Below are 56,431 nucleotides of genomic sequence, written 5' to 3'. Positions count from 1 at the left end.
AGGACTACGCGCGCAGCAACGTCGCCTTGCGCTTCGAGGTGCTCGAACGGCATCTGGAAGGCCGCACTTATCTGCTCGACGCTTTCAGCGTGGCCGACGCCTATCTCTTCGTGATACTGAACTGGGCGCCGCACGTGCAGATCGATCTCGCCGCGTGGCCGGCCATAGCGGCCTATGGGCAGCGGCTGCACGAACGTCCCGCCGTTGCGAAAGCGTTGCGCGACGAGCTCGATCTCTTCATGCGCGAACGCGCGAAACGCACCTGAAAGCCGGGCATCGAAAGCGACGCACGAGGCTCGTGCGCTTGCGAAGCGCGCGCGTGGTAGTTACAGTTTGAGGCGCCCGCCGCGCGCCCGGCCGTCGGCTTCTGCCGACACGGTATGCGCGGCGGCCCGATGCCGTTGCCTGCGCAACGGTGTGCCCACCTCGAACTGCGCGAGAGCGCGAGCCTATGGATTTCGACGTCATCGTTCTGGGAGCCGGCATTGTCGGCGTGAGTGCGGCGCTGCATCTGCAGGATCGCGGACGCCGCGTCGCGCTCGTGGACCGGCGCGGCCCCGGCGAGGAAACGAGCTACGGCAACGCGGGGCTCATCGAGCGCTCGTCGGTCGTGCCCTACGGTTTTCCGCGCGACGTCGGCACGCTGCTGCGCTACGCGCGCAACCGCTCGACCGACCTCTACTGGGACTATCGCGCGCTGCCTTCGTACGCCACGTGGCTGGCGCGCTTCTGGTGGGAGTCGTCGCCGCTGCGGCACGCCGCGGCCGCGCGCGACATGCTGCCGCTCATCGAACGCAGTGTCGCCGAACACGACGCGCTCGTTGCGCGAGCCGGCGCAGCCGCGCTCGTGCGCGCGAGCGGCTGGCTGCAGGCGTATCACAGCGGACCGCGTTTCGAGCGCGAAGCGGCGCGGGCGCAGCGCTCGGCGCGCGAGCACGGCCTGAGCGTGACGGTGCTCGACGCAGCCGCGCTGCGCGAGCGCGAGCCGAGTCTCGGGCCAGGCTTTGCCGGGGCGCTGCACTGGCTCGATCCAAAGACCGTCGCCAATCCGGGGGCGCTGGTCGCACGCTACGCGCAGCTCTTCGCGCGCGAAGGCGGCACGCTCGTCGCAGGCAACGCCACGACCCTGCACCGCGAGCGCGACGCCTGGACCGTGGACACCGCGCACGGCCCTCTCTCGGCGCGCGAGGCGGTGGTGGCGCTCGGGCCGTGGTCGGACACGGTGTTCGAGCCGCTCGGCTATCGCATCCCCCTGCGCGCGAAGCGCGGCTATCACATGCACTACCGGCCCGAACGGGGCACGCTCACGGCACCGGTCGTGGACAGCGAACTCGGCTATGCCATCGCCCCCATGGAGCAGGGCGTGCGGCTCACGACGGGCGTGGAGATCGCACGGCGCGGCACGCCGCCCACGGGCGTGCAACTCGCGCGCGTGGAAGCCGTGGCCAGGCCGATCTTCGGACTGGGCGAGCGCGTCGATCCCGCGCCCTGGCTCGGCATGCGGCCCTGTACGCCGGACATGCGCCCCGTGATCGGCCCGGCGCCGCGTCATCCGGGCCTGTGGTTCAGCTTCGGCCACAACCATCACGGCCTCACGCTCGGCCCCGTCACGGGCCGGCTGCTCGCCGAGATGATGACCGGCACGCCCACGTTCACCGATCCGCATCCATGGCGCGCGGAACGCTTCGGCTAAGCGGCCCGCCGTTTTTCGCCGGCGATTTTTGGTGAAGTAGCAAGGGCAATTTTGTCGTGCGATAACGGCGTAATCGCAATACCTGCTGGAGCCCACGCGATGGCCACGCTCGAAGCCTTCCGCGCCGTTCTCGACGACCGGCATACGCCCGAAATCATCCGCAATCACATCATCGATTCGCTGCAGTACGCGCTGCGCAATCACGGCCAGGTGTTCGCTTCGAAGGAAGTGGAGTGGCTCGCGACCTGGGATGACGCGCGCATTCCGCTTGCCGCCTCGAAGGAGTTGCGCAAGCGCTGCGAGCAGGTGTAGCCGCGCGCCGGAACGCGTGAGCGCCGGACCGCCGGCCGCCTAAACCTCAGCGAACACGGCCTTCAGGTCGCGGCCTGCCCGCATGCGCACCTGCCGAACCACCCGTTCTTCCAGCTCGGCCAGGTGCCGGCGCATGGCGTCGAGCGCCGCAGCGGGATCGCCTTCGCCCAGCGCCGCGATGATCTGCTCGTGCTCGTCGGGCGCGCAAAGCGAGCCTTTCGACGGATCGAACAACGCCTTGTAGAGCTCGGTCTTCGCCACGAGCGGCGCCAGCGCCGCCACGAGCGCCTCCCCGCCCGCGAGCCCCGTCAGCAGCAGATGAAACTGCCCGGCGAGCCGCACCGCGTCGTCCACCCGTCCTTCCTTGAACGCCTTGCGCTCGCTGCGCACGTGCGCGGCGAGACGGCGACGCCCCGCGGCATCCAGCGCACCGCCGAGGCTCACCATCACCCCCGCCTCCACCACCTGGCGCGCGCGATAGACCGCACGCACGTCCTCCTCCGAAGGCGACGGCACGAATGCGCCGCGATTGGGCGCAAGCACGAGCTTGCCCTCGTGGCCCAGGCGCACGAGCACCTTGCGCAATGCGCCGCGCGTGCACCCGAATGCGGCGGCGAGTTCGCGCTCCACCAGTTGCTGCCCCGGTGCGAGCTTGCCCTGCAACAGCGCGGACGAGATCGACGCGTACACGAGTGCCTCGATATCGGCGGGCTCGCCCGCTTGCGGCATGAGCGGGAAATCCTGGGAATCCCGGGAGTCGGCAGGACGGGAAGGATGGGCCATAAAAGCGTGCGCAATAGCAGGATCAGGCTGGCATTGTAGCGACGCACGCACCGCGACGAAACACGTGCCGCTGCGCTTCGACGTACATCGGCCGTATGCCGGGCATAGCAAAATGGTTGACCCTATGGTCAACCGGGATTTGATATCATGGTTAACCATTTTGCCACACAAAGGTTGACCGAGTGACGCCCCGCTCCACCCCGACAGCCGCCGCCAGCAAGGCGGCCACCTTCGCCTGGTACGCGACCATCGTCGCGATCGGCCTCAATCTGCGACCGCTGCTCACCTCGCTGAGCCCGCTCATGACCACCATCCGCGCGGCAACGGGACTCAGCTTTTCGGGCGCGGCGCTGCTCACCAGCCTGCCCGTCGTTGCGATGGGGCTGGGCGCGTTCGGCACCGGCTGGCTCGCCAGCCGCATCGGCGAAACGCGCGGCGTGGCGCTCGGGCTCGTGGCCATCGCCGCGGCCTGCGGTGCGCGCGCCGTCGCCTCGAGCGGGGCGACCCTCATGCTGACCGCCGCCGTGGCCGGCGCGGGCGTCGCCGCCATTCAGGCGCTGCTGCCCGCCGTCATGAAGCAGCGCTTCGCGCAGCACGTGCCGCTGGCGATGGGGCTCTTTTCGGCGTCGATCATGGGCGGCGGAGGCCTTGGCGCCAGCATCAGCCCCTGGGTCGCGCACCTTGGCGCGTCGTGGCATGCGGGGCTGGCCGTGTGGGCGCTTCCCGCGCTCGTGGCGCTCGCGGTGTGGGCGGCGCTCAATCGCCGCGCAGGCGCGCATGCGGGCTCCGGCGCAACGCGTGCGGGCGCGCCTGCCGCGCTTCACGTTCCCCTCTGGCGCAAGCGCCGCGCGTGGTCGCTCGGCCTGCACTTCGGGCTCGTCAACGGCGGCTATACGAGCCTTGTGGCCTGGCTGCCCGCGTACTACCAGCAGCACGGCGCGAGCGTGGCGGCCAGCGGCTCCCTGCTGGCCGCCATGACCGTCTTCCAGGCCGTGAGCGCCCTGCTGCTGCCGCTCGCGGCGGCGGCGTTCACCGACCGGCGGCCGTGGCTGGTGGCCGGCCTCTGCGCACAGTGGATCGGCGTGGTTGGCCTCGCGGTGCGGCCCGAGGCGGCCCCGCTCCTGTGGGTGGCCGCCGCGGGCGCGGGCCTCGGCGGCACGTTTTCGGTCACGCTCGTCACCGCGCTCGACCATTGCGCCGATCACCGCGTGGCGGCGCGGCTCGTGGCGTTCGTGCAGGGCGTGGGCTTCGTGATCGCCGCACTCGCCCCGCTCGTGGCCGGCCGCGTGCGCGACCTGACCGGCAGCTTCACCGCCGCCTGGGTCCTGCTCGCCATCTCCATTACCGCGATGATCGCGCTCACGCTCGCGTTCTCTCCGCGCAGCTATGGGCGCTGGCTCGGTCTGCACGCGAAAGCGCTGGAGGGCCAGAACGCCTGATCCGCCGTCGCATTCCAGGACCGTTCGCGGCCCGTTCCCGGCCCGTGCTCTGCGCGCTCGCCGCGGGGCCTCCACATCCTCCGTCTCTGTCTGGCAAGACACTGCGCGCGCCGGGGCAAGCCCGTCCAGGCGTTCGCGCAACAGCGACACGCCGGCGCGCCCCAATCGTTTGCAATCGCTGCTGTATGAATGTACAGTGCGTGCAGCCTGCCGGCCTTTCACCGGGCCGTGCCGGGAGCGCCGCAAGGCACGCGCCATCGGGCTCGCCGCCCGCAGCCTCAGGCCGGAAGGGATATCAGAACGGAGAAGTCGACGTGCGATTCATCTTGGCGGGGACGTTGCTGTGCGTCCTCGCGTCCACCGCGCTCGCCGGGGAACACTACATCGAGATCTGGAATCCGCCGGAAGCCCGCGCACCGGCGCTGCGCCCAGGTGCGAGCGGCAAGAGGACGCCCGGGCACCACGGCGCGAAACACAAGCTGGCTTCCACCGACCGGCCGCCCACGCGCCGCGTCGCCGAACCCGCCCTGCGCGCACCTGCGCCCGTCATCGCGCCGGCCACGCCCGGGAGCAAGGCATCGCCCCCCAACCGTATTCCCGAGATCCCGCCGCAGATCGGCCCGGACGGCAATATCCTGCAAGTGAACTACCGCGTGCCGGCCGCACACTGAGCCGCGGCGCCGGCGCGCCAGCACCGTCTTCCGGAAAAAAAGCGGCCCCGTCACCGTGAGGTGCGGGGCCGAATCCCATGTCAAGGAGATGTCATGGAGGAGACGGCTTCATCATAGCCAGCCCCCCTCCTCGCGCCCAACCAATGGTTTCGTATATCCATATGGTGCGCTGCCCCTCGTTGCCCGGTAACTCGGCATTGCAAGACGCATATCGGACCGCATATATCGTTAGAACAAAAAGTCGGTTCGTGCCGCCTGGCGCGCTGGCTAAGATGGCGAATCAGCCCTGATTTTTCCGGTGCAAGGCTCACCTGGCACCGAGCCCCGCTATCGAAGGAGCCCCCCTTGAGCATTTCCGATACGCAACGCCGCCCGCTCGTCGTCGGCATCGGCGGCACGACGCGCGCCGCTTCCTCGACCGAACGCGCGCTCGGCTTCGCCCTGCGCGGCGCGGAGCAAGCCGGCGCCCGCACCCGCCTGTTCGGCGGCACCTTCCTGCACAGCCTGCCGCACTATGCGCCCGAAGGCGGCACGCTCACCGACGAGCAGAACGAACTGATCGAAGCCGTGCGCGCGGCGGACGCCGTCATCATCGCGACGCCGGGCTATCACGGCGGCGTCTCGGGCCTCGTGAAGAACGCGCTCGACACGCTCGAAGAGCTGCGCGCCGATTCGCGCCCCTACCTCGACGGCCGCGCCGTGGGCTGCATCGTAACGGCCTACGGCTGGCAGGCCGCCGGCTCCGTGCTCACTTCGCTGCGCTCGATCGTGCACGCGCTGCGCGGCTGGCCGACGCCGTTCGGCGCGGGCATCAACACGCTCGAAACGCGCTTCGAAAGCGCGCAGCATTGCTCGGATTCCAAGGTGGTCGATCAGCTTGCGACGGTGGGCCAGCAAGCGGCGCAATTCGCGCTGGCCTTCAATTCGCAGCACTTCGCCACGAGCGCGCCGGTGGCCAGCGCCGCGAACGAGGTGCGCAGCGAAAAGCGGCTCAGCCTCGCGGTTTGAACGTGATCTGAGCGTGGTTCAGGCCGCTTTCAACGCGGCTTGACGCAGGCCCTTGCGGCCCGGCGGTCTTGCACACGGCGCGGCACCTGCCGCGCCGTTACAGTTATCGATCGCGGCGGCAATCCGCTCCTGCCGCCGCGAGACGCCCCCCTCGCCAACCAACGTCCGCCAGCGCACACACCTCACGCGCCGCGCGAACCCGCTCGTGCGCCATCCCACAGACGCTTTCCGGCCCGGAGTCCACATTGACTCCGGACACGCCCCTCACACCATCGCGCTCGCTCTGCTGACGGTTCCTGGCCACCGGTGATTTGCTTGCGACGAAAGATTGGTTCCGCTCGCGCGCGCCTGCCCCTAACCTTGGTCCTGCCCGCGCCGCCTTCTCATGGCGCGCCACCGCAAGACCCGCAGAGATTCCGACGCCATGAACGCATCCATCCGCTACAAGGGCTACGACGTCGCCACGGCGGCTCAACAGCAGCCCAACGGCCTCTACGCAGCGAATCTGACGATCGGCCAGAAGCCCGGCCACGTCCATTCGTTCGACGCGCTCGACTACTTCTTCGACGAAGAGCTCGCACTGGCCTATGCCTTCCGCTGGGCCCGCATGTGGATCGACGAGCAACGGCGCTGCGCGTGACCCAGCAAGTTTCCTTACGGTTGTGACAGAATAGGAGCCACATCACCGAAAACGATCACGCTCCATGTCCGACACCCTGACGCATCCGGACGAAGGCGCATCCTTCGCCGCCGACCAGGACGCCGCGCTGCGCCACTGGACCTACGACACGCCAGGGCCTGTCAGGATCGGATCGGACGAACATCGCCAGATGTTCTGCAAGATGCTGCTCGAAACGCACGATCCGTATCGCCCCGCAGTGCTCGACTGGCCGAAGCTCGAGCCCGACGCGCTGAAGCGCCTCACCTCGCTGCCCATCTGGAACATCGCCGTGCAGACCGAGGGCCGCGCCTCGATCCGCGTGCAGACCTACGCCGAAACCGTACGTGACCCGCTGCTGCGCGCCGCGCTCGAAATGGACGCGGGCGAAGAAGCGCGCCACAAGGTCGTGCTCTCGCATCTCGTGGCGGCCTACGGCATCGAACTCGCGCCCGAGCCCGCCTACCCGCCCCCGCCGAAACCCGAATGGGCCTGGATGTTCACCGGCTACAGCGAATGCATCGACAGCTTCTTCGCGTTCGGCCTGTTCCGCTCCGCGCAACGCTCGGGCTACTTCCCGGCCGCACTCGTCGAAACCTTCGAACCCGTGATCCAGGAAGAAGCGCGCCATATCCTCTTCTTCGTGAACTGGGTGGCGTGGTATCGCAAGACCATGCCGTGGTGGCGCCGGCCCTGGCACTCGGTGCGCGTGGCCGGGATCTGGTTCATGCTGGTGTGGGAGCGGCTCGCGATCGCGCGCGGCATCGACGCGAACGGCGTGGCGCACGACTCGAACTTCCTGCCGGCGAACCGCGAAACGATCGGCGCCGCGCTCGAACCGCGCGAGATGCTGGAACTGTGCCTGAAGGAAAACGACCAACGGATGAGCGGCTACGACGCGCGCCTCCTGCGCCCCACGTTCGTGCCCGCGCTGGCGCGCTTCGCGCTGCGCTTCATGAAACGCAGCAACAAACGCGCTTGAGGAAACCGGCATGAGGAGAACGGCAGCATGACCTGGACTGTCGACAAGCAGGTCGCACTCACCTCGACACAAGCCGTCGAGGCGATCCACGCCGGCCGGCTGAAAGCCGCGGACTACGTGGCGACCCTGATCGCGCGCGCCCATGCGCTTTCGAACCTGAACGCGCTCACGGTGCTCGACGTGGAAGGCGCGCTTGCCGCGGCGCGGCGCATCGATTCGCTCGGCCCGAACGAGCGCGCGCGCCTGCCGCTCGCGGGGCTGCCCGTCGTGGTGAAGGACAACATCAACACGCGCGGCCTGCAGACGGCGGCGGCCACGCCCGCGCTCGAAGGCTTCGTGCCGGCGCGGCACGCGCCATCGGTGCAGCGGCTCGTCGATGCGGGCGCCGTGGTGCTCGGCAAGGCCAACATGCACGAACTGGCCTTTGGCATCACCAGCACCAACCTGAACCCGAACGCCGGACCCGTACGCAATCCTTACGATCCGGAACGGATCCCCGGCGGCTCGTCGGGCGGCACCGCCGCCGCGATTGCCGCGCGCATCGTGCCTGCGGGGCTCGGCACCGATACCGGCGGCTCCACGCGCATTCCGGCCGCGCTGTGCGGCATCGTGGGCCTGCGCCCCTCGGTGGGCGACGGCGGCACGCACCGGCGCTATCACGACCCGCAGGCCGTGGTGCCGATCAGCCACACGCGCGACACCGTGGGGCCGATGGCGCGCACCGTAGCCGACGTCGCGCTGCTCGACGGCGTCATCACGGGGCACGGGCCGCTCGCGCAGGCGGCCGTTGCGAACCTGCGCATCGGGCTGCCGGCGCCGCTCTGGGAAGGGCTCGAAGCGGCCCTCGAAGACGTGATGCACGAAGCCAGGGCGAAGCTCGAAGCGGCAGGCGTGACGCTCGTGCCCGTGGAAATGACCGAACTGCTGACGATCAACGACCGCGTGAGCCTCGCAATCGCGCTGCACGAGCCGATCGACGATCTGCAGGCGTGGCTCGCGGCGAACCAGGCGCCTGTGCGGACCGTCGCCGAAGTGGCGGCGCGCATTGCGAGCCCCGACGTGCGCGCGGCCTACGACGCCATCCTCGCCGACCAGATGGGCGCCGACTATCCCACGGTGCTCGCCGTCTGGCGCCCGCGCCTGCAGCAGCTTTACGCGCAGACGTTCTCCGCGTGCGGGCTCGATGCGCTGATGTTCCCGACCACGCGCCTTGCCGCCGTTCCTATCGACGAACTCAACGGCTCCTCGCGCGTTTCGATCGACGGCGCGGCGCTCATCGACGAAATGGGCGCCTACCTGCGCAATACCGACCCCGGCAGCAACGCCGGCATTCCCGGTCTCGCGCTGCCCGCCGGGCTCGCATACGGGCGGCTGCCGGTGGGGCTGGAACTGGACGGCCCGCTCGGCAGCGACCGGCGGCTGCTCGCCATCGGGCTCGCATTCGAGCAGATACTCGGGACGCTGCCCGCACCGGTGATCTGATCTGTGCAGCGCGGTCGCTGCTGCGTGCCTTTCACGCGAGCGCCGCGCGCTTTCCGCTACACTCCCCGCTGCATGTCCGCAGCGCCGCGCCGGTAGGTCGGCGCGACCGCGGCGGCGCCCCCCTCCACTTCGCGGCACACCCATGCGCCCCATCGCCCTGCTCCGCACGCTCCTCCTCGCGCTTTGCGCCGCTGTGCTCCTCGACGCCGCAGGCTGCGTGCATCTCTCCACGCTCGATTCGAACGGCCTATGGAAAGTGGTAGGCGGCCAGTGCGTGCCCAACCAGCGCGATCAGGGCACGCCCGCGCCCTGCACGACGGTCGATTTCCAGAAACGCTACGCAGTGCTCAAGGATATTGCGGGCCGTGCGCAATATCTGCTGATCCCCACCGACCGCGTGTCCGGCATCGAGAGTCCGGAAATCCTCTATGGCGGCGCACCCGAATACTGGGTGGGCGCGTGGGACGCAGGACGCTACGTCGATGCGAAGCTCGGCACGCGTCTTGCCGCCAACCAGCTTGGGCTGGAGATCAACTCTTCCACGCAGCGCTCGCAGAATCAACTGCATATCCACGTGGACTGCATGCGCACCGATATCACCGAAGCCCTCGCGCCGCATCGTAGCGACACGCCAGGCCAGTGGCGCCCGGCAACGCTCGACGGCAAACGCTACCGCGTGATGCGCGTGACGAGCCTGAGCGACAAGGACAACCCGTTCCGCGTGGTCTACCACAGCCTCGCGCCGCAGCAGACCATGGATGCGCAGACGATCCTCGTCACGGGTGCCGGTCCCGATGCGCAGCGCGATGGCTGGCTCGTCGTCAACAGCGCGCGCGATACGGAAGGCGGCACGGGTACGGCCGAGGGGCTGCTCGATCACGCCTGCGGCGTCGCCCGGGCACAGTAGCATTTACGCCGGTACGGCCAGCGCGTAAAAAAGGGCGTTCCGCTTGCGCGAAACGCCCCACAGGGTACGCCTCTCACGAATTCGCCGGGCTATTCCTCAGCCCGCTTCCAGCACCAGCAGTTGTGCGCCGTCCGCCACCTGGTCGCCCACGCCGTAAAGCACTGCGGTCACCTTACCAGCAGTCGGTGCGCCGATCGTGTGCTCCATCTTCATCGCTTCCATGACGATGAGCGGCGCGCCCTTCTCCACCACCGCACCCGGCTCCACCAGCACGGCGATCACCTTGCCGGGCATCGGCGCGGTCAGGCGCCCTTCGCCGTGTTCCGTATCCGCCGCATGGGCCAGCAGGTTCTGCCATTCGAGCGCCACGGCGGTGCCGAGGCAAAACACATGGAATACATCGCCGTCGATGAATACGCGGCCCGTGACACGCGTGTCGCCAATCGTCGCGCCGTATTCGTTTGCTCCGGCACCGTGCCACCAGGAATAGCGCTCCACGCGGCCCGCGCAGGCGAGTGTCTGCGCGTCCCCGTCCTGCGAGAACGTTGCCGAAAACGCAGTATCGGTGTCCACATCGCGCCAGCCGAGCGACTGCGTGTAGCCGCCGTTCAGGCGCCAGTGCGCAAGCGCAGACCAGGGCGACGCCCCGCGCGCATCGCTTGCCTCGCGCGCATAGAGCGCCCCGCAGGCCAGCGCCAGCGCCTCGCGAACCGGCTTGGGCTGCGGCGCGAACAGCGCGTCGTGATGACGCTCGATCAAGCCCGTGTCGAGATCGGCGCTCGCAAACGGCTCGCAGGTCACGAGGCGGTGCAGGAATTCGACGTTCGTGTGCGGCCCCACCACCTCGCACGCTTCGAGCGCGCGCTGCATGCGGGCGAGCGCGTCTTCGCGGGTGGCGCCGTGCACGATCAGCTTGGCGATCATCGGGTCGTAGAACGGCGTGATGGTGTCGCCTTCGCGCACGCCGCTGTCGATGCGCACCGGCGCACGCTGCGCCGCTGAGCCGATGGTGAATTCCACGCCTTCCGGCATGCGCAAATGCTTGAGCGTGCCCGTGGAAGGCAGGAAGCCGCGCGACGGATTTTCGGCGTAGATCCGCGCTTCGAGCGCATGCCCCTGTACGGCGAGTTGCGACTGTTCGAGCGGCAGCGGCTCGCCGGCCGCCACACGCAACTGCCATTCGACGAGATCGAGGCCCGTGACCATCTCCGTGACCGGATGCTCGACCTGCAGGCGCGTATTCATCTCCATGAAGTAAAAGTCGGCGCCCGTCATGATGAATTCGACCGTGCCCGCGCCCACGTACTGCACCGCGCGCGCCGCCGCCACGGCGGATTCGCCCATCGCGCGGCGCACCTCGTCGGACAGACCCGGCGCCGGTGCTTCTTCCAGCACCTTCTGGTGACGGCGCTGTACGGAACAGTCGCGGTCGAACAGATAGACCGCGCCACCCAGCTTGTCGGCAAACACCTGCACTTCGACGTGGCGCGGACGCGTCAGATACTTTTCGATCAGCACGCGGTCGTTGCCGAAGCTGCTCGCCGCCTCGCGCTTGCACGAAGCCAGCGCGGCCGCGAAGTCCTCGCTGCGCTCGACCACGCGCATGCCCTTGCCGCCGCCGCCCGCGCTCGCCTTGAGCAGCACCGGGTAGCCCATCGCGTCGGCCTCGCGCTGCAGGAGCGCCGGGTCCTGGTCGTCGCCGTGGTAGCCCGGCACGAGCGGCACCGCTGCCGCGTGCATCAGCGCCTTGGCCGCAGCCTTCGAGCCCATGGCGGCAATCGCGCCCACCGGCGGCCCGATGAAGACAATGCCGGCCGCTTCGCAGGCCTGCGCAAAATCTTCGTTCTCCGAAAGAAATCCGTAGCCCGGATGAATCGCTTCGGCGCCTGTCGCGCGCGCCGCCGCGATAATGCGCTCGATACGCAGATAGCTCTGCGCGGCGGCCGCCTCGCCGATATGTACGGCTTCGTCGCACGCGGCCACGTGCTTCGCATTGGCGTCGGCGTCCGAATAGACGGCCACGCTCTTCACGCCGAGCCGGCGGCAGGTGGCCGCGACGCGGCACGCAATCTCGCCCCGGTTGGCGATCAGGATCTTGTTGAACATGAGGGTCTCGCTGTCGTTCGGGTTCGATCGCAGGTTAGCTGGCAGCCGCCTGGCTGCGCCAGCCCGGCGTGCGCTTTTCGAGGAACGACGAAACGCCGTCGCGCCCCTCGGCGCTTGCGCGAATGCGCGCAATGCGCAGGGCCGTGTCCTCGATCAGAGCGTGGTCGATTGTCTGGCCCGCTACGTCCTGCACGAGCTGCTTGCACTCGCGCACGGCATTCGGGCTGTTGGCCGCGAGCGTTTGTGCGATGCGCGCCACGCTGGCGTCCAGTTCCTCGGCGCTCACGGCTTCGCTCACGAGGCCGAGGCGCTGCGCGCTCGCGCAATCGAAGACCTCTGCCGTCACGAAGTAGCGGCGCGACGCCTGCTCGCCGAGCGCGCGGATCACGTACGGCGCGATCGTCGCGGGCATGAGACCGAGGCGCGCTTCGGAGAGGCAGAAGTTCGCCGTCTGCGCGGCCACCACGATATCGGCCGTGCACACGAGGCCCATGCCGCCCGCGTAGGCGTCGCCGTGCACGCGCGCGATCACCGGTTTCGGGCAGCGGTAGACGGCCGACAGCATGGCCGCGAGACGCATGGCGTCGGCGCGGTTCTCCTCGTCGGAATAGCCCGCCATCTTGCGCATCCAGTTCAGGTCCGCGCCCGCGCAGAATGCCTTGCCGCTGCCGGCCAGCACGATCGCGCGCACGTCGTCGCGTGCGCCGAGTGCGGTGAACGCGGCCGTCACGTCGGCGATCATCGTTTCGTTGAATGCGTTGCGCACGTCGGGCCGGTTGAGCGTGACGGTGGCCACGTGGCCCGTCACGTCCACGAGCAGGGTTTCGTATTGCGTCGTCATGTTCTCCTCCACACAGGCTGCGCGCTTACATGCGGAACACGCCGAAGCGCGTGTCCCCGATCGGCGCGTTCATCGCCGCGGAAAGGCCCAGGCCGAGCACGTCGCGCGTTTGCGCCGGATCGATCACGCCGTCGTCCCACAGGCGCGCGCTGGCATAGTACGGATGGCCCTGGCGTTCGTACTGGTCGCGAATCGGCTGCTTGAACGCGTCCTCTTCTTCCGCGCTCCACGTGCCGCCCCGGGCCTCGATACCGTCGCGGCGCACCGTCGCGAGCACCGAAGCGGCCTGCTCGCCGCCCATCACCGAAATGCGCGCGTTCGGCCACATCCACAGGAAGCGCGGCGAGTACGCACGGCCGCACATGCCGTAGTTGCCTGCCCCGAACGAGCCGCCGATGATCACCGTGAACTTCGGCACCTTCGCCGTAGCCACGGCCGTCACCATCTTCGCGCCGTTGCGCGCGATGCCTTCATTTTCGTACTTGCGGCCCACCATGAAGCCCGTGATGTTCTGCAGGAACACGAGCGGAATCTTGCGCTGGCAGCACAGTTCGATGAAGTGCGCGCCCTTGAGCGCCGACTCCGAGAACAGGATGCCGTTGTTCGCGACGATCCCCACCGGGTGGCCCCAGATGTGCGCGAAGCCCGTGACGAGCGTGGTGCCGTAGCGCGCCTTGAATTCGTCGAACGCCGAATCGTCGACGATGCGCGCGATCACTTCGCGCACGTCGAAGGGCTTGCGCGTATCCGCGGGAATCACGCCGTAAAGGCTCTTCGCGTCGTAGCGCGGCGGCAGCGGCTCGCGCAGCGCAACAGGCGGCGTTTTCGTGCGGTTCAGGTTGCCCACGATGCTGCGCGCAATCGCGAGCGCATGCGGATCGTTCTGCGCGAGATGATCGGCCACGCCCGAAAGGCGCGTGTGCACGTCGCCACCGCCCAGGTCTTCGGCGCTCACTTCCTCGCCCGTTGCGGCTTTCACGAGCGGCGGCCCGCCGAGGAAAATCGTGCCCTGGTTCTTCACGATGATCGACTCGTCGCTCATGGCGGGCACATACGCACCGCCCGCCGTGCACGAACCCATCACCACGGCGATCTGCGGAATGCCCTCGGCGGAGAGATTCGCCTGGTTGTAGAAAATGCGGCCGAAGTGATCGCGGTCCGGGAACACCTCGTCCTGGTTGGGCAGGTTCGCGCCGCCCGAATCGACGAGGTATACGCACGGCAGTTGGTTCTCCTGCGCAATTTCCTGCGCGCGCACGTGCTTCTTCACCGTCACGGGATAGTACGTACCGCCCTTCACCGTGGCGTCGTTGCAGACGATCACGCACTCCTGGCCCGCAATGCGGCCGATGCCCGTGATGACGCCGGCGCCCGGTGCGTCGTCGTTGTACATGCCGTAAGCCGCGAGCTGCGAGAACTCGAGGAACGGCGTACCCGGGTCGAGCAGTTGCGCGATGCGGTCGCGCGGCAGCAGCTTGCCGCGCGAAACATGCTTGTCGCGCGCGGCCTCGCCGCCGCCCAGCGAGAGCTTCTGGATCTTCTCGCGCAGGTCCGCCACCAGCGCTTCCAGCGCGGCAGCGTTGGCCTTGAAGTCGTCCGAGCGCGGATTGAGCTTCGATTCGATGATCGGCATCGCGTACTTCCTTTCGTGACCGTGACGGGCGGCGTGATTACATCGTTTCCGCGAACAGCTCGCGGCCGATCAGCATGCGGCGGATTTCGCTCGTGCCCGCGCCGATCTCGTAGAGCTTGGCGTCGCGCCACAGGCGCCCCACCGGGTACTCGTTGATATAGCCGTTGCCGCCGAGAATCTGGATCGCCTCGCCCGCCATCCACGTGGCTTTTTCCGCGGTGTAGAGAATCACGCCCGCGCAGTCCTTGCGCACCTGGCGCACGTGCCCGGCGCCGAGCGTGTCGAGCTGGCGGCCCACGGCGTAAAGATACGCGCGGCAGGCCTGGAAGGTGGTGTAGAGGTCCGCCATCTTGCCCTGGATGAGCTGGAATTCGCCGATCGCCTGGCCGAACTGCTTGCGGTCGTGCACGTAGGGCACGACCGCATCCATCACGGCGGCCATGATGCCGGTGGGGCCGCCTGCGAGCACCGCGCGCTCGTAATCGAGGCCGCTCATGAGCACCTTCACGCCGCCGTTGAGCTGGCCCAGGATGTTCTCTTCAGGCACTTCGACGTCCTGGAACACCAGTTCGCCCGTATGCGAGCCGCGCATGCCGAGCTTGTCGAGCTTCTGCGCCACGGAGAAGCCCTTCCAGCCCTTCTCGACGATGAACGCCGTGATGCCGCGCGAGCCCGCTTCGGGATCGGTCTTCGCATAGACCACGAGCGTGTCGCAGTCCGGGCCGTTGGTGATCCACATTTTCGTGCCGTTCAGCACGTAGCGGTCGCCCTTTTTTTCGGCGCGCAGCTTCATGCTGACCACGTCGGAACCCGCGTTCGGCTCGCTCATGGCGAGCGCGCCCACGTGTTCGCCGGAAACGAGCCCGGGCAGGTACTTGCGCTTTTGCGCCTCGGTGCCGTTGCGGTGGATCTGGTTCACGCACAGATTCGAGTGCGCGCCATAGGACAGGCCGACCGAAGCCGAGGCCCGCGAGATCTCTTCCATCGCGACCATGTGCGCCGTGTAGCCCATGTTCGCGCCGCCGTACTCCTCCGAAACCGTCATGCCGAGCACGCCCAGATCGCCGAACTTGCGCCACAGGTCCATCGGGAACTGGTCGGTGCGGTCGATTTCGCCCGCGCGCGGCGCGATCTCCTTCGCGGCGAAAGCGGCAAGGCTGTCGCGCAGCATTTCGACTTCTTCGCCAAGCGGGAACTGCAGTCCGGGTACGTTGCTCATGAAAGTCTCCTCCATCTCATACGGGCGCAGGCGAAGCGCTTCGCCTCATCGACGCTCATTTCACGCCACATTTACGTATACGTCAATAGGTATTATTGAGTAAGACTCAAATTTGAAGAAATGCATGAATTCCTTGGCCACTTAGGTTCTTTTCGCCGATAATCGGGCTTAAGCCTCACCTTTAACTGAACCTGACTCAGAATGCCGGCAGCCGTCGCTACCCGAACCGCCCTGCCCGCCTCCCGGCGGCAGCCCGCGGGGCGCAAGTCGCAGCAGCGCGTGAAGGAAATCCTTCAGGCGGGCCGCGACGTGTTCTCCGAAAAGGGCTACGAGCGCGCGACCACGGCGGAAATCGCCCAGCGCCTGGGCGTTTCCGAGGCAACGGTGTTCAGCTATTTCCGGGGCAAGCGGGAACTGTGCGCGCGCGTGATCGGCGACTGGTATGACGAATCGATCGAGGCCATGGAAGCCGGCATGCCGCTCGACGGCTCGGTGCGCCAGCAGTTTGCATTCATCGTGCGCACGCACCTGCGGCTCATGCTCGAAAGCGGCACCGGCATCTGCGAGCTGGTGCTTTCCGAAGGCCGCACGCGCCACCACGACCTGAGCGAAGCCCTCATCGACATGCAGCGCCGCTACACGGCGCCGCTCATGCGCGTGCTCGCGCGCGGCCAGGAGTGCGGCCAGATCCGCACCGACATGCCGCTGCGGCTCTTGCGCTCGCTCGTATTCGGGCCGATGGAACACGTGCTGTGGGACGCCACGCTCGGCCGCCGCCGAGCCGATATCGACGCCACGGCGCAGCGGCTTGTCGAGGTGCTGTGGCCCGCGCTCCAGCCGCCCAATCTCGAACTGGCGGCGCTCGCGCAGTTCAGCCAGGACGTGGGCGACGCGGTGCGCAAGCTCGAACGCGAGCGCGCGGCGCAGCGGCCGGGCAGCCCTGCCACCCCTCGCTGATTCTGCGGTACGCTGACGGCTTCGCTCCCGCCGTCACGTTCCGCCATGACCGACACGCTCACCGCCGCCCACGCCTCCCGCTTCGCCTCGCTCGCCCTCGCGCACCTCACGCGCGAATATCCGAACAAGCTCACGCACTCGCTCGCCGGCCCGCAGGATGTTCAAGGGCCACGCGCCTTGCACCCGGTGTTCTACGGCAGCTACGACTGGCATTCGTGCGTGCATGGCTACTGGCTCGTTTCGCGCCTCATCGGGCATTTTCCCGATCTGCCGGAGGCGCCCGCCATTGCTGCCGTGATCGACGAGCACTTCACGCCCGAAAAAATGGCCGGCGAACTCGCGTACCTCGACCTGCCGCACAACCGGGGATTCGAGCGGCCCTATGGCTGGGGCTGGCTGCTCGCGCTCGCGAGCCAGCTTCATTCCATGACGACGCCCGAAGCCGCGCGCTGGGCCAGCACGCTCGCACCCGTCACCGAGGCATTTGTCGAGCGCTTCGAAGAATTCCTGCCGAAGGCGACCTACCCGCTGCGCGTGGGCACGCATTTCAATACCGCGTTCGCGCTCACGCTCGCACTGGATTTCGCGCGGCAAACGGAGCGCACCGCGCTCGCGACGCTGATCGAAGAGACCGCACGGCGCTGGTATCTGGCCGACGCGGGATGCCAGGCGTGGGAGCCCTCGGGTGACGAGTTCCTCTCGCCCGCGCTGATGGAAGCCGTGCTGATGAGCCGCGTGCTGCCCGAAGGCGAATTCGTCGAATGGTTCGGGCGCTTTCTGCCCGATCTCGCTGCGCGCTCGCCGGCCACGCTCTTCACGCCCGCCACCGTCGCGGACCGCACCGACGGCAAGATCGCGCACCTGGATGGCCTGAACCTGAGCCGCGCCTGGTGCCAGCGCACGCTGGCGCGCGCACTGCCCGAAGGCGATGCGCGCGCGGCCGTGCTGCGCGAAGCGGCCGCCACGCACCTGCACACGGCGCTGGACCACGTGGCGGGCGACTACATGGGCGAGCACTGGCTCGCCACGTTCGCAACGCTCGCACTCGAAGCATAAACGCGCGCTGCCCGCGTACTGCCCACGCCGACGCCGAGCGCGGGCAGCGCGTCAAACGCCAGGCGTCAAGCGTCACGCCACCACGGCCTCGGCCACGCGCTCGCAGAGCGAAGCCGGGTCGAGCAGCATCAGCGTGCCCTGCCCTGGCAGCTCGACCGCCTCGCGCATGTCGTTGCGCGCGCTCGCACCGCCTTCGCGCGTGAACAGCGTGGGCACGACCATCTGCTTGCCGCCGTTGAGCGTCACGATGTCCTCCACCGAATCCACAAGGAGTCCGTACTTTTCGGCGCGATGCTCGACGATCAGTATTTTGGCGTGTGCGAGATCCTCGTAGGTCGGCATCGCGTACATCGCGCGCACGTCGATCACCGTTACGAGTTCGCCGCGCAGGTTCAGCACGCCGCGCACGAAATCGGGCAGGCCCGGCGTCTTCACCACGTCGTCGCGATAGTCGATCACCTCGCGCAGCTCGCCTATGCGCACGCCGATCAAATGGCCGATGCGGAACGTCACAAGCGTCTGCCGCGTGCCGCCGCGATTGCTCTGTGCACTAGCGCTTGCCGCTGCATTGCGGTACAGATCGCGATGGCCCGCCGCGAGTGTGGCGATGCGCGGGTTGGCAAAGAGCGCGTCGGCGTCGATCAGCAGCACGCCCGCGCCGCCGTCGTGCGAGAGATAGCCCGCGAACAGCGAGCGATGCGCGCTGCCGTAAGAGGGCATGTGCAGCAGTTCGTCCTCGCGGCACGCCACGATGCTCGCCACTTCGTCCACGAGCAGGCCGAAATGCTGGTCGCCGCGCGTGAGGACCACGATGCGCCGCTCCTCGGACGACACTCCGCTTTCGGCCGCGCGCGCAAAGCCGAGGAAGGTGCCAAACTCGATTACCGGCACGGTCGCGCCGCGCAGGTTGAGTAGTCCGATGCAAACGTCGTCTGCGAGCGGCGAGTGCTGCAACGCCGGCACGCGGATGATCTCCTGGATCGCGCCCATGGGCAGCGCGAGCGCCGTGCCGCCCACCTTGAACGAAACGTTCTGGCGCCGTTGCCCCTGCTGCGCGCGCTGCCGGGTGGCGCGCACTTCCGCTTTCGCCAGATGCGGCACGTCGCGCAGGCCGAGCAACGCGGAGGCCGAGAGCACCTGAAGAATGCGCTCCCCGCCGTCGAGCTTGAGCACCGCGCCGATCGCCGAGGGATCGCTGCCCGGCACCGTCTCGATTGCGATGACCTGGTCCGCCGGCACTCGCAGGATTTCGCCCGTACCGTCGAACTGCAGGCCCATACGCGAGCCGTCGGTCTCGACAATCGCGATCTTGCGCGCGGCGCCTTCGCCCTCGGCGGGCAAGCGCAGCAACTGGCGCAGGTCCACCACCGGGATCAGCGTGCCGCGCAGATTGAAAAGGCCCAGCAGATACGGGGGCGCGAGCGGCACGGGCGTCAGCGTATCGGGATGGTTGACGACTTCCTGCAAGGCCGCAACGGGCAGCGCGAGCTCCGTGCCGGCCAGGTGAAACGATCCGTACAGCTCGACGGGGCCGCCCGCCGCCTGCGAACGTTGATTCATCTCGAAGCTCCGTAGGTGACGCGATCCTGGACCGGCCGGGTGAAGCGGCGGATCGCATAGCGATGCTGCTCGCAGTCGATCGTGAGCTGCCGGCCGCACTCGCCGCCCACGTCCACGTGCACGACGCGAAACCCCGCAACGGCCAGCAGTTGCTGCGCCATGCGGGCGTTCTGGTCGCCAATGGGTTCGTGAATGGGCGTGCGGTGGTGCATCATGTTGGCGCCGCCCGCCAGCACTGCCTCGATCGCACCCTGCGGCGCGTGCTCTGCTTTCATCAGCGCGAGAAGCGCAGGCAGCGCGTCGATCACATATTTCGCACTCCCAGGCGGCCGGCTGGGACCGCGTGGCGAAAGCGGCGCGGCGGCGGGCGGACCGGGCAGCAGGCAGTGCGCGAGGCCGTAGACCGAACGTTCGCGCCACATGAGCCCGATGCCTACGCACGACCCGAGCGTCGCGCGCAGGATCTTCGAGTCCTCGGCATTGCTCACCGCCAGTTCGCACATCCGCACCTGCACGTCACGCGGGCTGCTCATGATCGCGCTCCTCTTTGCGGTAGATGAGCGGCTGCTCGAATGCGAAGCCGCCGGCCACCCGGCTGAGCGACTCCGACTCGCCGGCGATCAGCACGCCTTGCGGGCGCATTGCCCGGCGCACGTTCGCGAGCACGGCGCGCTGGCCCTCCACGTCGAAGTAGATCAGCACGTTGCGCAGCAAGACGAGGTCGAACGTGCCGAGATCGCGCGGCGCGTCGTACAGATTGTGGCGGCGGAACGCCACCTGCGCGCGCAGCACATCGCCCACGGCAATGGCGTCGCCCTCGCTGCGAAAATACTTCTGCAGCAGCGCAGGATGGTGCTGGCGCAGCCCCTCCATGCTGCGGCCGTTGTAGCGGCCGCCGCTTGCGCTCGCGAGGATGCCGTCCGATATGTCGGTGCCCACGATGGCGTAGCGGAACGCGGGATGCCGCGCGCGAAACTCCTCGCACAGCATCGCCATGGACCACGCCTCCTCGCCGCTCGAAGCCGCCGCCGACCACACGCGCAGCGGCACGCCCGGATGAGCGGCGGTCCATCCGGGCAGGTACTCGTTCGCCAGATACGCCCAGATGCGCGGCGTGCGGAAGAACGAGGTTTCGTTCGTCGTCACGAGGTCGATGAAGTCGCGCACTTCGTCCGCATTCGTGTCGAGCACATGCAGATAGTCGCGATAGTCGGGCAGCGCGAGCGCCATGATGCGGCGGCGCAGGCGCCCCTTCAGCATGGTCCACTTGCGCTCGTTCATTGCAATGCCGGTGTGCCGGCGCACCTGTTCGAAAAGCGCGCGACGGACCGCCGGCTCGACGTCCTGGTCGATGTCCACGGCAGTCTCCCGGGTGTCAGACGACGAAGCGCGCTACCGTCTTGTCGAGCCCCTCGGCGCCGCCCTTGAGCGAAGCCGCCGCGCGCGCGATGGTGTCGCAGGCGCCCGCCGACTTCTCGGTCTCCTCCGCCACCTGCTGGATCGCCGTGCTCACTTCGCGCGCCGCGACAAGCTGCTCGTCGGCGCCGCACGAGATCTCCGAAATCGCCTGGGTCGTGCGGCTCACGCCGGCCACGATCTTCTCGAAGGCTTCGCCTGCCTGCTTCGAAATTTCGCTGCCCTGAGCAACGCGCTTGACCGACTCGTTGATGAGCTTCGAGATTTCCTTGGTGGCCTGCGAGGAGCGCTCCGCGAGCTTGCGCACTTCGTCCGCCACCACCGAAAAGCCGAGCCCGTGCTCGCCCGCGCGCGCTGCCTCGATGGCCGCGTTGAAGGCCAGCAGATTGGTCTGGCTCGCGATCTCGCCGATCACCTTGATAATCTCGCCAATGTCTTCGGACGAGCGGTTGATGAGTTCCATCGCCTCGATCGAGCGGGTCACGGCCTTCGCGCCGCGCTCCGCTTCCTGTTGCGTGTCCTTCGCAAGCTGGTCGGCGCCGCGCGAATTGTCGGCGATCGAGTTGATCGAAGCGGTCAGCTCTTCGATCGACGCGTTCATTTCCTCCACCGTCGCGCCCAGCAACTGGGCGCCGCCCGCCACCGTATCGGCGCGCGCAGCGATGTCCTGCGACGAATCCTTGAACGTGCCGGCCGATTCGACCACCTTGCCGATCACGCCGGACAGATCGCTCATCATGCCCTTGATGCCGGCGGCAAGCTGATCGATGGGCTCGGCGCCTTCCACGTCGACCATACCCGTGAGGTCGCCGGACGCGGCGCGGTTCACCACGGCGAGGAGGCGTTCCACCTTGCGCTGGTCGTCCTGCGCGCGGCGCTTCACGCTCTCTTCGAGATCCACCTGGGCCGTCACGTCGATGGCGAATTTCACCACCTTGTAGAGGCGGCCGTTCACGTCGAAAATCGGGTTATAGGTCGCCTGGATCCACACCACGCGGCCGCCCCTGGCAATGCGCTTGTAGCGGCCCGAATCGAATTCGCCGCGATTGAGCCTGGCCCAGAACTCGCCGTACCCGGGGCTCGACGTGTAGGCTTCCTCGCAGAACAGGCGGTGATGCTTGCCCGCTATTTCCTCGAACCGGTAGCCGAACGTATCGAGGAAATTCTGGTTGGCCTGCAATACGTTGCCGCCCGTGTCGAACTCGATCACGGCCTGCGCCTTGTCGATGGCGCGCAGGCGGCCTTCGTACTCGGCGTGCTGCTGCTTGATGGCGGTGACGTCGGTGGCGAACTTGATGACCTTGTACGCGCGCCCGTCTTCGCCGATCACCGGGTTGTACGAAGCGTTGATCCACACTTCGCGACCGCCCTTGCCGAGCCGCCGGTACTCGCCGCGGTCGAACTCGCCGCGGCCGAGCTTCTCCCAGAACTGCCGGTAGGACTCACTCCCGGCATAGTCAGGATCGCAAAACATTCTATGGTGTTTGCCACGCACTTCGTCGAGCGTGTAGCCGACCGTGGCGAGAAAATTGTCGTTGGCGTGGAGAATGATGCCCTGCATGTCGAATTCGATCACGGCTTGCACGCGGTTCAGGGCCGCGCTCACCGCGCTCAGTTCGTGCAGCTCGAGCTGACGTTCAGGCGTCGAATGTTCCATCGTTTTTTCCCTCGCAAATAGTCACAGGCGGATCGATACGGAATCCGTTGTGCCGCCAGCCGGATGACAAGGCGGATCTCTCGTCTGTTATTTAACGGGCGCTCTGAAGTCGCCCTGAGTTGCACGCGATTTAGACCGATGGCGGGACATGCTCTTTTTCTGTACTGCACCCCCTGGCGGCATGTCCTACTCGCGTTATATCGGCCCCCCTGCATCCTGACTTGACCAGGGGTTTTCGATAGGGCAAACGTTTTAGCGCGAGGTATTTTCAGGGGCCAAGGCGAAGCGATTTATGGCGCATTTTTTCCTGCCGGGCTAATGTTCATTCGATGAAACAAGTGCCGGAAAAATGTCAGTCCATGCAATGAACGGGCCGTGCTGCGAGGGGATCTTCCCCTTTTGAGGAATCGGATTCCGGGAACGCTATCAGGAAAATCTGATGGCGGAAAAACGTGGATCGATTCATTAATAAATCGAATGTTTAAATTGCAATCCTTACTATTTCTTGCACCGTCTTTCTGCTTCTCGCTCGCCCTCGCCTGGGAGCACCGCCGGCCGGCGAAGAACATCACGCCAACCGCACGCGAGCGGTGACACCGCGCGCCACTCCGATCTCCGATTATTACTTGCAAATTACTTTCATTTTTCGCACACCTGGCCGATAGGCTCACAATGCCCGAGGTTAGGCGCCGATACGTCCCCAATCCGCACCGCAGTGCGGTACCGGCCCATGCGTTGTAACAACTCGAAAAAACGATGCAACTCACGTAATTGCATTGGCACCAGCGTTGTCATAGCGTTCGATAATCCACTGGTGGGCGCATCCGCGCCGCCTGGCGTTCTGGAGATCGTTGTGAGAAGGTCGAAACTGTTACTCGGGGCCGCCGCGACTGCGCTCGTGTGCGCGAGCGGCGCAGCCTATGCGTCGCACGTGGGCGTGTACGTCGGTGTCGGCGGCCCATGGTACTACCCCGTCGTGCCCGCACCGTACTACTACGCACCGGCCCCCGTGGTGGTCGCTCCGCCGCCTCAGGCGCCGGACTATGTCGAGCAAGGCCAGCCGCAGGGCGCGCCGGACCCGGGCTATGCCCAAGGGCCGCAAGGGCAGATGCAGGGCCCCGCAGCCGGCCCCAATGGGCAGGACGACAGCGGGGACACCTGGTACTACTGCGACGCCTCGAAAACCTACTACCCCTACGTGAAGCAGTGCGGGTCGGGCTGGCGCGCGGTTCCCGCGCAACAAGCGCCGGACAACTGAACCCTTTGACCATATCGAGTTGCACATGAAAACCACTTATCTCGCGCTGCTCGCCATGGCGGGCCTGGTGAGCGCGTGCGCGGTCGTTCCCACGGGGCCGAGCGTAATGGCGCTGCCGGGCACCGGCAAGACCTTCGACCAGTTCCGCGCCGACGACGCCAACTGCCGCGGCTTCGCCTTCCAGCAGGTGGGCGGCCCGGGTACCAACCAGGCGGCCACCAACACCGCGGTCGGCAGCGCCGTGGTGGGCACGGCACTGGGCGCCGCAGCCGGTGCCGCGTTCGGCGGCGGCAGCGGCGCGGCGATCGGCGCGGGCGCGGGCCTGCTTGCCGGCAGCGCCGTCGGCATGGGCAATGTCCAGGGCTCGGCCTACGACGTGCAGCGCCGCTACGACTACGCCTACCTGCAGTGCATGTACGCGAACGGCAACCGTATCCCCGTGGCCGGCCGCATGGTCACCACGCAGCCGTCGCAGGCGCCGCGCTATCTGCCGCCCCCGCCCCCGGGCTCGCCGCCGCCCCCGCCTGCCGCCGGCCAGTACTGAGCCTCGCGCACTTCGCCCGCTCGCGGGTTCCGGCAAGAGGTTCCGGCCGGGCCCGCGTGAGCGGCAGTTGCAGTCCCGGGACGAAGATCGGCCCGTTCGGCTTCGACCGGACATCGTCGTTAATTATTTAGTTTTCCGAATTTTCAAGGCACAAAAAAGACGAGGTGCCGCGCAGCACCTCGTCCATCTCCCGACACGGCCGGGGAAGCCCTAGCGGCTTGCCCCCTTGCCCGCCGCCTCGGGCTGCCACGACACCTGGCGCATGGCCCCCGACTTCGGATCGATCAGCGTCACCTGCACGGGATCGCGCTTCACACCCGGCTTCGAGCCGTCGCCCTGGCCGGCCTGTTCGTCCAACAGAGGCTGCAGCACCGGCGCCATCGACTTGAGCAGTTGCACCGCCAGCGCGCTCGTGAACGAGTAGCGTGCCGCATACGGTTCGTGCACCCACGCCGTGAGCGTGCCGTAGAAGCGGTCGCCAATCACGAACACGAACGTCGCGCTGCGATTCACCTTGCGCGATTCGATCAGGCGCGCGCCCGATGCATAGACGTTAAAGCGCTGGTCGCCGGTCCCCGTCTTGCCGTACACCGGCAGCGTATGGCCGTCGGGGAACGTCATGCCGTCGGCAAGCCGCTTCGCTGTTCCGCCCTCCACGACCGAAGTCAGCAACTCGCGCACCACCTGCGAGATCTCGGGCGAAACGAGCGGCTGCGGCGGCACTTGCGCGTGCAGGAAACGCGTCTCGTAGGGCGTGCCGCGCGCGAAGTCGAGCGACTCGAAGCTATGCGTCGGCAGCTTTTCGCCGTCGCTCGCCACGAGTCCGATCAACTGCGCGAGCGCGGCGGGCCGGTCGCCCGACGCGCCAATCGCCGCGCCATACGAAGGCGTGATGCTGTCGAACGGGTAGCCGAGCGTGCGCCACGATTTGCCGATCGCATCGTAGGCGCGCAACTCGATCATGTGGCGAATGCGGCGGTTCTGCGTGGCGTAGTAGCGTGTCTTGAAGAGCCAGCTATAAGTGTAGAGCCGGACGTCCTTGCTGTCCTGCTGGACCTGCGCGAGCGTTGCGTCGGGGTGCTCGCGCAGATAGTTCACGAGCCACAGCTCCAGCGGATGAATGCCCGCAATATAGCCGCGGTCGTTGAGGTTGAAACGGTCGATCGCGTACTTGTCGTAGTACTTCGCAAGATCGTCGTTGTCGAGCCACTGGAATTTCGTGCCCTTGAGCTGCGCGCGCATCTGCGTGTCGAACCACGCTTGCGAGCCGTCCGGCACGGTGCTGCGCAGCACCGTGGCAATGCGCGCCGGGCCCTTGCGCGTGTGCTGCAAGAGCGTGGCCACGGCGGCGTCGATGCTCTTGCCCTGGTAGCGCGTGTAGAAGCGCTTCATGTACACCTGGCTTTCGCCGTCGGCAAAGCGCGTGAGGTAGGCCTTGCGCACTTCGGGGTCGTCGAGGTATTGCGCGGGCGGCCCGGACGTCTGGATCATCTCGTAGTGGACGATGTCGCGCATCAGCCGCACGAACACGAGATTCACCGAATGCTGGAACGCGCGATGCACCGTGAGGATCGCCGAGTTGTCGCTCGACTCGAAGTTGTTGAAGCTCTGCGCGCCGCCGCCCGTGTAGAACGTCTCGCCAGGATTGGCCGAGTACTTGCGCTCCACCGCCGCTTCGAGCATCGAATGCAGCGAACGGTCGTTAGTCGCCGCAAGATAGTCGAGCGCCCATTTCGTCAAGGCATCGGTGGGATCGGGCTGGATCGCGCGCAACGTCTTCGCGTCGAGCGAGGCGTACTTCGCGTGCAGGTCGCTCACGATCTGCAGATAAGTGATGAGCGTGCGCAGCTTCGCCGTCGAACCCAGATTCAGGCGCGCGCCCGAATTGATGTCGAAGGGCTGGTTCACGCTATCGGTCTGCACGCGCACGAGGTTCTCGCCGTTGCGCCGCTCGAACAGCGTGAAGCTGTACGCGATCTTCGACGGGTCGTCCCACGGCTGCAGCATCTCGAAGCCCACGAGGCCCGCTGCGCGCGCACCGTCTTTCGTCATGGCGTCGGCAAGGCGCTCGCTCACCGCTTGCTGCACGCCGTCGTCGAGGGTTGCCGTGGCCGTGAGGTCGAGGCGGTCGAGATCGTAGAGCGTCTTGAGGCCGAGCGTCTGCATCAGTTGCGTGCGCAGCGTGAGCACGGCCTTGCGGTCGGCATACGACGCCGTCGCGCTCGTGCGCGGCGGCGGCTTCGACGCATCGAGCGTGAGCTGCGTGCCCAGCGCCGCATCGCGCAGCGCGGGCGTAATCACGCCGCCGCTCCCGAGCAGGCGCAGGTAGCTGTCGGTAAGCTTCGCGAGCGCGCCGTTGTCGCGCTGCAGGAAGTACGAAGGCGCGCGCTGCGCGATCAGCAGCGAGAGCACCTGGCGGAACGCGAGCGCCTGCTCGTCGAGCGTGCCGGCCGAAACCGGTTCGCGCAGGATGCGGTTCACGTCGCGGAAATCGCGGCCATACCAGGCGGCGAGGCCGTCGCCCAGTCCGTTGACTTCGCCGACGCCGGCCTTCGCCGAAAGCGGCACCGAATTGAGGTAGTGCACGAGAATCTGCTGGCGCGCGGGCAGGGTCTGCGGGCCGTCCAGATAGGCGCGCACCGAGGCCGACGCGATCTGCCGCAGCTTTTCCGGCGGCGTGGCCGTGCGGCCGCCCGCCGAGTGGCGGAATTTTTCGATCTGCGTCGCGAGCGTGCTGCCGCCCGGCGTCTGCTGATGCCGGTTCACCATACGAACGCCCTGATCGACGAGCGCACGGCTGAAGCGCCCCCAGTCGATGGCGGGGTTGCGGTTCGGCTGGTCGGGGTCGAGCAGGTACTTGTCTTCGATGAACAGCAGCGAGTCGCGCACGAGCGGCGGCACGGCGTCGAAGCTCTCGTAGGCGCGCTGCGGATAGCGCGTGTGGAACAGCATCGCGCCGTCGGCGTCGCGCAGCACGATGCCCGCCTGGTCCTTTTCTTCATACGGCAGGAAGAGGCCTTCGTCGGCGAGCGCGAGCATGCGTTCCGAATCGCGCGCCTGCGCCGTCACGACGAAACCGCGCGCTTCGAGGCGCTGCTGGAACGTGGGCAGCTCCGCATAGCCGAGCCGCACGTCGTAGGGGCCGTTCGTGGTGGGGAAGCGAATGCTGTGACTCGGGCCGCTCTCGACGGTGAAGCCGATGTCGCGTGTCAGCTCGGAGAGATAGCGCGCCTGCAATCGCGAGGTGTCGATCTCGATCTGGATCAGCCGCGCGACGATGACGAGGGCCAAGAGGATGCCAACGACGAATCCCCATTTAACCCATCGCCAAACCGAGCCAGCCCCAACAGTGCGAAGAGGAAAGCGGATCGACGGGCGGTTCATGCGTTTTCTCCCTGACGTCTCGCCAGATCACGGAACGGCACCTCCCGGATAGTCTATCTCGCTATCCAGGAAGTTGTGTGGCGGCATGAGGGTGCGCGATCCGACAGTCGCGAAGCCGCAACACTCGTGCCTGCGCAACCTGTCACGGCGGTCGGGCGGGGGGCGGCACAGCGCATGCTCCCGTCTCTTGTTCTACGCCCGGCCAATATAATGGCGCGCAAGCCAGGCAGCCCACGCGGACCGCCGGGCGCATTTCACGCATTTACTGCAACGGCTCGACAGGAGAAATATGAAGAAGGTCGTTTTGTCACTCGCCCTCTCCCTCACGCTGGGAGCGTGCGCCTGGTTCCAGAGCAATCCGGACTCGGGCCAGCCCGTTATCGATACCACGACCAACCGGTCGGTTCAGGACGTGATCTCCTGCCTCACGGTGGAAGCGACGCGCCACGGCGCCAGTTTCAGCACGACGCCGTTGCCGCAGGGCCAAATGCTCAATTTCGGCGACTCGAACGTGATCAAGATTCGCGCCGACAACGGCACCACCACGTACCGCTTCTACGCGGGCAAGCGGCACACGTCCAATCTGTGGATCGAAGGCGCCAGCAAGATCTGCGCACCCTGATTGCAGCCCGCCGCCGCGTGCGGCGGAAACGGGCTTCGAGAAGCGTCCGGAAAGGGTTTCGCGGCGCTGTCCGGCTTCCTGCACGGCGATGTAACGTCATGTAGCATGGCGACACACTTTTGACAGACGGTTTTAAGAATCGCTTAAGTCTTCGTCCGCATCATCCGCCTGACAGAAGAAACGCAGCAACAGGAGGTACCCGTGAACCAGGACGTATCGAACAATCCGGTCGCCGTGGCGGCCAAGCCCGCGAAGCGCACGATGCTGCGCCGGCTGCTGAGCCATCACGAACTGGCAACGCTCTTGCTGTTGCTGCACGCTCCTATCGACGCTCATGCCAAACCCGAAATCCTGACCCTTCGGGAAGCGGGACTCGTGGAGCAAGTGCCGAGCGAGGCCGCAGGCGCCGCGAAGATTCGCCTGACTTCGGAAGGCAACGCCGTACTCCAGGGGCTGGGCCTCGCCCGCTGATCCGGGCTGCTCCGGGCTGATCCTCGGGTCGCTCCCCTACCCGGCTCGATCAAGACAAAACAGGCGGTGTGCTTGCGCACACCGCCTGTTTTTTTGCCACCGCGCATCCCGTCCCCGCCGCGCGCGACCTTACGCGGCTTCAAGCTGCAACCGCCAACCATAGCCCCACCCCTGGCCCGCCAGCGACGCCGTCGGCTTCCTGTAAAATCGCCGGCTGGCTTCCCAGTCGTCGGCGCGCCGTCCTACCCGGACAGGCGCGCCCGTGTCCCGGCTCCACCCTGCGCCCACTTTCCGACGACGGCCGCTCACGACGCCACGCGCGCTCTGGCCAACTCGAACTTCTCGCACACAAAAACAGACTCTTCGGCAATGCAAGCAACGGATCTGGGCGCCCACGCGCCCGCGCCTGCCCGCACGCTCACGCGCGGCGACTACAAAACGCTGGGACTCGCCGCACTGGGCGGCGCACTCGAGTTCTACGACTTCATCATCTTCGTGTTCTTCGCGCCGGCCATCGGCCAGTTGTTCTTCCCGGCGGCGATCCCCGACTGGCTGCGCCAGCTGCAGACCTTCGGCATCTTCGCGGCGGGCTATCTGGCGCGCCCGCTCGGCGGCATCGTGATGGCGCACTTCGGCGACCTGCTGGGCCGCAAGCGCATGTTCACGCTCTCCGTGCTGCTGATGGCGCTGCCCACGCTCGCGATGGGCTGCCTGCCCACCTACGCCTCGATCGGCGTGCTCGCGCCGGTGCTGCTGCTCGCGCTGCGCGTGCTGCAAGGCGCGGCCGTGGGCGGCGAGGTGCCGGGCGCGTGGGTGTTCGTCTCCGAGCACGTACCGCGCCGCCATATCGGCTACGCGTGCGGCACGCTCACGGCGGGCCTCACCTTCGGCATCCTGCTCGGCTCGCTGATCGCCGCGGCCGTCAACCATCACTTCGGCGCGCAGGACATCGCCGCGTATGCGTGGCGCATTCCGTTCCTGATCGGCGGGGTATTCGGCCTGCTTTCGGTCTATCTGCGTCAATGGCTGCACGAAACGCCCGTGTTCGCGGAGATGCAGGCGCGCAAGTCGCTGTCCGGCGAAATTCCGCTCAAGGCCGTGCTGCGCGACCACCGCGGCGCCGTGATCGTCTCGATGCTGCTCACGTGGATGCTTTCGGCGGCCATCGTCGTGGTGATCCTCATGACGCCGCCGCTCATGCAGAAGCAGTTTCACCTCGACGCCACCACCTCGCTGCTCGCCAACTGCGTGGCCACGCTGTTCCTCACGGTGGGCTGCGTGAGCGCGGGCGCACTTGCGGACCGCTTCGGCGCGCGCCGCGTGCTCGCCATCGGCGGCATCGCGCTGGCCGTGTCGTACTACGTGCTGTTCCGCCAGATGGCCGTGGACAGCTCGCTGCTGATGCCGCTCTACGCGCTCGCCGGCCTGCTGGTGGGCACCATCGGCGCGGTGCCGTTCGTGATGGTCAACGCGTTCCCGCCGGTGGTGCGCTTCTCGGGCATCTCGTTCTCGTACAACGTGGCCTACGCGGTGTTCGGCGGCCTCACGCCGATCGTCGTCGCGCTGCTGATGAAGTCCGAGCCGATGGCTCCGACCTGGTACGTCGCCGCCGTCTGCGTGCTCGGTGCGCTCGCCACGTTCTTCATCAAGAACGACGGACAGCGCGCGGACTAGGCGCTCACGCCACGGCGGGCCAGTTCAGGCCAACCCGGGCTAATCCGGGCCAACCTGGACCACCCCAGGGCCGGCCGCGACAGTTCAGGACACGCTGAAACGTCGCAGCCGGCCGGCGTCCTAAGATGGGACGCATGAAACCCAATCACCTCCCCCTCGCCCGCTTCACGCCCGCGCTCGCCCGTATCGTCGCGACCGTCAGCGTGGGCTTCGTCGTCACGCAACTCGACGTGACCATCGTCAATATCGCGCTCGCGCGGCTCGCGACCGACCTCCATGCGAGCGTCGCCCGCCTGCAGTGGATCGTCGATGCCTATACGCTCGCCTTCGCAGTGCTCATGCTCTCGGGCGGCGTGCTCGGCGACCGCTACGGCGCCCGGCGCATGTATGCGGTGGGGCTCGTCGTGTTCGCACTGGCCTCGCTCGCGTGCGGGCTCGCCGCCGAGCCGGCCCTGCTGATCGCCGCCCGCGCGGTACAAGGCGCGGGCGCCGCCATGATGCTGCCCAACTCGCTTGCGCTCCTGAACGAGGCCTGCCGCCACGACCGCACATTGCGCGCGCGGGCCGTGGGCTTCTGGACAGCGGCGGGCGCCATTTCGATCGCGGCGGGGCCGGTGGCGGGCGGGCTGCTGATCGCGGCGTTCGGCTGGCGCAGCATCTTTCTCGTCAACCTGCCGCTTTGCGCGGCGGGGCTCGCGGCCACACTCGCCTGGATTCCTGCGCCGCAGCGCACGAGGCAAGCCGCCGGCGCGGCCAATGCCAGCGGCTCGCAACGCGCCCCTGTGCGCAGCCTCGACATTCGCGGCCAGTTGCTCGCCGTCGTGGCGCTCACGGCGTTCACGGGCGCGGTAATCGAATGGCGGCCGCTCGGCTTCGCCCATCCGGCCGTGGCAGGCGGCTTCGTGCTGGCCTTCGTGGCCGCCTGCGCGTTCCTCTTTCTGGAAGCCCGCGCGGCCGATCCCATGCTGCCGCTTTCCATGCTGCACAACCGCACGTTCAGCGCGGCGGTGCTGTTCGGCGTATGCGTGAACCTCACCTACTACGGCACCGTCTTCGTGCTCGCGCTCTATCTGCAGCATGCGCGCGGCGAATCGCCGTTGCAGGCCGGGCTCGCGTTCGTGCCGCTCACGGGCGGGTTCCTGCTTTCCAATATTGCGAGCGGCCATGCCGTCTCGCGCTTCGGCACACGGCCGCCCATGATCGTCGGCGCGCTCATTGCGGGCAGCGGCTACGCGCTGCTGAGTTTCGTGGATGCCACCACGCCGCTTGCCGGCCTGCTGGTGGCGTGCCTGCTGATTCCTTCTGGCATGGGGCTGGCGGTGCCGGCCATGACGACAGCCGTGCTGGCGAGCGTCGAGCCCGCCCGGGCCGGCACGGCCTCCGCGCTGCTGAATACGGCACGGCAGGCGGGCGGCGCAGTGGGCGTGGCGGCGTTCGGCGCCCTCACGGGCACGGGCGTAGCCGCTCAGGTGGTGGCGGGGTTGCGCGCGGAAACGCTCGTCTCAGCGGCACTGCTGCTGACGGCGGCCGGGCTTGCCTGGTTCGTGAGAGCCGAGGCCGCGCATTCGCCGGCCCAGGCGTTGGCCGCGCCGGATCTGGAAGCATCGCGGGCGAAAGCCTCGCGCTGAAGACGGCCCGCGCCCGGCCGGGGCCTGGTGCCGTGGCACGGGATCGCCGGTGTTAGAGCGACGTCTCCTGTATCGTGCCGGTCGTCACGGCACGTTCGATCAGCCCCTCGCTTTCGGCCTTGTGGATGGCGTGAGCGATCAGGCGGTCGGGTTCTTCCAGTTCGGCCTTGAGCGCGCCGAGGAGCCCGGAGGCGTCGAGGATCACGAGCGTCTTCGCCGAATCCGCGTAGCTGATCAGCACGCGCCGCGAACCGTCCTCGGCCAGGCTCGCGCAGAATTGCGCGGTCTTGCCGCCCACGTTGAAATCGAAGTTCTGTATCAAGACCGGCTCCTTGTTCGCCCGGGGGATGTTCCAGACCGCCTTCGCCGCACGGACGCCTTCAGCCGCGCAGTCCGCCGCGCGGCGTGCGCATGCCGTCCACCGAGGCACGACCGGCGCCCGTCACGCTCAGCAGCAGAAAGCCGCCCGCAATCGCCACGTTCTTCCAGAAGTGCACGACGGCGTCCTGCTGCAACACCGCGTCGGTCATGTTCCAGAAGTCGTGGCCGAGCACTGCTGTCGCGATAGCGTACACGGCGAGCAGCAGTGCAACCGTGCGCGTGCGCACGCCAAGCACGATGGCGAGGCCGCCCAGCAACTCGACGGCGACCACCAGCGGCGCGGCGATCTGCACATAGGGTACGCCTCTCGCGTGCAGATAGCCGATGAAGCCCGCATACCCCAGCAGCTTCATGGCGCCGCCCCACAGAAACAGGATCGAAAGCGCGAGGCGCGCGATGAAGATGATGAGGGAATCGGCGGGTCGTGTCATGGAGGGCTCCGTCATGCGATTACGGAATGACCTCGGCATGGGCGCACAGTTCCCGCTGCTTCGCTCCGGCTCGCATCATTCGGGTGGAACAACGAGGGATCAGGCATGTGCGCGGCAGGAGGGCACCGGGGTCTGCGACCACGGCAATTGATTCGGATTCCCTGGTAATTGGCGCACTGCCTCGCGTCTGATAAGTGAGCGGCGGAAGCATCGACTCCGCTTCCACGGTTGCAACCTGAATCGCTGCGCGAGGCGGACGATCGCGGGAGGACCCCTTCGCGGTCCATCGCGCCGGGCGCAAGGCGCGCAACTGGCACGCTCAATGCTTGTGGCGCATGCCGTGACCGCGGTGGGCGTCCAACCAGCGCGTAAGACGCTCTTCCAGTGCGGCCCCGTAGCGGTGCGACAGGACCCACGTTGCGGCACACACCAGCAGCATGACAGCCGGACCCAGAAGATAAGCAGCTACGGTTTCCCTCATGGCAATCTCCCCTCGCCACGCCGCCATACGGTGAGAATTTCATTTTAGGCGATTTGCGCGCTCCCCTCCTGGCCTTCTCGGCCAAGCCGGCCAGGAAACGTGCCAGCAAGCGGACAGAAAAGCGCGCCTCGCCACATTTCCCGCATCTTACCCCCGAGGTAATTGCGGCGCCTACCCGCTTCGCTAGAATCAGCGGCATGAACACGCTCGCTCCCCTCGCCGCGGCGCCGTCTTCCGCGCTCGCCGCCTCCGCCCGCCGCAGCGTCGGCGATCTGCTGCGCGACTGGCGCCAGCGCCGCCGCATGAGCCAGTTGCTGCTCGCTGTCGAGGCAGGCATTTCGGCCCGGCATCTGAGCTTCGTCGAATCCGGCCGCGCACAGCCCAGCCGCGAGATGGTCATGCATCTGGCCGAGCAACTGGACGTGCCATTGCGCGAGCGCAATGCGCTCCTGATGGCGGCGGGCTATGCGCCGCTCTACCGCGAGCGCGCGCTCGACGATCCGCAACTCGCGGCGGCCCGCGAAGCCGTCGATCTGGTGCTGCGCGGCCACGAGCCCTATCCGGCCCTCGCCGTGGACCGGCACTGGAACATAGTGGCAAGCAACGGCGCGCTCGCGCCGCTCGTCGGCGATGCCTCGCCCGCGCTGCTCGCCGCGCCCGTGAACGCGCTGCGGCTCTCGCTTCACCCCGAGGGCGTCGCGCCGCGCATTCTCAACTGGCACGCCTGGCGCACTCACCTGCTCGCGCGGCTGCAACGCCAGATCGACGCGAGCGGGGACCCCACGCTCGCGGCGCTGCACGAGGAACTGGCGGCTTATCCGGCGCCGCCGGGCACGCCCGCCGAGCCGCCCGTCACCGAGACGATCCAGCACCACATCGCCGTGCCGCTGCGCCTGCGCACGACGCTGGGCGACTTGTCCTTCTACAGCACCACGACCGTGTTTGGCACCCCGGTCGACATCACGCTTTCGGAGCTCGCCATCGAGGCGTTCTTTCCTGCCGACGAGGCCACTGCGGCGGCCTTGCGGACGGCTGCGGGCAACCGGGACGGTTGAGCCTCGCCCGAATCCGGTCTGACGCTGGTCTGATGCGACTGACCGCGACCGAACGCGGCGAAACCGGCCTACTGGATTGCAGCGCAAGGTGCGGAGTGCGCGCGTGCTGCGCAGGCGCGAAACTGGGCGCCTTAGCCATGCACTTCCGGAACCATCATGTCTTTCGCCGCCGGGCGCTCACGTCCGCTACAAAACCCGACAGAAAGCCCGCTACAAAACCCCACCCTCGCCGACCGCCTCGACGCCGCCCCCTGGGCCGACATCGAAGACGACCTCACGGCACGCGGCTACGCGCTGATCCCCCATCTCCTCGACGACGCACAATGCGACGCCCTCGCAGCGCTGTACGACCGCGAGGCCCCGTTCCGCAGCCGGATCGTGATGGCGCGCCACGGCTTCGGCCAGGGCGAGTACCAGTATTTCGCCTACCCGCTGCCCGAAACGGTGGCCCGCTTGCGCAGCCTGCTGTACGGGCGGCTGGTCGGCCTCGCCAACCGCTGGGCGGACTGGCTCGGCTCGAATACCCGCTTTCCGCCCGCCCACGCGGACTTCATCGCGCGCTGCCACGCTGCCGACCAGCGACGTCCGACCCCGCTCCTGTTACGATACGGCCCCGGCGATTACAACTGCCTGCACCAGGACCTCTACGGCGAACACGTGTTTCCGGTTCAGGCGGCCATCCTGCTGAGTGCGCCGGGCCTCGACTTCACGGGCGGCGAATTCGTGCTGACCGAGCAACGGGCGCGCCGGCAGTCGCGCGCGGAGGTGGTGCCGCTCGGCAAGGGCGACGCCGTGCTGTTCGCCGTGCATCACCGGCCGCTGCAGGGCGCACGCGGCGCGGCCCGGGCGGTGTTGCGCCATGGCGTCAGCCGGGTTCGCGAGGGCAAACGTCACACACTGGGCGTAATCCTGCACGACGCCGCCTGAGCCGCCCCGGTGCCGCCCTCCCGGCTGCCCCCGAATTGCTCTGTAGGGAATTTGTAGCAGAGGGTCGGACCACCCGTTACATCTATATCCTCAGACTTATTAATCCTGCATTCCGTATTTTTTACCTGCCCGGTTAAATCCTTTCAAAACGTTTATTGATATCCCATCACCGGGCCTGCAGTCGCACAACTCGTTGCGCATACATCAACTCCCCGCAGAAACCCCTATTCCACGTGCTTTCGTGCCCGGAGCCCGCCAAACAGGGCCTCGCAGCCCATTGTTTTTTGACGCAGCGCAAATGGCAGAAAAAATTGCCGAAATTGTGATACATCCCCTGATTATTTTTTTGTGACAGGGATTGATTTCCGAGATAAGCCCTCATACAATTCGGCTCAAGGTGTTACGAGTTGTAACACCTTGTATCAAATAGTCAGGCCCCGCCGGGAAGGACATGAGCGAGGGCCGGCACATGGACCAGACAAAGTACAACGGCGAGAAACGCCGGGGGGTTAATAATTCGGGGCTTCGGAAAAGAGAGAAATGGACCGTAGCAGCGAGACGCTGGATTCTATCCGCGAGATTAATTTGTCGTACCTGATGCTTGCGCAACGCATGTTGCGCGAGGATAAGCCCGTCGGCATGTTCCGGCTGGGCCTGTCGTCGGAACTGGCCGATTTGCTTGGCGGTCTGTCGCTCGCGCAGATTGTCAGGCTGGCCGCTTCCGACCAGCTACTTTGTTTTTTCCGCTTCGACGACCATGCCATGTTGTCCGCCCTGACGCAGACGACCCGGCATGCGGACGTGGCGGCTACTCACGCGGCCATCCTGCTTGCAGGACAACCCGCCGGGCAATTTGCCTGAGGACGACGTCATGACCACGCGGCGCAGCCTCACCGAAGATGCCCAGGAAGTATTCCGCGCGATCGCGCTGATCGAGCTGGGCGCGCGCATGCAGGTGCTCGAAAGCGAGCTCTCGCTCTCGCGCGACCGCATGATCCGCCTGTATCGCGAGATCCGCGGCGTATCGCCGCCCAAAGGTATGCTGCCGTTCTCGGCGGACTGGTACATGACGTGGCTGGCGAACATTCATGCTTCGCTCTTCTACAACACGTACCTGTTCCTCAAGAACGAAGCGCGTTGCTCGCATCTCGACGCGCTCACCAAGGGGTTCCGGCTGTATCTGGAACACTGCCGCCACAGCGAGACCGAGCCCGTGCTCGACCTCACGCGTGCGTGGACCCTGGTGCGGTTTTTCGATGCCGATATTCTGCAGTTGACGCCTTGCTGCCGCTGCGGCGGCAAATTCGTCGCGCACCGCCACGACCTGCAGCACAACGTCGTGTGTGGCGCATGCCAGCCGCCTTCGCGTGCCGGCAAGACGAAAAAGGCGGCTGCGGCGCGACGGGGCGCCACGCAGACCGAGAGCGACCTTCCGGAAGTTGTTACGCCGGACGGCATCGCCGAGGCTGCCTAGCGAGGAGAGCAGATCCGGGCCCACCCGGACGCGAGACCAAGACGCGATGCCGTCCGGCGTACCCACCTCGCCGGACGGCGAAGCGCCTTTCCTTTTCCGCCTTCGCCATCGTCTTCCCCCCTGCTTCGATTCCCTTTTTAGTTGCCGCTGAACGTCTGCCGCACGAGCCGCAGGTTCGCTGCCGTCATCATCACGAACAGCACCCGTGCGAGGATGCGCGTGGACAGCCGGTTTGCGAACGCGCCCAGCAGCGCGGGATCGTCGGTCATGCGCATGAGCCGACCGCTCCCTCACGTGTACAGGCTCGGCGCCGGGAGTTCGCGCGTGAGTGCGTGGCGGCCCACGTCGCGCACGCGATAGTCGAGCGGGTCGTGCAGCGTGTGCACGCGCGCGTTGCGCCAGAAGCGGTCGAGCGCGAGCGCCGCCGCGGTGGAGCGCGCGCCGCAGGCGTCGAAAAGCTGCTCGCCGGCGTAAAGCGACGCGCGGTGCGCAACGATCTTCGCTTCCGAAATCGCGAGCGAAAGCTCGGCGCGCGTGGCCGCTTCGAGCGCGTCGCCCTGCTGCCAGGCCGCATCGAGCAGCGCAGCCGCACGGTCGGCCAGCACTTCGGCCGAAAGCGACTGGATGCGCAGTTCGCCGAAGCGCTGCTGGAGGTAGGGGTCGTCGCTCGCCTGCGCCACGCCCGAATTGACCCACGGGCGCCCGTTTTTCAGCACATATTCGCGCGCCTCTTCGAGCGCGCCCTGCGCAATGCCGACGAAGAGGTTGGTCAGCACCAGTTGCGAAACAAGCGTGCGCAGCGTGGCGCGCGGCGTCTCGGGACGGTGCAGCACCTCGGCCGCGCGCACTTCCACGCCCTCGAACGACACCGTACCGCTATCGGTCTGGCGCTGGCCGATGGGGTCCCAGTCGTCGTGTACGACAATGCCCGCGCGCGTGGTAGGCACGACCGCAAATACGGGCAGACCGCTCACGGGATCGTGGGCGCTCACGGTCATCATCTGCGAGCCGAGCGTGCCGGAACAGAAACCCTTCTTGCCATGCAGGCGCCAGCCGTTTTCCGAGGCGGGCTGCGCAACGAGCCGCGTATCGAGCGGATTGACAGCATTGCCCCACCACCAGCGGTTCTCCACCGTGCCGCGCAACCAGCTCGTACGTTGCGATGCGCTGCCCCACAGATCGACGCTCGCCACCTGAAGGCACTGGAAGCCGAGCAGATGCGCAAGCGCGCTATCCACGCGCGCAAGCGTGCGGATCGTCTCGTACACCGTGTGCCATGTTGCGCCGTGGCCGCCGAATTCGCGCGGCACGGCTATCGTCAGCAGGCCCGCTTCGGCAATCAGCCGCTTTTCGTCCGCTGCATGGCCCCCCGCGAGATCGCGTTGCGCAGCGCTCGCACGCAAGGCCGCAACCAGCGGCGCGAGTGTATCGTTCATGCCTGTCTTCCCGAATGAGTGGCTTAAAGCGGCGCGCAGGCCGGGCGCTCAGGTGCGCCGCAAGAGCCGCCGCACCACCAGGTCGCCTGTGAACTGCACGGCGGCGACGATGGCAATCAACAGCACGATCACCGTGACCATCACCGTCGTATCGAAACGCTGGTAGCCGTAGCGTATCGCGAGATCGCCCAGGCCGCCCGCGCCGACGGCACCCGCCATCGCCGAAGAGCCGATCATCGCCACCACCGTGATCGTGAAGCCGCCCACCATGCCCGGCAGCGCTTCGGGCAGGAGCACGTGCCAGACGATATGGCGGCGCTGCGCGCCCATGGCCTGCGCGGCTTCGATGAGACCGCGATCCACTTCACGCAGGCTCACTTCGGCCACGCGCGCGAAGAACGGGATCGCCGCGATGGAGAGCGGCACGATGGCCGCCCAGACGCCGATGGTCGTCCCCACGAGCAGCCGCGTGAGCGGCAGCAGCGCGACGAGCAAGATGATGAAGGGCGTCGAACGAAACGCGTTGACTGCCGCGCCTACCGTGGTGTTGACCGCGGGGCGCTCGAAAATCCCGCCGCGCGCCGTGGTGACGAGCAGCAGCGCAATGGGAATGCCGATCAGGAGTGCGAAGATTGCCGACACGCCGACCATGATGAGCGTATCGCGTATCCCGCCCGGCAATTCGGAAATCCAGAAGTCAGACATAACCGAGCACCTCCACGCGGCTTGCATGCGCGCGCGCCGCATCGGCCAGCGCTTGCGCTTCTTCGGCGTCGCGCACGGGCGCGGATACGACGAGGCGCCCCTGCGCACGCCCCTGAATCCGTTCGATGCCGCCGTGCACGAAGCGCACGCCATGCGCGCCCAGTGCTTGCGCCAGCACCGCAAGCTCGGGTTCCTGCGCCGCTTCGCCCGTAAAGCGCACGTCGAAGAGCGCCTGCGCACCGGCTTCGGGCGTCGAGCGCAGCCGCGCCGCCAGATCGTCGGGCAGATCGTGACCCGGTGTGTGCAGCAGCGCCCGCGTGGCGTCATGCTGCGGATTGCCGAACACGCGCCACACGGGCCCCTGTTCGACCACCTCGCCGCGCTCGATCACGGCCACCGTATCGCACACGTCGCGTATCACTTCCATCTCGTGCGTGATGAGCACGATCGTGACCCCAAGCCGCCGGTTGATGTCGCGCAGCAGCGCGAGAATGGAGCGCGTGGTTTCCGGGTCCAGCGCCGAAGTGGCCTCGTCGCAAAGCAGAATATCGGGCTCGTGCACCAGCGCGCGTGCAATGCCCACGCGCTGCTTCTGGCCGCCGGAGAGCCGCGCGGGCCACGCATTGCGGCGCTCGGTGAGGCCCACCAGGTCGAGCAGCGCATCCACGCGCGCCTCGCGCACCGCCTTGGGCACGCCCGCGATCTTCAGCGGCAGCGCGATGTTGTCGTGCACCGTCTTCGCGGAAAGCAGGTTGAAGTGCTGGAACACCATGCCGGTACGGCGGCGCAGCACCACGAGCCCGGGCATGTCGAGCGCACCCACGTCGATGCCGCGCACGCGCACGGTACCGGAAGTCGCCTTTTCGAGGCCGTTCACGAGCCGCAGCAGCGTCGATTTGCCGGCGCCGCTGCGCCCGATAATGCCGAACACTTCGCCCTTCGCCACCTGCAGATCGACATCCGCGAGCGCCGGCTGCGCGCCGCCGCCATACACCTTGCCGATCTTCTCGAACACCACGGCGGGCTGCGAAGGATCGGCGTCGCGCGCCGCCTCCCCCGCCGACGGCCCCGCTTCGACGAAGCGGGCCGCATCGAACCATTTCATCATCGCTGCTCCTCGCTCGCGTCGCTCATGCGGCTCACCGGGTACAAGGCGGCCAGCCGCTTACCAGGCCACGGCGTAGAGATTGCCGAAGGCTTCGTCGAGCTTCTTGCGCACCTCCGGCGAGTGCTGGTAGATGTCGATGAACTTGCGGATGCGCGGATCGTTCACGCTTTCGGGGCGCACCACGAACTGGAGCGCGAAAGCCTTGTTCTCTACGCCGTCGAAGAGCAGCGCGCTGTTCGGATCGGCCGTGCCGGCGAGCTTGATGAAGCTCGGGTAGCCCTGGGCAAGATCGACGTCGTCGAGCGAGCGCGCGAGTTGCGACGCTTCGAGCTGCACGATCTTCAGGTGCCTGGGATTCGAAACGATGTCGAGCGTCGTGGCGCGATAGTCCGCACCGGGCTTGAGCTTGATGAGCCCGGCGCGCTGCAGCAGCAACAGGCCGCGGCCGCCGTTCACGGGATCGTTCGCAATGGCGACGGACGCCCCATCCTTCAGGTCTTCGAAACGCTTCACCTTCTTCGAGTACAGGCCGATCTTCATGATCGTGCCAGGCGCGATGGCGACGAACTTATAGCCGCCCTGCTTTTCGGCGTTCTCCAGAAACGGCGTGTGCTGGAAGTAGTTGACGTCGATGTCCTTGTTGGCGAGCGCGGCGTTCGGCGTGTTCCAGTCGGTGAATTCGATGATCTTCACGTCGAGGCCCTGGGCCTTCGCCTCGCGCGCCGCTTCCTGCAGCGCGCCGATCTGCGGCGTGGTGGCAATGCCCACCTTGAGCGTGGGCGTATCGGCATGCGCGTGCAGCGCCGAAACGGCGAGCATCACGGCCACGGCCGCAAGCAGCCCGAATCGTTGCAGGTGAGACTGGCGCAGCAGGGTACGCACGGCACGGTTCATCGCGGTCCTCGAATGGAAGAAGAGCTTCGTTCATTCAGGAGCGACGCGACAGGCCAGCGGGCTAGCGCACAAGGGCGCGTTAGCCGCATGCATACGCGCGCGGAACGCATGAAGGCGTTTCGCGCGCTGCCCATCGCCATCTGCTCCAGATGGGTCCAGCCGATGATAGAGGCGCGCGAACGCAGGGTCTACGAACGGATTACGCAAAGGAAATCGCCGCTGGCGATATGCAAAAAACCGTGCGCCGGCACAAGCCGGCGCACGGTTTTGGGGCGCCGCAGCGCGGGGCGAGCCTAGCGCGAAGCCAGCGGCGCGGGGGGAGGCGCGCTGCCGTCGTGGTTCGGATCGTCGGCTTTCACGTCGCCCCAGCCGCCGCCCAGCGCGCGGATCAGGTTGACTGTCGCCACCGCCTGCGAGCCCTGCAGCCGGCTCGCCTGCAACTGCGCGACCAGCACGGAGCGCTCGCTATCGATCACGTTCAGGTAGCTCACCTCGCCTTCCTCGTATTGCGTCTTCGAGAGATGCGCGGAGCGCTCCGAGGCGTTCACGGCCTCGTCCTGCTCGTGAATCTGGTCGTCCAGCAGGCGCAGGTCGGAGAGATTGTCCTCCACTTCGCGGAACGCCACGAGCACCTGCTGGCGATACTGCGCCACATCCTCGTCGTATTTCCCGCGCGCCTGACCGAGATTCGCGCGGCGGCGGCCGCCGTCGAAGAGCGGCAGCGTGAGCGCCGTGCCCGCGAACGGCCCGAGCAGGAACGCGCGGCTCGACCACATGAAGAGGTCGCCGAGCGAGGCCGACTCATAGCCGAACGCCCCCGTGATGTCGAGCTTGGGGAAGAACGCCGACTTCGCGAGGCCCACGCGCGCGTTGGCCGCGGCCATCGCGCGCTCGGCGGCGGCGATGTCGGGGCGGCGCTCCAGCAGCGTGGAAGGCAGACCCGGCGGAACGTGCACGTTCACGGAGGCGAGCGGTGTTTCGGGGAACGAAAAGTCTGCCGGCGCCTTGCCGAGCAGGATCGCGAGACTATGCTCCGAAGCCGCCCGCTGACGCGCGACGCCCACGGCATCGGCACGCGCGCTCGCGAGTTCGTTGCGTGCCTGCGCGACGTCCAGTTCGCTGATGTCGCCCTCCTTGAAGCGACGCTCGACGAGCTTGAGCGCGTCTTCGCGCAAGGCCACCGTGCGGCGGTACAGATCCACGTCCGAATCGTACTGGCGCAACTGGAAGTAGTTCTGCGCGACATCGGCCTGCAGCGAAAGCTGCACCGAGCGGAACAGCGCCTCGCTCTGCTGCGCGTCCGCACGCGCGGCGTTCACGTTCGAACTCACGCGGCCGAACAGGTCCGCCTCGTACGAGGCCGTACCTTGCGCGCGCCAGAGCGTTTGCGTGGGAACGTAGGTGTTCTGCGGCAGGAACTGCGAAGCCGGCGACGGGCGTTCGTAGGTCGGCCCGAAGCCGGCATCGAACGACGGGAACCAGGAAGCCCGTGCGGCCTGCGTTACCGCGCGCGCCTGCTGCACGCGCGCTGCCGCAGCCTTCAGGTCCTGGTTCGCGGCCTGCGCCTGTTCTTCCAGCGCGTTCAGCGTGGGATCGCCGAACACGATCCACCACTGGCCACGATGCGCGTCGTCGGCGGGCTGCGCGGGCGTCCAGTTGCCCACGTCGTGCGGGCCGGCGGGCGGTTGCTGCGCTTCCTTGAACGCGGCCGGCACGCCTGCGTCGGGCACGCGATAGGTCGGCTCGACCGAGCAGGCGGCAAGCCAGGCGAACAGCGCCACGCCCGCGGCAAGACGCGTGCGGCGCAGCCACGTCGTCCGGCTCGCCTGCGCGTGAGCTGAGATTGCGTAGTCAGTCATATTCTTCTTCTCCCTCAAGCGTCCACCGTGGGCAGCGGTGCGCGCGCATTGTCCTTCTGCGCGACATGGATCTTGCCGCCCGCAATCGTACGCAGCACTACATAGAACACCGGCGTGAGCAACAGGCCGAACGCGGTCACGCCGAGCATGCCGAAGAACACGGCCACGCCCATCGCATGACGCATTTCCGAACCCGCCCCCGTGGACAGCACGAGCGGCACGACACCCATGATGAACGCGATGGACGTCATCAGGATCGGGCGCAGACGCATGCGGCTCGCCTCGATGGCCGCCGAAAGCGGCGAGTGGCCGTCATGCTCCAGTTCGCGCGCGAACTCCACGATCAGGATCGCGTTCTTCGAAGCGAGCCCCACCAGCACCATCAGGCCGATCTGCGTGAAGATGTTGTTGTCGCCCTGCGTGAGCCAGACCCCCGTGAGCGCACACAGCACGCTCATCGGCACGATCAGGATCACCGCGAGCGGCAGCGTGAGGCTCTCGTAGAGCGCAGCCAGCACGAGGAACACCAGCAGCACGCTGATCGGGAACACCCAGATGCCCGAGTTGCCGGCCAGCACCTGCTGATACGTGAGGTCGGTCCATTCAAACTTCACGCCGCGCGGCAGCACTTCGGCCGCGATGCGCTCGGCAGCCTCCTGCGCCTGACCCGACGAATAGCCCGGCGCGGGGCCGCCGTTGATGTCCGCGGCGGTATAGCCGTTGTAGCGCACCACCATTTCGGGGCCGTACGTGGGCGTGACCGTCACGAGCGACGAGAGCGGCACCATGTCGCCCGCGGCGTTGCGCGTCTTCAGTTGCAGGATGTCGTCGGCTTTCTGGCGGAACGGCGCGTCTGCCTGCACGCGCACCTGATACACGCGTCCGAAGCGGTTGAAGTCGTTCACATACAGCGAGCCGAGATAGATCTGCATCGTGTCGAACACGTCCGTCACCGGCACGCCGAGCTGCTTGGCCTTGGTGCGGTCGAGATCGACGTTCAGTTGCGGCACGTTGATCTGATAGTTCGAGAACGTCGGGCCGAGTTCGGGCGTTTGCGCCGCACGCTTGACGAAGTCCTGGGTTGCACGGTTGAGCGCTTCGTAGCCGAGCGCGCCGTGATCCTCGAGCTGCATCTTGAAGCCGCCCAGCGTACCGAGCCCGAGCACCGGCGGCGGCGGGAACACGGCGATGAACGAGTCCTGGATCTGCGCATACTGCTGGTTCAGCGCACCGGCAATCGCACCGGCGGAAAGAGCCTTGCCATGGCGCTCCTTGAACGGCTTGAGCGTGACGAACACGATGCCCGCGCTCGAACTGTTGGTAAAGCCGTTCACCGAAAGACCCGGGAACGCCACGGCGCTTTCCACGCCCGGCTGCTTGAGCGCGATGGCGCTCATGTGGCGGATCACGCCTTCGGTGCGGTCGAGCGAAGCGCCGTTCGGCAGTTGCGCGAACGCGATCAGGTACTCCTTGTCCTGCGCGGGCACGAAGCCGCCCGGCACGATGCGCGCCATCAGCACGGTCGCGCCGATCAGCACCACGTAGACCGCGAGCATCGCGCCCTTGTGGCGCAGCACGCCGTTCACGCCGCGGCCATAGTTCTCCGAGCCGCGATGGAAGACCTTGTTGAAGCCGCGGAAGAAGCCGCCGAGCACGCGGTTCATGACCCGCGTGAGCCAGTCTTCCTTCGCGCCGTGACCGCGCAGCAGCAGGGCCGAAAGCGCCGGCGACAGCGTGAGCGAATTGAACGCCGAGATCACCGTCGAAATGGCGATGGTCATTGCGAACTGCTTGTAGAACTGGCCAGTGAGACCGCTCATGAACGCGAGCGGCACAAACACGGCCACCAGCGTGAGCGCAATGGCGATAATCGGCCCGCTCACCTCCTGCATGGCCTTGTAGGTGGCGTCGCGTGCGGAGAGCCCGCTCTCGATGTTGCGCTCGACGTTCTCCACCACCACGATCGCATCGTCCACCACAATGCCGATGGCGAGCACCATGCCGAACAGCGAAAGCGCGTTGATCGAGAAGCCGAACGCGAGCAGCAGCGAAAACGTGCCGACGATCGACACCGGCACCGCGATCAGCGGAATGATCGACGCGCGCCATGTCTGCAGGAACACGATCACCACGATCACCACGAGTGCGATGGCTTCGAGCAGCGTATGCACCACCGCCTCGATGCTCGAACGCACGAACTGCGTGGGGTCGTAGACGATGCGATAGTCGACGCCCGCGGGCATGTCCTGCTTGAGCTCCTTCATCGCCGCGCGCACCTGGTCGGAAATCGCGAGCGAGTTCGCGCCCGGCGCCTGGTTGATCGCGAGCGCCACGGCAGGCTTGTTGTCGAGCAGCGAGCGCAGACCGTATTCGGAAGCCGCAAGCTCGATGCGCGCGATGTCGCGCAAATAGGTTACGCCGCCGTCCGGATTGGTCTTGACGATGATGTTGCCGAATTCGCTTTCCGTGCTCAGACGGCCGTGCGCGTTCACGCTCAGTTGCAACGGCGTGCCGGGCACGCTCGGCGAAGCGCCGATCACGCCCGCCGCGACCTGCACGTTCTGCTCGCGAATCGCATTGACCACGTCCTGCGCCGTGAGATTGCGCTGCGCGACCTTCTGCGGATCGAGCCAGATGCGCATGGCGTAGTCGCCCGAACCCCACAGCTGCACTTCGCCGACGCCCGGGATGTTCGAGAGGCGGTCCTTCACGTTCAGCAGCGCATAGTTGCGCAGATACGTCATGTCGTACTGATTGTTCGGCGAGATCAGGTGCACCACCATCGTGAGCGTGGGCGAGCTCTTGATCGTCGTGATGCCGAGGCGCTGGACGTCTTCCGGCAGGCGCGGCAGCGCCTGGTTCACGCGGTTCTGCACGAGCTGCGTGGCCTTGTCAGGGTCCGTGCCGAGGCGGAACGTGACCGTGAGCGTGAGATTGCCGTCGCTGTTGGCCTGCGACTGCATGTAGAGCATGTTCTCCACGCCGTTGATCTGCTCTTCGAGCGGCGCCGCCACCGTTTCGGCAATCACCTTGGGGTTCGCGCCCGGATACTGGGCGTGCACCACCACCGAAGGCGGCACGACCTCGGGATACTCGGAGATCGGCAGCTGGAACAGGGCGATCACCCCGGCCAGCAGGATCAGCACGGACAGCACGCCCGCGAAGATCGGCCGGTCGATGAAGAATTTCGATATGTTCATGGGTCGCTCTTTAAGTTGACGCTTAGTTCCACTAATGGATACCCGGGGAATGGCGGCGGCGGCGTCTGCCGGGACTCAGCCCGGAAGACGCCGCACGCCGCTGCCCCGCGTCAGGAGGTCTTGTCGTTCTTTGCGTTGCTCGTCCCGCTATCGGGCGCGCCGTCCGGGGTCTTTGCGAGCGAGGAGGCGGCGTCGCCGTCCGGGTCGCCGTTCATCGGCACCCTATGGGCCCGCACGGCCTCGCCCGGGCGCACACGCTGCGTACCGTTCACCACCACGCGGTCGCCCTGCTGCAGGCCGCCCGCGATCACGCGCAGGTTGCCCTGCAGGCCGGCGATCTGCACCGCGCGGTAGGTCACGTGGTTGTCCTTGTCGAGCACGTAGACGAACTTCTTGTCCTGGTCGGTGCCGATGGCGGTGTCGTCCACGAGCAGCGCCGGATGCGGTGCGCTGCCGCTGACCTTGATGCGGGCGTAAAGACCCGGCACCAGCGCGCCGTCTGCATTGTCGAAGCGCGCGCGCACGCGGATCGTGCCCGACGACGTATCGAGCTGGTTGTCCACCGATTCGATCGTGCCCTCGCGCGAGTAGCCCGTTTCGTTCGCCAGGCCCAGTTGCACCGGCACCTTCGAGCCGTCTTTCATGCGGCTGATGTAGTCGAGATAGGTCTGTTCGTCGGCGTCGAACTCGGCATAGATCGGCGAAACGGACACCAGCGTCGTGAGCGGCGCGGCGCTCGCGCCCGCCGAAACCACGTTGCCCACGGTGATTTCCGCGCGCGACACGCGCCCCGCCACCGGCGCGACGACGCGCGTGTAGCCGAGGTTGATCTGCGCGGCTTCCAGCGCGGCCTGCGCGGCCTTCAGGTTCGCGCTCGCTTCGCGCGAAGCGTTCAGCTTCTCGTCGTAATCGCGCTTCGCGATGGCGTTGTCGCCGATGAGGCGCTGCGCGCGCTCCCAGTCGCTCTGTGCGTAGCCGCTGCGCGCCTGGGCGGCGGCCACTTGCGCCGCGGCCTGGTCCACGGCGGCCTGGTACGGACGCGGATCGATCACGAAGAGCGTATCGCCCTTCTTCACGAGCGCGCCGTCACGAAAATTGACCGACACGATCGTGCCCGACACCTGCGGGCGAATATCGACTTTTTCCACGGCCGCCAGGCGGCCCGAGTAGCTTTGCCAGTCGACGATGTTGCGCTGGATCACGGCGGCGACATCGACTTCGGGCGCGGGCGGCGCTTCGGCGGCAACGGCCTGATGCACGTCGAGACGCGTGGCGACAACGGTGCCGAGCCCCGCTACCACGATGACGGCAAGCGTTGCCATCGCGATGCGCGTACGGGAAAGCGATTTGAGTGACATGTCGGGCTCCAGAATGAGTGAATCAATGTTCGTTATCGTTGTGCACTGGCTTCGAAGCAGCACTGGAAAAAGCGCACGGCCTCCTTGAGCGCAGCGGGATACGCCCCGATCTGCGCGTGCGAGACGCTGGGATAGCGCACGACCTGGGTGCGCACGCCCGCGTCGATCAGCCGGCTGGCGTACTTCTCGGCCTCGATATGCAGCACGTCGTTCTGCGCGGTGATGATGAGCGTGGGCGGCAGCCCCGCGAGCCGCGACGATTCGAGCGGCGCCGCATACGGATGCATGCGCTGCGCCGCCTCGGGCAGATAGGCCCGGTAGCACGCGGCGCACTCGCCCGCGGTGATGTCCGAGCCGAGCCGCTGCTCGTCGCCGAGGCGCGTGAGGCTGGGATCGAGCATCGGCGCGAAGAGCGCCTGCGCCGCGAGCCACACGTCGCCGCGATCGCGCCCGATGAAGGCGAGCACGTTGGCGATCTGGCCGCCCGCGTCGTGGCCCGCCGCGATAACGCGTTTTGCGTTGCCGCCGAAGGCGCGGGCACGCGTGGCGATCCACAGCGCGGCGCGGTGGGCATCTTCGGGCGCGGCCGGAAACGGAAACTGCGGCGCGAGCGAATAGTCCACCGAAACGACCAGTGCAGGCAGTTGCGCGGCGAAAAAGCGCGAGGCTTCGTCGGCATCTTCCAGCGAGCCACGCACGAAGCCGCCGCCGTGAAAATAGAGCAGAACCGGCAGGCCGCTTGCACCGGCGGGCCGGTACAGGCGCAAGCCGATCGGCTTCGCGTGGCCTTCGATCGTCACGTCCGTCGTGACCAGGTCGCGAGCGCTATCGCCGGCCGCCGGGGCCGCAGGCACGGGCGCAAGCGGCGCCGTGCCGGTTGACGGCGCGGCTTCGGGGGCGACCCACGGTGTCGGCGAAGACTTGAAAGCATCCATGTCGGAACGGCGCAATGCGCGAGAGTAGATTCGAATGATGCGAATTGTGGGTTCGGCAGACTTTCAAATAAATGCCTATAATCCGGCAACACAATTCGGCGCACCTGAACAATCTGTCTCCTCTTTTGCGCGCGGCGCCTTCTCGCACGCGGCGCGCGGTGCGGCCGATCTCTTTCGGAGAGTGGCAATGGATCGCCTTCAGGCCATGCAGGTGTTCACCCGTGTTGTCGATACCAACAGCTTCACGCGCGCAGCCGAAACGCTCGACATGCCGCGCGCCTCGGTCACGACGATCATCCAGAATCTCGAAGCATTTCTCGGCGTGCGGCTCATGCACCGCACCACGCGCCGCCTTTCGCTCACGCCGGACGGCGCTGCGTACTACGAGCGCTGCGTGCGCATTCTCGCGGACGTGGAGGAAACCGAGCAGACCTTCCAGGACCGCAACCGCAAGCCGCACGGCAAGCTGCGCATCGACATGCCGGGCTCGATCGGGCGCCTGATCGTGATTCCTTCGCTGTGCGAATTCCACACGCGCTACCCGGATATCGACCTGCAACTAGGGCTTTCCGACCGGCCCGTGGATCTGCTGCAGGAAGGCGTGGACTGCGTGGTGCGCGTGGGCGCGCTGCAGGATTCGTCGCTCGTGGCGCGGCGCATCGGCCTTTTCGAAGGGGTGTCGTGCGCGTCGCCGGGCTATCTGGAGCGGCACGGCATTCCGCATACGCTCGAAGAACTGGCCGAGCATCGCGCCGTGAATTATTTCTCGCCGCGTACGGGGCGCGTGATGGACTGGGCCTTTCTCGTCGATGGCAAAGAGGTCGAGATCAAGCTCAAGAGCATGGTCTCGGTCAACGACGCCGACGCCTATGTGACGTGCGGCATCGAAGGTTTCGGCCTGATACAGGGGCCGCGCTACATGGTGCTGCCGTACCTGAAGTCGGGAGAGCTCGTGGAGGTGCTGCCGGACTTCAAGCCGCTGCCCATGCCGATTTCGGCCGTCTATCCGCACAGCCGCCATCTGTCGCCGAAAGTACGCGTGTTCGTGGACTGGATTGCCGAAGTGTTCGACCGCTGCCCGCTGCTCTCGGGCCGCGCCTCGCTCGACAAGACCTGCACGATGCGCACGATCGAAGAGCGCGAATCGGCGCCGGCACTCGAAACGCCGGTCGTTTCGGAGTGGGCGGCCTAGTCCACCTTGGGCCGCGCCAGGCTGCGCGCAACGATTGTTCCGGATTTTCGACAATTCATTTCGCTTTCGGGACGTTTATCGCAGTCGCACACTTGCCTACATTTGCTCCTGTCGCCGCTGGGTCCGTTGCCGGGTCCGGCGGCCACCTCACAAGGAGCAAATCATGAAACGCACTCTCGCAACCGCATTCGTCGTCGCACTGGCAGCCAGCGCACCCGCTTTCGCGGGCGGCATCGGGCCCGCGGGCAGCTATGGCCCGCAATGGGCACATGGCGACAACAGCGCACCGAAAACCCGCGCCGAAGTGAAGGGCGAAGTCGTCGAAGCGTATCGTGACGGCACGCTGCCGTCGCTGAACAAGACGAGTTACCCCGAGCAAGGGCTGGTGGGGCGCACGCAGGCTGAACGCATTGCGGTTCAGGAAGGGAACTCGGATGCTGCTACGCGTCTTGCGCGTGCTGGGCAGTAACGTGGCTAATTTATAGTGGGGCCGGTTTATGCTTCGCTTAGGATTGCGAATTTAAGGAGATTGTCGTGAAGACTACTCAACCATCCGAGCTGGATCATTGGGACGAGACTGCCCCTGTGTGGGCGCCTTTTCGGCACTAAACAGGTGTTTTTTTAGGTCCTGATTTCTGTGCTTTTTTGTTCTCGGGGTTTTGGGCTGGGTTGTGGTTTTTTGTTTTCGCGGTGGTTTGCCTGGGTTGCCCCTGTGCGGGGCGGCACCTACTTTCTTTGCCGCCGCAAAGAAAGTAGGTGCCGCCCCGCACAGGGGCAACATCAAATCTCAGGTGCAAAGAGCCAGAACGATTGCCCATCAAGGCCTTGGCGGGAATTATACCAGGTTCGCCGGGGATAAACTTCCGCCGCGAGGACTACATGGGGACTACGATCGCGTGCTTTCGGCATAACATCCCGAACGAGCGCGGTGACGTGCGATGGCTGCGTGACATGGGCGCGTCAGTCCGTCTGGATCGAGAGTGGTCGTGACGTTCAGAACCGGACCATCGCCTGGAACGCCAGCGCTACCCGTACCCTATCGAACCCGTCCGGCTTATAGATCGATGTGCCCGTGAAGAGGTCATAAGTGAGCGCACCGATATGAGTGGGCAGCGCGCCCCGGACGCCGATGACTGCGCCCGCCAGTTGCATGCCGGTCAGTGCTTCCTCACCCGAGTAGAGCACAATACCATCTGGCACTATCCACGAGGAAGTCGCACACACCCATCGGGCTGAAGGGGAGTTTGTGTCATGCAGCCGCGTCCTGTAGCTGTCGGGAGAACTGCTGCATGCGTTCCCAGGCCGCGATAAAGCGGTGATAAGGTACGCCGGCCGTCAGCCGGTCGTAGATCGCAAGCGCCTGCGCGATGGCGGCGTGCTCGGCTTCCGTGACCGTCCAAGCGCGCCCTTCGTCTACGCGGGCGCCAACGTCATCGAGCGCCGCTTCCGCCGCATCGATGACGCCCGTATCGCCCGAACCGGAACCGGCCATGAAGCGGGCATGCCAGACCACCTGGACAAGCCTGATGGCCTCATTGATGCCGCCCCGGCCTGCGTTCAGCACCGACAGCGCGAGATGGTATTCGAGCGAGAGCGCGCGGGCTTTCTGCACGGGAATCGGCAGCAGCATCGCGCGCGAAAGCGGCCGGCGTTTTATTTTCGTCATCGCGGGTATCGTCCCCTCACCGGACTACTGCGACAGGCGAACCACGTACAGTCCCGTCTGGTTCAGATAGCCTGAAACGCTGTAGTTCGGTTTCACATAGAAGAGAGGCCCCGCGATGGTCGGCGCGTAGGTGACACCGCCAGCGGTGACGCTCGCCAGTTCGAGTGCCGGTGTCACGGTTACCGGTTGCGTGGTCGTGAAATTGAATGTCAGCAGCCGGCGATCCAGATTCAGGAACTGGCCGTTTGCCGTGACTTCGTAGGCGTAGTCGGCCTGCACGCCAGCGGGCAGCGGATCGGGCCTGCCCAGACAGACCGTCAGGGGCCTCACGATGCCACCGGAGGGCGCGGCGAAGGTCAGCGTCGCGATGTTGTCGTCGGTCACCAGCGTCATCGGCGTGCCCGCTACGGTCCCCACGGCAACGTCCAGCCGCTTGTAGTTAGTGGGGCAGTTGAAGGCGGCCGGTTGCGGCGAGGACGCCGCGTCCGGGGCCGAGGCCACATCGGGTGCCGAGGCTGCCGCCGGGGCAGAAGCCGCTGCGTCTGCCGCCGAATCCGCCGCCGGCGTGCCACTGCCGCCGTCACCGCCGCCGCACGCGGCCAGCAGTACGGCAACCCCCATCAGACTGATCGATAATTTCCGGCCTGTTTGCATTGCTTTTCTCCCTTGATGAAATCCATCGTTCGTCAGAATTGGCCCATTACCTGAAGCCCCAGCGTCACGCGTGCGGTGTCGAACCCGTCCGGCTTGTAGAGCGGTGTGCCCGCGAAGAGGTCCCAGGTGAGCACCCCGATATGAACGGGCAGCGCGCCCCGGATGCCGATGACCGCGCCGGCCAGTTGCGTACCAACCTGCGCCTGCGTACCCGGGCCGAAGACGTGGCCGTAGTCGATGCCCGCGTAGAGTGATTGCCCCGTCTGCCCGATCGGACACTGCAATTCGTTGCGCCAGTAGAAACCGCGCTCGCCTGCGAGCATCTTTTCGCCATCGAAGCCGCGCACGGTGTAGCGCCCGCCGATGCTCAGGTCGTCGATGTAGAAAAGCGTGTCGCCCGTGTACTGGCCGTGCAGCGTGCCGACATAGCGCAGCGACTGGCCCGCCACCGCGAACGGCACCGAGAGGTTCGCGTCGAGCGTCGCCATGTGGAAACGGTAGGTGGCGGGCTGCGGTGTGCCGTCACTGTTGGTCGGGTCCGCCGTCGCCCCCAGGCCGCCGATGCCCTGCCGGTAAGCGAGCGTGCCGTCGAACTGCGCGGCACCGAAATAGTGCCGGTCGGTCACGCCGCCTTCGATGAAGGTGTTGTTGCGGTTCTGGAACGGAATCGTCGTGTCCTCGATGAAGCTCGCGCCCCAGCGCTTGACAAGCTGGAACTCCAGACCGAGCACGTCGTTCTGACTGCGACTGATCACCCGCTGGAGCTTCAGGCCGCCCGTCTGCGCGTTGCCGCTCGATATGAAGGTCTGGTTGACGGCCGCGATCTGCTGGTAGTACGTGTTCGTGTTGCCGTAGAGCGTGGCGGTCCAGTAGCCCCAGGGGATCGAGTACGAACCGTTGAAGCCATGCGAACCCAGCCCGTGGTCCGCAAATTCGAGGTCCTGGTTCGCGCCGACCGTGAAGATATCGTTCAACCCGAGCGGGTTGTCGATGCCGAGCGACACGTTGCCTTGCAGTTTGCCGGTGGCGCGCTGACCGGAGTTATCGACCGAGGCGACGAACGTCCAGGGCTTCGAGCGCTTGACGGTGATGTCCACATCGCTTTCGCCCGGCACCGTGCCGGGAACGATCTGCATGGCGGCGTCCTGGCTCGCGGGGCGCTTCATCTGTTCGAGGCCCTGTTCAAGATCGCGCAACTGGAGTACGTCGCCGTCGCGCGCCGGAAAGGCGCTCTTCCAGGTGCCACGCGTGGACGGATCCACGAACTCCAGATGACGGATGACGCCGGGGATGAGCGAGAATTTCAGCGTTCCTTTCGACAGGTCCTGCGGCGTCAGCAGAATGCGCGTGGTGACGTAGCCGCGACTGAGCACTTCGCGTTGCAGACCTTTCGTGAGCACGTCGAGGCCCTGTTTGCCGACGCATTGCCCCTGGTAATGCCGCAGCCAGTCGTGCAGGAATGCGAAGCGATCCATCGGCAGGGCAGAGGCGCCCATAGCACGCTGCGCTTCGGGCAGCGTATCGGGCACCTCGACCGCGAACGTGCCGATGCGGAAGCACGGCGTCTCGACGGGTAGCACGGGCCATTCGCCAGCGACCGGCGCGGTCGAGCGCACGACCGGCGCGGCGACGTTGGCCGCGCGCTGCTGCGCGTCGCGTTGCTGCTGGAGTTGCTGGTTCTGCAAGGCGTTCGCGCGAGCGGCGGCGGCTACATCAGGCGGAGTTTCCTGTGCGTGGACGGCGAGCGGTATCAGGGCTGTGAGCGGCAGAGCCGCCAGCCTTTTCTTGTTTTTCATCTTCACTTGTTATTTTCGTTATCGTCCTTTTCGTAGCTCTTGCGCGCCTTCTTGTAGCTGTTGTTGAAGGGCTTAATATGTAGCATATGCGCACGACTAGAAAACCCACCCAATGCCATCATTCCAAAGCCCAACAAGAAGCCAACCATTCTGGCCCATCTCGGTAGCCAATCGAGCGCCAAGCTAGTCCCTAAGACTGCCAGCCCCACTACGAACAAAGTCACACGTACCCAACTGGAAAAATTCCCTTCTTCAATTAATTTCATTTTTTCACGCCAGTCGGGTTGAATATTGAATTAACTTCGGTGTTTATCCAATTTTGAATTGTTGTCGCAACGGGCACGTTATTAACAACGGCGGCAGCTCCGTTCACGACCAACGAACCCGCTGGATTACGATCTCCAGCGACTTGTCCTGCGAGTGCTACCGCTCCTTGATATGTGTACTGTCCGACATTTGGACTCGCCAATTGCGAAACCCCGTCAGCAACAGTGCCTATCACGGTTGCTCCGAAAGCAATTTCGCCAAGAGCGGGCGCAAGAGGAGATGGAGTTGCGGCGCCCGTTGCCGCAGCGGAACCGATCCATCCAGCCGTATTGGAAATCATCGAACTCGCATTTGACGTCGTATCACGCACGTAATTAACGTCTGATTGATCGAAATTGGTGAATGGCCCAGTCACATTGATCGAACCATCATTGCTGCTCGCCGGATACGTAAATTGACTCGGCACCTGTCCTGGTGAGACGCTATTGTAGTTAGCCAGAATATAGCTCTGCAAAACGGCGTTCGACTGCGGATTAATCTGCGTGAGAATCGGTTGACCGTTTGCCGTCGTTCCAGCAGACATCCATCGTGCACCGGAATCGGTCGGCATCTGGCCCACCAGAGTAGCTGGTGCACCGGAAGTAGTCGTACCGTTATTACTTACGCTCATTAGCCGCATCTGGTCTTCGATCTGCGCTTCCGTATACTGGCCGCCGCTGTTGTCAGCGAGTTGCTTCGCAAGGGTCTTTTCCTTGGGGTCCAGTTGGCGATTGTAGAGATCCACGTTCGATGCCGTAGCCGAGCCCGCCGTGCCACCTACGAGCGCACCGCCCAAACCTGCCGCCACATTCGCAGCGAGATTGCCGAGCAGGGTCGATCCGGTTTCAGATGCAACATCGTTCGAGATACCTGCCAGATTCTTAGCTTCGAGTGAGGTGAGACCCGCGCCCGCAGCGCCGCCAATTACGCCGAATGCGCTACCGCCGCCGAGGCCACCAATCAGCGCGCCACCTACGGCCTGAGCGAGCGCACGACTGCTGCCACCTTCGTCCCACGCGTCTGCCGTAGCCTGATCCGTAGCCGTGTCGCGTTTGTTGTCCGCATACGCGCCAATCCCCTGCGCGACGACCTGGCCCGCTGCCTGTGCCGCCTGCATCGTGTCGGCCTGCTGGTTCAGGATCGTGTTCACGTCCGGCGTTTGCGACACCGTACCGTTGGTGTTCGACGTGTCGCGGCTCAGGCTCGCCACGTCCTGCGTCTGCGCGCCCGGGTTCGTGATGTTGATCGTGCCTGCGCTGATCGCGCTGCGCGTCGTCGCGCTCTGGTCGCCACTGTCGCTCTGCGAGATCATCGGGGACACGGCGGGCGTTCCGCCCACCGAACCGGGGCCGATAGCCTTACCGGTATTGTTCACGCCCACACCCGCGCTGATGCCGTTGCTCCTCGCGTCATAGTGCGACTGGTTCTGGATATCGCTCCAGGTCAGCGTGCCGGTCGTCAGACTGTTCTGCGACGGATCCGCCGTGCTGGATATCACCGCACCCGTCAGGCCTGTATTGCCCTTGACGGTGATATCAAAGCCACCAGTACCCGCCGCGATACCTGCCTGCTCGTTGACCTGCGCATAGCTGCCATCAGCGTGTCCGTTCTGCGCACTGAAACTCGCGCTGCCGCCTGCCGTGCTGATACTGAACCCACCACCCGCGCTGCTCTGGTGCGCCGCGCTCGTCGTCGTGTCCTGCACGCTCGCGATATTGAGGTCACCACCCACGACCACCGTCACCTGGTTGCCCGCAACCTGCGAGCCGGTAATGTTCGTATCGCCGCCGCTCACAATCGTCACGCTGTTCGCCCCCGTGACGTGCGAGGCGTTCTGGATCGCCGCATCGCTGTTCGCGTCGCCATGCGCGTTCTGCATCGAGGCCGACACGCCGAAGCCGTTCGTGGTGATCGACACGCCCACGCTCGAACTGGACGACGAATTCGAACTGCGCGTCGAATCGGTGTCGGTCGTGTTGACGATGTTCACCTGGTTCTTCGCGGCCAGCACCACATCGCTGGCACTCACGTTCGAACCGGCAATCGTCACGTTGCCGCTGCCCGGCGTGCCGTCGCCCGTCGCGATGAAGGCGGTTGTGCCGCCTGCCTGCACATTGGAACCACGCTGGATCGTCTGATCCTCCGACGACTGGCTCTGGCTGTGGCTCGACCCGACGCTCACCTGCACACCGATGCTCGGGGCCGTGGCCGGGTTTGTTACGCTGCCCGGCGTCGCCATCTGGTACGCACCGTAGCCCGCCATTACCGCGTCGCCGCCCGCCGCTATCGCGTGCAACGCGTCCGCGCGGCCGTTGCTGTTGCCGCTGGCTAGCGCCTGGCCCTGCTGGTACGCGCCGTTGACCGCATCGCCAACACTGCCACCCAGGCCAATCGTCAGGCCGCTGCTGCTCGTCTGCTGCGACTGGCTCGTGTGGCTCGTATCGGTGGCCGAATTGATGGTGACGTTCGCCGCCGTGCCCGTGATGTTCTTCGCAGCGATCAGGTCGCTGCCTGTCACGGTCAGGTTGCTGCCCGCATTGATCGATACGCTGCCATTCAGCGAACCCACTACGCTGGCGTTGTTCGTGACGCTCGACTCGTGGTCGGTCTGA

The 56,431-nt window shown here is 66.4% G+C and carries 52 protein-coding genes (1 of these 52 cut by a window edge); 24 read left to right on the top strand and 28 right to left on the bottom strand.

Annotated features, from left to right (window positions below):
• The 3 genes from BFE01S_RS32880 to BFE01S_RS32870 form a co-directional block, all read left to right on the top strand.
• A protein-coding gene (locus tag BFE01S_RS32880; RefSeq protein WP_028229151.1) for a glutathione binding-like protein crosses the window boundary here: on the top strand, positions 1-266 show its 3' end. It extends 367 nt beyond the left edge of the window; only the last 266 of its 633 coding nucleotides appear in the window; its start codon lies off the left edge, out of view; its stop codon occupies positions 264-266.
• 185 nt (positions 267-451) lie between these two features.
• Complete coding sequence (locus BFE01S_RS32875; RefSeq protein WP_028229150.1) at positions 452-1,693, top strand: NAD(P)/FAD-dependent oxidoreductase; 1,242 nt, start codon at positions 452-454, stop codon at positions 1,691-1,693.
• Positions 1,694-1,792: 99 nt separating this feature from the next.
• Entirely contained in the window at positions 1,793-2,005 is a 213-nt protein-coding gene (locus tag BFE01S_RS32870; RefSeq protein ID WP_028229149.1) for a hypothetical protein, read from the top strand.
• Between the two features lie 39 nt (positions 2,006-2,044).
• Here the strand turns inward: BFE01S_RS32870 and BFE01S_RS32865 are convergent, their stop codons facing one another.
• Positions 2,045-2,734, bottom strand: coding sequence for a GntR family transcriptional regulator (locus BFE01S_RS32865; protein ID WP_028229148.1), 690 nt, complete (start codon positions 2,732-2,734; stop codon positions 2,045-2,047).
• Between the two features lie 236 nt (positions 2,735-2,970).
• Between BFE01S_RS32865 and BFE01S_RS41145 the strand changes: the two genes are divergently transcribed.
• The 7 genes from BFE01S_RS41145 (at position 2,971) to BFE01S_RS32830 (ending at position 9,935) form a co-directional block, all read left to right on the top strand.
• Positions 2,971-4,227 carry a cyanate transporter gene (locus tag BFE01S_RS41145; protein ID WP_042339427.1) on the top strand — a complete coding sequence of 419 codons (1,257 nt, stop codon included), beginning with the start codon at positions 2,971-2,973 and terminating at the stop codon, positions 4,225-4,227.
• Positions 4,228-4,541: 314 nt separating this feature from the next.
• Positions 4,542-4,898: a hypothetical protein gene (locus BFE01S_RS32855; RefSeq protein ID WP_063834457.1), complete on the top strand. Its 357-nt coding sequence runs from the start codon at positions 4,542-4,544 to the stop codon at positions 4,896-4,898.
• 345 nt (positions 4,899-5,243) lie between these two features.
• Positions 5,244-5,906 (top strand): NADPH-dependent FMN reductase, encoded by a 663-nt coding sequence (locus BFE01S_RS32850; RefSeq protein WP_028229146.1) that lies wholly within the window; start codon positions 5,244-5,246, stop codon positions 5,904-5,906.
• A gap of 424 nt (positions 5,907-6,330) precedes the next feature.
• Positions 6,331-6,546 (top strand): transcriptional regulator, encoded by a 216-nt coding sequence (locus tag BFE01S_RS32845; protein ID WP_028229145.1) that lies wholly within the window; start codon positions 6,331-6,333, stop codon positions 6,544-6,546.
• Positions 6,547-6,610: 64 nt separating this feature from the next.
• Complete coding sequence (locus tag BFE01S_RS32840; protein ID WP_028229144.1) at positions 6,611-7,546, top strand: hypothetical protein; 936 nt, start codon at positions 6,611-6,613, stop codon at positions 7,544-7,546.
• A 27-nt stretch (positions 7,547-7,573) separates the two neighbouring features.
• The gene (gene iaaH / locus BFE01S_RS32835) at positions 7,574-9,028 is read left to right on the top strand and encodes an indoleacetamide hydrolase (RefSeq protein ID WP_028229143.1); all 1,455 of its coding nucleotides are present in this window, start codon (positions 7,574-7,576) and stop codon (positions 9,026-9,028) included.
• Positions 9,029-9,170: 142 nt separating this feature from the next.
• On the top strand, positions 9,171-9,935 hold the full coding sequence (locus tag BFE01S_RS32830) for a CDP-diacylglycerol diphosphatase (protein ID WP_028229142.1): 765 nt from the start codon (positions 9,171-9,173) through the stop codon (positions 9,933-9,935).
• A gap of 96 nt (positions 9,936-10,031) precedes the next feature.
• Here the strand turns inward: BFE01S_RS32830 and BFE01S_RS32825 are convergent, their stop codons facing one another.
• From BFE01S_RS32825 to BFE01S_RS32810, 4 genes are read right to left on the bottom strand one after another with little or no spacing between them, the layout of a single operon-like run.
• Positions 10,032-12,041, bottom strand: a complete 2,010-nt coding sequence (locus tag BFE01S_RS32825) for an acetyl/propionyl/methylcrotonyl-CoA carboxylase subunit alpha (protein WP_028229141.1) — start codon at positions 12,039-12,041, stop codon at positions 10,032-10,034.
• 34 nt (positions 12,042-12,075) lie between these two features.
• A complete protein-coding gene (locus tag BFE01S_RS32820; protein ID WP_028229140.1) occupies positions 12,076-12,882 on the bottom strand; it encodes an enoyl-CoA hydratase/isomerase family protein in 807 nt (268 codons plus the stop codon).
• A 25-nt stretch (positions 12,883-12,907) separates the two neighbouring features.
• Positions 12,908-14,515 carry a carboxyl transferase domain-containing protein gene (locus tag BFE01S_RS32815; RefSeq protein WP_028229139.1) on the bottom strand — a complete coding sequence of 536 codons (1,608 nt, stop codon included), beginning with the start codon at positions 14,513-14,515 and terminating at the stop codon, positions 12,908-12,910.
• Positions 14,516-14,552: 37 nt separating this feature from the next.
• Positions 14,553-15,734, bottom strand: coding sequence for an isovaleryl-CoA dehydrogenase (locus tag BFE01S_RS32810; RefSeq protein ID WP_028229138.1), 1,182 nt, complete (start codon positions 15,732-15,734; stop codon positions 14,553-14,555).
• 201 nt (positions 15,735-15,935) lie between these two features.
• Here BFE01S_RS32810 and BFE01S_RS32805 point away from each other — a divergent pair, with 201 nt between their 5' ends.
• Both BFE01S_RS32805 and BFE01S_RS32800 read left to right on the top strand, forming a co-directional pair.
• Complete coding sequence (locus BFE01S_RS32805) at positions 15,936-16,691, top strand: TetR/AcrR family transcriptional regulator (RefSeq protein WP_042339421.1); 756 nt, start codon at positions 15,936-15,938, stop codon at positions 16,689-16,691.
• A gap of 45 nt (positions 16,692-16,736) precedes the next feature.
• Positions 16,737-17,747 carry a DUF2891 domain-containing protein gene (locus BFE01S_RS32800; protein ID WP_028229136.1) on the top strand — a complete coding sequence of 337 codons (1,011 nt, stop codon included), beginning with the start codon at positions 16,737-16,739 and terminating at the stop codon, positions 17,745-17,747.
• 72 nt (positions 17,748-17,819) lie between these two features.
• Here BFE01S_RS32800 and BFE01S_RS32795 read toward each other — a convergent pair whose 3' ends face one another.
• Genes BFE01S_RS32795 through BFE01S_RS32780 form a run of 4 tightly spaced genes read right to left on the bottom strand, consistent with a single transcriptional unit; the run spans position 17,820 to position 22,380 of the window.
• Positions 17,820-19,307, bottom strand: a complete 1,488-nt coding sequence (locus BFE01S_RS32795; RefSeq protein ID WP_028229135.1) for a chemotaxis protein CheW — start codon at positions 19,305-19,307, stop codon at positions 17,820-17,822.
• Positions 19,304-19,840 carry a chemotaxis protein CheD gene (locus BFE01S_RS41140; protein ID WP_042339417.1) on the bottom strand — a complete coding sequence of 179 codons (537 nt, stop codon included), beginning with the start codon at positions 19,838-19,840 and terminating at the stop codon, positions 19,304-19,306. The genes BFE01S_RS32795 and BFE01S_RS41140 overlap by 4 nt, the downstream gene beginning before the upstream one ends.
• A complete protein-coding gene (locus tag BFE01S_RS32785) occupies positions 19,824-20,666 on the bottom strand; it encodes a CheR family methyltransferase (RefSeq protein ID WP_028229134.1) in 843 nt (280 codons plus the stop codon). Before BFE01S_RS32785 ends, BFE01S_RS41140 begins: the two co-directional genes overlap by 17 nt.
• 16 nt (positions 20,667-20,682) lie before the next feature.
• Positions 20,683-22,380 (bottom strand): methyl-accepting chemotaxis protein, encoded by a 1,698-nt coding sequence (locus BFE01S_RS32780; RefSeq protein WP_028229133.1) that lies wholly within the window; start codon positions 22,378-22,380, stop codon positions 20,683-20,685.
• A gap of 853 nt (positions 22,381-23,233) precedes the next feature.
• On the opposite strand from BFE01S_RS32780, the gene BFE01S_RS32775 reads away from it, so the two are divergent.
• Together BFE01S_RS32775 and BFE01S_RS32770 are read left to right on the top strand one after the other, a co-directional pair.
• Entirely contained in the window at positions 23,234-23,638 is a 405-nt protein-coding gene (locus tag BFE01S_RS32775; protein ID WP_028229132.1) for a hypothetical protein, read from the top strand.
• Positions 23,639-23,663: 25 nt separating this feature from the next.
• Positions 23,664-24,182 carry a YMGG-like glycine zipper-containing protein gene (locus tag BFE01S_RS32770; protein WP_028229131.1) on the top strand — a complete coding sequence of 173 codons (519 nt, stop codon included), beginning with the start codon at positions 23,664-23,666 and terminating at the stop codon, positions 24,180-24,182.
• 210 nt (positions 24,183-24,392) lie between these two features.
• Here the strand turns inward: BFE01S_RS32770 and BFE01S_RS41135 are convergent, their stop codons facing one another.
• The gene (locus BFE01S_RS41135) at positions 24,393-27,566 is read right to left on the bottom strand and encodes a transglycosylase domain-containing protein (protein ID WP_084170333.1); all 3,174 of its coding nucleotides are present in this window, start codon (positions 27,564-27,566) and stop codon (positions 24,393-24,395) included.
• Between the two features lie 289 nt (positions 27,567-27,855).
• Here BFE01S_RS41135 and BFE01S_RS32760 point away from each other — a divergent pair, with 289 nt between their 5' ends.
• The 4 genes from BFE01S_RS32760 (at position 27,856) to BFE01S_RS32745 (ending at position 31,961) form a co-directional block, all read left to right on the top strand.
• Positions 27,856-28,188 (top strand): hypothetical protein, encoded by a 333-nt coding sequence (locus tag BFE01S_RS32760; RefSeq protein WP_028229130.1) that lies wholly within the window; start codon positions 27,856-27,858, stop codon positions 28,186-28,188.
• Between the two features lie 261 nt (positions 28,189-28,449).
• The gene (locus tag BFE01S_RS32755) at positions 28,450-28,659 is read left to right on the top strand and encodes a hypothetical protein (protein ID WP_042339442.1); all 210 of its coding nucleotides are present in this window, start codon (positions 28,450-28,452) and stop codon (positions 28,657-28,659) included.
• Between the two features lie 369 nt (positions 28,660-29,028).
• Complete coding sequence (locus BFE01S_RS32750; protein ID WP_028229128.1) at positions 29,029-30,333, top strand: MFS transporter; 1,305 nt, start codon at positions 29,029-29,031, stop codon at positions 30,331-30,333.
• A 134-nt stretch (positions 30,334-30,467) separates the two neighbouring features.
• Positions 30,468-31,961 (top strand): MFS transporter, encoded by a 1,494-nt coding sequence (locus BFE01S_RS32745; protein WP_028229127.1) that lies wholly within the window; start codon positions 30,468-30,470, stop codon positions 31,959-31,961.
• A 52-nt stretch (positions 31,962-32,013) separates the two neighbouring features.
• On the opposite strand, the gene BFE01S_RS32740 is transcribed toward BFE01S_RS32745, so the two are convergent.
• From BFE01S_RS32740 to BFE01S_RS45240, 3 genes are all read right to left on the bottom strand, one after another.
• A complete protein-coding gene (locus BFE01S_RS32740; protein ID WP_028229126.1) occupies positions 32,014-32,283 on the bottom strand; it encodes a hypothetical protein in 270 nt (89 codons plus the stop codon).
• 58 nt (positions 32,284-32,341) lie between these two features.
• The gene (locus tag BFE01S_RS32735) at positions 32,342-32,773 is read right to left on the bottom strand and encodes a DoxX family protein (protein WP_028229125.1); all 432 of its coding nucleotides are present in this window, start codon (positions 32,771-32,773) and stop codon (positions 32,342-32,344) included.
• A 319-nt stretch (positions 32,774-33,092) separates the two neighbouring features.
• Positions 33,093-33,254 (bottom strand): hypothetical protein, encoded by a 162-nt coding sequence (locus BFE01S_RS45240; RefSeq protein WP_169742697.1) that lies wholly within the window; start codon positions 33,252-33,254, stop codon positions 33,093-33,095.
• A 197-nt stretch (positions 33,255-33,451) separates the two neighbouring features.
• Here BFE01S_RS45240 and BFE01S_RS32725 point away from each other — a divergent pair, with 197 nt between their 5' ends.
• The 4 genes from BFE01S_RS32725 (at position 33,452) to flhC (ending at position 36,710) form a co-directional block, all read left to right on the top strand.
• A complete protein-coding gene (locus BFE01S_RS32725) occupies positions 33,452-34,309 on the top strand; it encodes a helix-turn-helix domain-containing protein (RefSeq protein ID WP_042339409.1) in 858 nt (285 codons plus the stop codon).
• A gap of 156 nt (positions 34,310-34,465) precedes the next feature.
• On the top strand, positions 34,466-35,236 hold the full coding sequence (locus BFE01S_RS41125) for a 2OG-Fe(II) oxygenase (RefSeq protein ID WP_042339406.1): 771 nt from the start codon (positions 34,466-34,468) through the stop codon (positions 35,234-35,236).
• 540 nt (positions 35,237-35,776) lie between these two features.
• The gene (gene flhD, locus BFE01S_RS32715; RefSeq protein ID WP_028229123.1) at positions 35,777-36,097 is read left to right on the top strand and encodes a flagellar transcriptional regulator FlhD; all 321 of its coding nucleotides are present in this window, start codon (positions 35,777-35,779) and stop codon (positions 36,095-36,097) included.
• A 10-nt stretch (positions 36,098-36,107) separates the two neighbouring features.
• The gene (gene flhC, locus BFE01S_RS32710) at positions 36,108-36,710 is read left to right on the top strand and encodes a flagellar transcriptional regulator FlhC (protein WP_028229122.1); all 603 of its coding nucleotides are present in this window, start codon (positions 36,108-36,110) and stop codon (positions 36,708-36,710) included.
• A gap of 137 nt (positions 36,711-36,847) precedes the next feature.
• On the opposite strand, the gene BFE01S_RS46325 is transcribed toward flhC, so the two are convergent.
• The 9 genes from BFE01S_RS46325 to BFE01S_RS32665 all read right to left on the bottom strand — a co-directional run bounded on the left by BFE01S_RS46325 (position 36,848) and on the right by BFE01S_RS32665 (position 48,205).
• The gene (locus BFE01S_RS46325; protein ID WP_281177420.1) at positions 36,848-36,979 is read right to left on the bottom strand and encodes a hypothetical protein; all 132 of its coding nucleotides are present in this window, start codon (positions 36,977-36,979) and stop codon (positions 36,848-36,850) included.
• Positions 36,980-37,000: 21 nt separating this feature from the next.
• Positions 37,001-38,146, bottom strand: coding sequence for an acyl-CoA dehydrogenase family protein (locus BFE01S_RS32700; RefSeq protein WP_028229121.1), 1,146 nt, complete (start codon positions 38,144-38,146; stop codon positions 37,001-37,003).
• A 48-nt stretch (positions 38,147-38,194) separates the two neighbouring features.
• Complete coding sequence (locus tag BFE01S_RS32695) at positions 38,195-38,851, bottom strand: methionine ABC transporter permease (RefSeq protein ID WP_028229120.1); 657 nt, start codon at positions 38,849-38,851, stop codon at positions 38,195-38,197.
• Positions 38,844-39,959 carry a methionine ABC transporter ATP-binding protein gene (locus BFE01S_RS32690; RefSeq protein WP_028229119.1) on the bottom strand — a complete coding sequence of 372 codons (1,116 nt, stop codon included), beginning with the start codon at positions 39,957-39,959 and terminating at the stop codon, positions 38,844-38,846. The genes BFE01S_RS32695 and BFE01S_RS32690 overlap by 8 nt, the downstream gene beginning before the upstream one ends.
• Positions 39,960-40,016: 57 nt before the next feature.
• The gene (locus BFE01S_RS32685; RefSeq protein WP_245621256.1) at positions 40,017-40,778 is read right to left on the bottom strand and encodes a MetQ/NlpA family ABC transporter substrate-binding protein; all 762 of its coding nucleotides are present in this window, start codon (positions 40,776-40,778) and stop codon (positions 40,017-40,019) included.
• Between the two features lie 368 nt (positions 40,779-41,146).
• Positions 41,147-42,712 carry an efflux transporter outer membrane subunit gene (locus tag BFE01S_RS41120; RefSeq protein WP_084170330.1) on the bottom strand — a complete coding sequence of 522 codons (1,566 nt, stop codon included), beginning with the start codon at positions 42,710-42,712 and terminating at the stop codon, positions 41,147-41,149.
• A 14-nt stretch (positions 42,713-42,726) separates the two neighbouring features.
• Positions 42,727-45,912 (bottom strand): efflux RND transporter permease subunit, encoded by a 3,186-nt coding sequence (locus BFE01S_RS32675; protein WP_028229117.1) that lies wholly within the window; start codon positions 45,910-45,912, stop codon positions 42,727-42,729.
• A 110-nt stretch (positions 45,913-46,022) separates the two neighbouring features.
• The gene (locus tag BFE01S_RS32670) at positions 46,023-47,270 is read right to left on the bottom strand and encodes an efflux RND transporter periplasmic adaptor subunit (RefSeq protein WP_028229116.1); all 1,248 of its coding nucleotides are present in this window, start codon (positions 47,268-47,270) and stop codon (positions 46,023-46,025) included.
• A gap of 32 nt (positions 47,271-47,302) precedes the next feature.
• Positions 47,303-48,205 carry an alpha/beta hydrolase gene (locus BFE01S_RS32665; protein WP_028229115.1) on the bottom strand — a complete coding sequence of 301 codons (903 nt, stop codon included), beginning with the start codon at positions 48,203-48,205 and terminating at the stop codon, positions 47,303-47,305.
• Between the two features lie 187 nt (positions 48,206-48,392).
• Here BFE01S_RS32665 and BFE01S_RS32660 point away from each other — a divergent pair, with 187 nt between their 5' ends.
• Positions 48,393-49,397: a LysR family transcriptional regulator gene (locus BFE01S_RS32660; RefSeq protein ID WP_028229114.1), complete on the top strand. Its 1,005-nt coding sequence runs from the start codon at positions 48,393-48,395 to the stop codon at positions 49,395-49,397.
• 163 nt (positions 49,398-49,560) lie between these two features.
• Entirely contained in the window at positions 49,561-49,866 is a 306-nt protein-coding gene (locus BFE01S_RS32655) for a DUF4148 domain-containing protein (RefSeq protein WP_028229113.1), read from the top strand.
• Between the two features lie 524 nt (positions 49,867-50,390).
• Here BFE01S_RS32655 and BFE01S_RS44805 read toward each other — a convergent pair.
• From BFE01S_RS44805 to BFE01S_RS41105, 6 genes are all read right to left on the bottom strand, one after another.
• Positions 50,391-50,597 (bottom strand): hypothetical protein, encoded by a 207-nt coding sequence (locus BFE01S_RS44805; protein ID WP_156967241.1) that lies wholly within the window; start codon positions 50,595-50,597, stop codon positions 50,391-50,393.
• 49 nt (positions 50,598-50,646) lie between these two features.
• Complete coding sequence (locus tag BFE01S_RS32645) at positions 50,647-51,063, bottom strand: hypothetical protein (RefSeq protein ID WP_042339399.1); 417 nt, start codon at positions 51,061-51,063, stop codon at positions 50,647-50,649.
• 24 nt (positions 51,064-51,087) lie between these two features.
• Positions 51,088-51,717: a hypothetical protein gene (locus BFE01S_RS43635; protein ID WP_042339396.1), complete on the bottom strand. Its 630-nt coding sequence runs from the start codon at positions 51,715-51,717 to the stop codon at positions 51,088-51,090.
• 32 nt (positions 51,718-51,749) lie between these two features.
• Positions 51,750-53,513 carry a ShlB/FhaC/HecB family hemolysin secretion/activation protein gene (locus BFE01S_RS32630; protein WP_028229111.1) on the bottom strand — a complete coding sequence of 588 codons (1,764 nt, stop codon included), beginning with the start codon at positions 53,511-53,513 and terminating at the stop codon, positions 51,750-51,752.
• Between the two features lie 2 nt (positions 53,514-53,515).
• Positions 53,516-53,779 (bottom strand): hypothetical protein, encoded by a 264-nt coding sequence (locus tag BFE01S_RS44800; protein WP_042339394.1) that lies wholly within the window; start codon positions 53,777-53,779, stop codon positions 53,516-53,518.
• The coding region (locus BFE01S_RS41105; protein ID WP_174464477.1) for a hemagglutinin repeat-containing protein at positions 53,776-56,431 on the bottom strand (2,656 nt) is incomplete at its 5' end. The genes BFE01S_RS41105 and BFE01S_RS44800, both read right to left, overlap by 4 nt.

Origin of the sequence: Paraburkholderia ferrariae NBRC 106233 (assembly GCF_000685035.1) — a bacterium.
Classification (GTDB): Bacteria; Pseudomonadota; Gammaproteobacteria; order Burkholderiales; family Burkholderiaceae; genus Paraburkholderia; species Paraburkholderia ferrariae.
This window is presented reverse-complemented; position numbering and strand designations above follow the sequence as displayed.

Excerpts from the sequence above, each read along its gene's own strand:
- BFE01S_RS32875 (WP_028229150.1), top strand. The coding sequence starts at position 452 with ATGGATTTCGACGTCATCGTTCTGGGAGCCGGCATTGTCGGCGTGAGT.
- BFE01S_RS32870 (WP_028229149.1), top strand. The coding sequence starts at position 1,793 with ATGGCCACGCTCGAAGCCTTCCGCGCCGTTCTCGACGACCGGCATACG.
- BFE01S_RS32865 (WP_028229148.1), bottom strand. The coding sequence starts at position 2,734 with ATGCCGCAAGCGGGCGAGCCCGCCGATATCGAGGCACTCGTGTACGCG.
- BFE01S_RS32845 (WP_028229145.1), top strand. The coding sequence starts at position 6,331 with ATGAACGCATCCATCCGCTACAAGGGCTACGACGTCGCCACGGCGGCT.
- BFE01S_RS32840 (WP_028229144.1), top strand. The coding sequence starts at position 6,611 with ATGTCCGACACCCTGACGCATCCGGACGAAGGCGCATCCTTCGCCGCC.
- iaaH (WP_028229143.1), top strand. The coding sequence starts at position 7,574 with ATGACCTGGACTGTCGACAAGCAGGTCGCACTCACCTCGACACAAGCC.
- BFE01S_RS32830 (WP_028229142.1), top strand. The coding sequence starts at position 9,171 with ATGCGCCCCATCGCCCTGCTCCGCACGCTCCTCCTCGCGCTTTGCGCC.
- BFE01S_RS32825 (WP_028229141.1), bottom strand. The coding sequence starts at position 12,041 with ATGTTCAACAAGATCCTGATCGCCAACCGGGGCGAGATTGCGTGCCGC.
- BFE01S_RS32820 (WP_028229140.1), bottom strand. The coding sequence starts at position 12,882 with ATGACGACGCAATACGAAACCCTGCTCGTGGACGTGACGGGCCACGTG.
- BFE01S_RS32815 (WP_028229139.1), bottom strand. The coding sequence starts at position 14,515 with ATGCCGATCATCGAATCGAAGCTCAATCCGCGCTCGGACGACTTCAAG.
- BFE01S_RS32810 (WP_028229138.1), bottom strand. The coding sequence starts at position 15,734 with ATGAGCAACGTACCCGGACTGCAGTTCCCGCTTGGCGAAGAAGTCGAA.
- BFE01S_RS32805 (WP_042339421.1), top strand. The coding sequence starts at position 15,936 with ATGCCGGCAGCCGTCGCTACCCGAACCGCCCTGCCCGCCTCCCGGCGG.
- BFE01S_RS32800 (WP_028229136.1), top strand. The coding sequence starts at position 16,737 with ATGACCGACACGCTCACCGCCGCCCACGCCTCCCGCTTCGCCTCGCTC.
- BFE01S_RS32795 (WP_028229135.1), bottom strand. The coding sequence starts at position 19,307 with ATGAATCAACGTTCGCAGGCGGCGGGCGGCCCCGTCGAGCTGTACGGA.
- BFE01S_RS41140 (WP_042339417.1), bottom strand. The coding sequence starts at position 19,840 with ATGAGCAGCCCGCGTGACGTGCAGGTGCGGATGTGCGAACTGGCGGTG.
- BFE01S_RS32780 (WP_028229133.1), bottom strand. The coding sequence starts at position 22,380 with ATGGAACATTCGACGCCTGAACGTCAGCTCGAGCTGCACGAACTGAGC.
- BFE01S_RS32770 (WP_028229131.1), top strand. The coding sequence starts at position 23,664 with ATGAAAACCACTTATCTCGCGCTGCTCGCCATGGCGGGCCTGGTGAGC.
- BFE01S_RS41135 (WP_084170333.1), bottom strand. The coding sequence starts at position 27,566 with ATGAACCGCCCGTCGATCCGCTTTCCTCTTCGCACTGTTGGGGCTGGC.
- BFE01S_RS32760 (WP_028229130.1), top strand. The coding sequence starts at position 27,856 with ATGAAGAAGGTCGTTTTGTCACTCGCCCTCTCCCTCACGCTGGGAGCG.
- BFE01S_RS32755 (WP_042339442.1), top strand. The coding sequence starts at position 28,450 with ATGCTGCGCCGGCTGCTGAGCCATCACGAACTGGCAACGCTCTTGCTG.
- BFE01S_RS32750 (WP_028229128.1), top strand. The coding sequence starts at position 29,029 with ATGCAAGCAACGGATCTGGGCGCCCACGCGCCCGCGCCTGCCCGCACG.
- BFE01S_RS32745 (WP_028229127.1), top strand. The coding sequence starts at position 30,468 with ATGAAACCCAATCACCTCCCCCTCGCCCGCTTCACGCCCGCGCTCGCC.
- BFE01S_RS32735 (WP_028229125.1), bottom strand. The coding sequence starts at position 32,773 with ATGACACGACCCGCCGATTCCCTCATCATCTTCATCGCGCGCCTCGCG.
- BFE01S_RS45240 (WP_169742697.1), bottom strand. The coding sequence starts at position 33,254 with ATGAGGGAAACCGTAGCTGCTTATCTTCTGGGTCCGGCTGTCATGCTG.
- BFE01S_RS32725 (WP_042339409.1), top strand. The coding sequence starts at position 33,452 with ATGAACACGCTCGCTCCCCTCGCCGCGGCGCCGTCTTCCGCGCTCGCC.
- BFE01S_RS41125 (WP_042339406.1), top strand. The coding sequence starts at position 34,466 with ATGTCTTTCGCCGCCGGGCGCTCACGTCCGCTACAAAACCCGACAGAA.
- flhD (WP_028229123.1), top strand. The coding sequence starts at position 35,777 with ATGGACCGTAGCAGCGAGACGCTGGATTCTATCCGCGAGATTAATTTG.
- flhC (WP_028229122.1), top strand. The coding sequence starts at position 36,108 with ATGACCACGCGGCGCAGCCTCACCGAAGATGCCCAGGAAGTATTCCGC.
- BFE01S_RS46325 (WP_281177420.1), bottom strand. The coding sequence starts at position 36,979 with ATGACCGACGATCCCGCGCTGCTGGGCGCGTTCGCAAACCGGCTGTCC.
- BFE01S_RS32700 (WP_028229121.1), bottom strand. The coding sequence starts at position 38,146 with ATGAACGATACACTCGCGCCGCTGGTTGCGGCCTTGCGTGCGAGCGCT.
- BFE01S_RS32695 (WP_028229120.1), bottom strand. The coding sequence starts at position 38,851 with ATGTCTGACTTCTGGATTTCCGAATTGCCGGGCGGGATACGCGATACG.
- BFE01S_RS32690 (WP_028229119.1), bottom strand. The coding sequence starts at position 39,959 with ATGATGAAATGGTTCGATGCGGCCCGCTTCGTCGAAGCGGGGCCGTCG.
- BFE01S_RS32685 (WP_245621256.1), bottom strand. The coding sequence starts at position 40,778 with ATGCTCGCCGTTTCGGCGCTGCACGCGCATGCCGATACGCCCACGCTC.
- BFE01S_RS41120 (WP_084170330.1), bottom strand. The coding sequence starts at position 42,712 with ATGACTGACTACGCAATCTCAGCTCACGCGCAGGCGAGCCGGACGACG.
- BFE01S_RS32675 (WP_028229117.1), bottom strand. The coding sequence starts at position 45,912 with ATGAACATATCGAAATTCTTCATCGACCGGCCGATCTTCGCGGGCGTG.
- BFE01S_RS32670 (WP_028229116.1), bottom strand. The coding sequence starts at position 47,270 with ATGTCACTCAAATCGCTTTCCCGTACGCGCATCGCGATGGCAACGCTT.
- BFE01S_RS32665 (WP_028229115.1), bottom strand. The coding sequence starts at position 48,205 with ATGGATGCTTTCAAGTCTTCGCCGACACCGTGGGTCGCCCCCGAAGCC.
- BFE01S_RS32660 (WP_028229114.1), top strand. The coding sequence starts at position 48,393 with ATGGATCGCCTTCAGGCCATGCAGGTGTTCACCCGTGTTGTCGATACC.
- BFE01S_RS32655 (WP_028229113.1), top strand. The coding sequence starts at position 49,561 with ATGAAACGCACTCTCGCAACCGCATTCGTCGTCGCACTGGCAGCCAGC.
- BFE01S_RS32645 (WP_042339399.1), bottom strand. The coding sequence starts at position 51,063 with ATGACGAAAATAAAACGCCGGCCGCTTTCGCGCGCGATGCTGCTGCCG.
- BFE01S_RS43635 (WP_042339396.1), bottom strand. The coding sequence starts at position 51,717 with ATGCAAACAGGCCGGAAATTATCGATCAGTCTGATGGGGGTTGCCGTA.
- BFE01S_RS32630 (WP_028229111.1), bottom strand. The coding sequence starts at position 53,513 with ATGAAAAACAAGAAAAGGCTGGCGGCTCTGCCGCTCACAGCCCTGATA.
- BFE01S_RS44800 (WP_042339394.1), bottom strand. The coding sequence starts at position 53,779 with ATGAAATTAATTGAAGAAGGGAATTTTTCCAGTTGGGTACGTGTGACT.